This window comes from Streptomyces sp. BRA346 (assembly GCF_052851135.1).
Genome location: NZ_JAIWIH010000041.1, coordinates 57,672 through 113,331 on the forward strand (window position 1 = coordinate 57,672; position 55,660 = coordinate 113,331).

General features: G+C 72.0%; 53 protein-coding genes and 1 pseudogene (2 of these 54 only partly in view). 28 read left to right on the top strand and 26 right to left on the bottom strand.

The features are described 5' to 3' along the window. Both LCH29_RS36475 and LCH29_RS36480 read left to right on the top strand, forming a co-directional pair. Positions 1–441, top strand: partial view of a cation transporter gene (locus LCH29_RS36475; protein ID WP_446465970.1) — the 3' portion only. The gene continues 240 nt to the left of window position 1, outside the view; 441 of the gene's 681 nt are visible here — the last part of the coding sequence; the start codon falls outside the window, past its left edge; its stop codon occupies positions 439–441. Between the two features lie 39 nt (positions 442–480). Next, on the top strand, positions 481–1,188 hold the full coding sequence (locus LCH29_RS36480; RefSeq protein ID WP_446465971.1) for a CPBP family intramembrane glutamic endopeptidase: 708 nt from the start codon (positions 481–483) through the stop codon (positions 1,186–1,188). Positions 1,189–1,400: 212 nt separating this feature from the next. Here the strand turns inward: LCH29_RS36480 and LCH29_RS36485 are convergent, their stop codons facing one another. Both LCH29_RS36485 and LCH29_RS36490 read right to left on the bottom strand, forming a co-directional pair. Next, a complete protein-coding gene (locus LCH29_RS36485; RefSeq protein WP_446465972.1) occupies positions 1,401–2,039 on the bottom strand; it encodes an endonuclease in 639 nt (212 codons plus the stop codon). 72 nt (positions 2,040–2,111) lie between these two features. Beyond that, complete coding sequence (locus LCH29_RS36490; protein ID WP_446465973.1) at positions 2,112–3,842, bottom strand: helix-turn-helix domain-containing protein; 1,731 nt, start codon at positions 3,840–3,842, stop codon at positions 2,112–2,114. A gap of 263 nt (positions 3,843–4,105) precedes the next feature. On the opposite strand from LCH29_RS36490, the gene LCH29_RS36495 reads away from it, so the two are divergent. From LCH29_RS36495 to LCH29_RS36505, 3 genes are all read left to right on the top strand, one after another. Next, the gene (locus LCH29_RS36495) at positions 4,106–4,369 is read left to right on the top strand and encodes a UBP-type zinc finger domain-containing protein (protein ID WP_446465974.1); all 264 of its coding nucleotides are present in this window, start codon (positions 4,106–4,108) and stop codon (positions 4,367–4,369) included. A 41-nt stretch (positions 4,370–4,410) separates the two neighbouring features. Beyond that, positions 4,411–5,031, top strand: coding sequence for an Hsp20/alpha crystallin family protein (locus LCH29_RS36500; protein WP_446465975.1), 621 nt, complete (start codon positions 4,411–4,413; stop codon positions 5,029–5,031). A 369-nt stretch (positions 5,032–5,400) separates the two neighbouring features. Beyond that, positions 5,401–7,581, top strand: a complete 2,181-nt coding sequence (locus tag LCH29_RS36505) for a putative bifunctional diguanylate cyclase/phosphodiesterase (protein ID WP_446465976.1) — start codon at positions 5,401–5,403, stop codon at positions 7,579–7,581. An 89-nt stretch (positions 7,582–7,670) separates the two neighbouring features. Here LCH29_RS36505 and LCH29_RS36510 read toward each other — a convergent pair whose 3' ends face one another. From LCH29_RS36510 to LCH29_RS36530, 5 genes are all read right to left on the bottom strand, one after another. Beyond that, on the bottom strand, positions 7,671–8,033 hold the full coding sequence (locus LCH29_RS36510; RefSeq protein ID WP_446465977.1) for a DUF779 domain-containing protein: 363 nt from the start codon (positions 8,031–8,033) through the stop codon (positions 7,671–7,673). Between the two features lie 31 nt (positions 8,034–8,064). Next, positions 8,065–9,588 carry an aldehyde dehydrogenase gene (gene adh / locus LCH29_RS36515; protein WP_446465978.1) on the bottom strand — a complete coding sequence of 508 codons (1,524 nt, stop codon included), beginning with the start codon at positions 9,586–9,588 and terminating at the stop codon, positions 8,065–8,067. A 67-nt stretch (positions 9,589–9,655) separates the two neighbouring features. Beyond that, positions 9,656–11,008, bottom strand: coding sequence for a GAF domain-containing protein (locus LCH29_RS36520; RefSeq protein ID WP_446465979.1), 1,353 nt, complete (start codon positions 11,006–11,008; stop codon positions 9,656–9,658). Positions 11,009–11,051: 43 nt separating this feature from the next. Beyond that, on the bottom strand, positions 11,052–11,207 hold the full coding sequence (locus LCH29_RS36525; RefSeq protein ID WP_446465980.1) for a hypothetical protein: 156 nt from the start codon (positions 11,205–11,207) through the stop codon (positions 11,052–11,054). Positions 11,208–11,495: 288 nt separating this feature from the next. Next, on the bottom strand, positions 11,496–12,749 hold the full coding sequence (locus LCH29_RS36530) for a glycoside hydrolase family 18 protein (RefSeq protein WP_446465981.1): 1,254 nt from the start codon (positions 12,747–12,749) through the stop codon (positions 11,496–11,498). A 348-nt stretch (positions 12,750–13,097) separates the two neighbouring features. Here LCH29_RS36530 and LCH29_RS36535 point away from each other — a divergent pair, with 348 nt between their 5' ends. Next, on the top strand, positions 13,098–14,270 hold the full coding sequence (locus tag LCH29_RS36535; RefSeq protein ID WP_446465982.1) for an acyl-CoA dehydrogenase family protein: 1,173 nt from the start codon (positions 13,098–13,100) through the stop codon (positions 14,268–14,270). Between the two features lie 89 nt (positions 14,271–14,359). Here the strand turns inward: LCH29_RS36535 and LCH29_RS36540 are convergent, their stop codons facing one another. Further along, positions 14,360–14,791, bottom strand: a complete 432-nt coding sequence (locus LCH29_RS36540) for a hypothetical protein (protein WP_446465983.1) — start codon at positions 14,789–14,791, stop codon at positions 14,360–14,362. A gap of 158 nt (positions 14,792–14,949) precedes the next feature. On the opposite strand from LCH29_RS36540, the gene LCH29_RS36545 reads away from it, so the two are divergent. From LCH29_RS36545 to LCH29_RS36565, 5 genes are all read left to right on the top strand, one after another. Further along, positions 14,950–15,390, top strand: a complete 441-nt coding sequence (locus LCH29_RS36545) for an Lrp/AsnC family transcriptional regulator (protein WP_009713557.1) — start codon at positions 14,950–14,952, stop codon at positions 15,388–15,390. 82 nt (positions 15,391–15,472) lie between these two features. Further along, positions 15,473–17,116: an amidohydrolase gene (locus LCH29_RS36550; protein ID WP_446465984.1), complete on the top strand. Its 1,644-nt coding sequence runs from the start codon at positions 15,473–15,475 to the stop codon at positions 17,114–17,116. Positions 17,117–17,715: 599 nt separating this feature from the next. Beyond that, positions 17,716–19,449, top strand: coding sequence for an apolipoprotein N-acyltransferase (gene lnt, locus LCH29_RS36555; RefSeq protein WP_446465985.1), 1,734 nt, complete (start codon positions 17,716–17,718; stop codon positions 19,447–19,449). A gap of 359 nt (positions 19,450–19,808) precedes the next feature. Next, positions 19,809–20,531 (top strand): polyprenol monophosphomannose synthase, encoded by a 723-nt coding sequence (locus tag LCH29_RS36560; protein WP_446466018.1) that lies wholly within the window; start codon positions 19,809–19,811, stop codon positions 20,529–20,531. A 79-nt stretch (positions 20,532–20,610) separates the two neighbouring features. Continuing rightward, positions 20,611–20,802, top strand: a complete 192-nt coding sequence (locus LCH29_RS36565; RefSeq protein WP_123100500.1) for a Rho termination factor N-terminal domain-containing protein — start codon at positions 20,611–20,613, stop codon at positions 20,800–20,802. A 71-nt stretch (positions 20,803–20,873) separates the two neighbouring features. Here the strand turns inward: LCH29_RS36565 and LCH29_RS36570 are convergent. The 3 genes and pseudogenes from LCH29_RS36570 to LCH29_RS36580 all read right to left on the bottom strand — a co-directional run bounded on the left by LCH29_RS36570 (position 20,874) and on the right by LCH29_RS36580 (position 23,317). After that, positions 20,874–22,682: pseudogene (locus tag LCH29_RS36570) on the bottom strand (complex I subunit 5 family protein). Positions 22,683–22,694: 12 nt separating this feature from the next. Further along, complete coding sequence (locus LCH29_RS36575; protein WP_446465986.1) at positions 22,695–23,156, bottom strand: MrpF/PhaF family protein; 462 nt, start codon at positions 23,154–23,156, stop codon at positions 22,695–22,697. Then, positions 23,153–23,317 carry a hypothetical protein gene (locus LCH29_RS36580; RefSeq protein WP_446465987.1) on the bottom strand — a complete coding sequence of 55 codons (165 nt, stop codon included), beginning with the start codon at positions 23,315–23,317 and terminating at the stop codon, positions 23,153–23,155. The genes LCH29_RS36575 and LCH29_RS36580 overlap by 4 nt, the downstream gene beginning before the upstream one ends. Positions 23,318–23,444: 127 nt before the next feature. On the opposite strand from LCH29_RS36580, the gene fxsA reads away from it, so the two are divergent. Beyond that, the gene (gene fxsA / locus LCH29_RS36585; protein ID WP_446465988.1) at positions 23,445–24,062 is read left to right on the top strand and encodes an FxsA family membrane protein; all 618 of its coding nucleotides are present in this window, start codon (positions 23,445–23,447) and stop codon (positions 24,060–24,062) included. 76 nt (positions 24,063–24,138) lie between these two features. Here the strand turns inward: fxsA and LCH29_RS36590 are convergent, their stop codons facing one another. Together LCH29_RS36590 and yczE are read right to left on the bottom strand one after the other, a co-directional pair. After that, entirely contained in the window at positions 24,139–24,516 is a 378-nt protein-coding gene (locus LCH29_RS36590; RefSeq protein WP_009713547.1) for an RNA polymerase-binding protein RbpA, read from the bottom strand. 256 nt (positions 24,517–24,772) lie between these two features. Beyond that, positions 24,773–25,540, bottom strand: a complete 768-nt coding sequence (gene yczE, locus LCH29_RS36595; protein WP_446465989.1) for a membrane protein YczE — start codon at positions 25,538–25,540, stop codon at positions 24,773–24,775. A 77-nt stretch (positions 25,541–25,617) separates the two neighbouring features. On the opposite strand from yczE, the gene LCH29_RS36600 reads away from it, so the two are divergent. Next, positions 25,618–27,141 carry an SCO1417 family MocR-like transcription factor gene (locus tag LCH29_RS36600; RefSeq protein WP_446465990.1) on the top strand — a complete coding sequence of 508 codons (1,524 nt, stop codon included), beginning with the start codon at positions 25,618–25,620 and terminating at the stop codon, positions 27,139–27,141. Positions 27,142–27,154: 13 nt separating this feature from the next. Here the strand turns inward: LCH29_RS36600 and LCH29_RS36605 are convergent, their stop codons facing one another. Continuing rightward, positions 27,155–28,774, bottom strand: coding sequence for a hypothetical protein (locus LCH29_RS36605; RefSeq protein WP_446465991.1), 1,620 nt, complete (start codon positions 28,772–28,774; stop codon positions 27,155–27,157). Position 28,775: 1 nt separating this feature from the next. Continuing rightward, positions 28,776–28,970: a hypothetical protein gene (locus LCH29_RS36610; protein WP_039936790.1), complete on the bottom strand. Its 195-nt coding sequence runs from the start codon at positions 28,968–28,970 to the stop codon at positions 28,776–28,778. 211 nt (positions 28,971–29,181) lie between these two features. Here LCH29_RS36610 and LCH29_RS36615 point away from each other — a divergent pair, with 211 nt between their 5' ends. The 3 genes from LCH29_RS36615 to LCH29_RS36625 are packed head-to-tail and all read left to right on the top strand — an operon-like array spanning position 29,182 to position 30,132. Then, positions 29,182–29,601 carry an ankyrin repeat domain-containing protein gene (locus LCH29_RS36615; protein WP_446465992.1) on the top strand — a complete coding sequence of 140 codons (420 nt, stop codon included), beginning with the start codon at positions 29,182–29,184 and terminating at the stop codon, positions 29,599–29,601. Between the two features lie 9 nt (positions 29,602–29,610). Then, positions 29,611–29,787: a hypothetical protein gene (locus LCH29_RS36620; RefSeq protein WP_446465993.1), complete on the top strand. Its 177-nt coding sequence runs from the start codon at positions 29,611–29,613 to the stop codon at positions 29,785–29,787. 36 nt (positions 29,788–29,823) lie between these two features. Next, the gene (locus tag LCH29_RS36625; protein ID WP_009713540.1) at positions 29,824–30,132 is read left to right on the top strand and encodes a hypothetical protein; all 309 of its coding nucleotides are present in this window, start codon (positions 29,824–29,826) and stop codon (positions 30,130–30,132) included. Between the two features lie 12 nt (positions 30,133–30,144). On the opposite strand, the gene LCH29_RS36630 is transcribed toward LCH29_RS36625, so the two are convergent. After that, positions 30,145–31,314, bottom strand: coding sequence for an ROK family transcriptional regulator (locus LCH29_RS36630; RefSeq protein WP_446466019.1), 1,170 nt, complete (start codon positions 31,312–31,314; stop codon positions 30,145–30,147). A 174-nt stretch (positions 31,315–31,488) separates the two neighbouring features. Here LCH29_RS36630 and LCH29_RS36635 point away from each other — a divergent pair, with 174 nt between their 5' ends. From LCH29_RS36635 to LCH29_RS36665, 7 genes are all read left to right on the top strand, one after another. Then, positions 31,489–32,385 carry a carbohydrate ABC transporter permease gene (locus LCH29_RS36635; protein ID WP_446465994.1) on the top strand — a complete coding sequence of 299 codons (897 nt, stop codon included), beginning with the start codon at positions 31,489–31,491 and terminating at the stop codon, positions 32,383–32,385. Positions 32,386–32,394: 9 nt separating this feature from the next. Next, positions 32,395–33,342, top strand: a complete 948-nt coding sequence (locus LCH29_RS36640) for a carbohydrate ABC transporter permease (protein ID WP_446465995.1) — start codon at positions 32,395–32,397, stop codon at positions 33,340–33,342. Between the two features lie 9 nt (positions 33,343–33,351). After that, a complete protein-coding gene (locus LCH29_RS36645; protein ID WP_446465996.1) occupies positions 33,352–34,731 on the top strand; it encodes an ABC transporter substrate-binding protein in 1,380 nt (459 codons plus the stop codon). A 14-nt stretch (positions 34,732–34,745) separates the two neighbouring features. Beyond that, positions 34,746–35,942 carry a Gfo/Idh/MocA family protein gene (locus LCH29_RS36650; RefSeq protein WP_446465997.1) on the top strand — a complete coding sequence of 399 codons (1,197 nt, stop codon included), beginning with the start codon at positions 34,746–34,748 and terminating at the stop codon, positions 35,940–35,942. A 75-nt stretch (positions 35,943–36,017) separates the two neighbouring features. Then, positions 36,018–36,473 carry a peroxiredoxin gene (locus tag LCH29_RS36655; protein ID WP_446465998.1) on the top strand — a complete coding sequence of 152 codons (456 nt, stop codon included), beginning with the start codon at positions 36,018–36,020 and terminating at the stop codon, positions 36,471–36,473. Positions 36,474–36,628: 155 nt separating this feature from the next. Beyond that, a complete protein-coding gene (locus tag LCH29_RS36660; RefSeq protein WP_446465999.1) occupies positions 36,629–37,678 on the top strand; it encodes a rhamnogalacturonan acetylesterase in 1,050 nt (349 codons plus the stop codon). Between the two features lie 98 nt (positions 37,679–37,776). Beyond that, the gene (locus LCH29_RS36665) at positions 37,777–39,693 is read left to right on the top strand and encodes a DUF2264 domain-containing protein (protein WP_446466000.1); all 1,917 of its coding nucleotides are present in this window, start codon (positions 37,777–37,779) and stop codon (positions 39,691–39,693) included. Here LCH29_RS36665 and LCH29_RS36670 read toward each other — a convergent pair. Together LCH29_RS36670 and LCH29_RS36675 are read right to left on the bottom strand one after the other, a co-directional pair. Continuing rightward, on the bottom strand, positions 39,680–40,474 hold the full coding sequence (locus LCH29_RS36670; RefSeq protein WP_446466001.1) for a maleylpyruvate isomerase family mycothiol-dependent enzyme: 795 nt from the start codon (positions 40,472–40,474) through the stop codon (positions 39,680–39,682). The two genes, LCH29_RS36665 and LCH29_RS36670, sit on opposite strands and share 14 nt — an antisense overlap. 37 nt (positions 40,475–40,511) lie before the next feature. Further along, complete coding sequence (locus LCH29_RS36675) at positions 40,512–41,354, bottom strand: IclR family transcriptional regulator (protein WP_446466002.1); 843 nt, start codon at positions 41,352–41,354, stop codon at positions 40,512–40,514. Between the two features lie 217 nt (positions 41,355–41,571). Here LCH29_RS36675 and LCH29_RS36680 point away from each other — a divergent pair, with 217 nt between their 5' ends. Genes LCH29_RS36680 through LCH29_RS36695 form a run of 4 tightly spaced genes read left to right on the top strand, consistent with a single transcriptional unit; the run spans position 41,572 to position 44,621 of the window. Continuing rightward, entirely contained in the window at positions 41,572–42,411 is an 840-nt protein-coding gene (locus LCH29_RS36680) for an ABC transporter substrate-binding protein (protein ID WP_446466003.1), read from the top strand. A 49-nt stretch (positions 42,412–42,460) separates the two neighbouring features. Next, on the top strand, positions 42,461–43,201 hold the full coding sequence (locus tag LCH29_RS36685) for an amino acid ABC transporter permease (protein WP_246096863.1): 741 nt from the start codon (positions 42,461–42,463) through the stop codon (positions 43,199–43,201). Beyond that, positions 43,201–43,851 (top strand): amino acid ABC transporter permease, encoded by a 651-nt coding sequence (locus LCH29_RS36690; protein ID WP_446466004.1) that lies wholly within the window; start codon positions 43,201–43,203, stop codon positions 43,849–43,851. Before LCH29_RS36685 ends, LCH29_RS36690 begins: the two co-directional genes overlap by 1 nt. A gap of 17 nt (positions 43,852–43,868) precedes the next feature. Beyond that, complete coding sequence (locus LCH29_RS36695; RefSeq protein WP_446466005.1) at positions 43,869–44,621, top strand: amino acid ABC transporter ATP-binding protein; 753 nt, start codon at positions 43,869–43,871, stop codon at positions 44,619–44,621. A gap of 11 nt (positions 44,622–44,632) precedes the next feature. On the opposite strand, the gene LCH29_RS36700 is transcribed toward LCH29_RS36695, so the two are convergent. The 8 genes from LCH29_RS36700 to LCH29_RS36735 all read right to left on the bottom strand — a co-directional run bounded on the left by LCH29_RS36700 (position 44,633) and on the right by LCH29_RS36735 (position 55,059). Continuing rightward, positions 44,633–47,551: a glycoside hydrolase family 2 TIM barrel-domain containing protein gene (locus LCH29_RS36700; protein ID WP_446466006.1), complete on the bottom strand. Its 2,919-nt coding sequence runs from the start codon at positions 47,549–47,551 to the stop codon at positions 44,633–44,635. Positions 47,552–47,563: 12 nt separating this feature from the next. After that, entirely contained in the window at positions 47,564–48,436 is an 873-nt protein-coding gene (locus LCH29_RS36705) for a carbohydrate ABC transporter permease (protein WP_446466007.1), read from the bottom strand. Continuing rightward, positions 48,433–49,413: a carbohydrate ABC transporter permease gene (locus LCH29_RS36710; protein ID WP_446466008.1), complete on the bottom strand. Its 981-nt coding sequence runs from the start codon at positions 49,411–49,413 to the stop codon at positions 48,433–48,435. The genes LCH29_RS36705 and LCH29_RS36710 overlap by 4 nt, the downstream gene beginning before the upstream one ends. A gap of 20 nt (positions 49,414–49,433) precedes the next feature. Continuing rightward, positions 49,434–50,690 carry an ABC transporter substrate-binding protein gene (locus LCH29_RS36715; protein WP_446466009.1) on the bottom strand — a complete coding sequence of 419 codons (1,257 nt, stop codon included), beginning with the start codon at positions 50,688–50,690 and terminating at the stop codon, positions 49,434–49,436. Between the two features lie 185 nt (positions 50,691–50,875). Next, on the bottom strand, positions 50,876–52,123 hold the full coding sequence (locus LCH29_RS36720; protein ID WP_446466010.1) for an ROK family protein: 1,248 nt from the start codon (positions 52,121–52,123) through the stop codon (positions 50,876–50,878). A 159-nt stretch (positions 52,124–52,282) separates the two neighbouring features. Then, positions 52,283–53,884, bottom strand: a complete 1,602-nt coding sequence (locus LCH29_RS36725; RefSeq protein ID WP_446466011.1) for a penicillin-binding transpeptidase domain-containing protein — start codon at positions 53,882–53,884, stop codon at positions 52,283–52,285. A 39-nt stretch (positions 53,885–53,923) separates the two neighbouring features. Beyond that, a complete protein-coding gene (locus LCH29_RS36730; protein ID WP_246096865.1) occupies positions 53,924–54,079 on the bottom strand; it encodes a hypothetical protein in 156 nt (51 codons plus the stop codon). A 221-nt stretch (positions 54,080–54,300) separates the two neighbouring features. Beyond that, positions 54,301–55,059, bottom strand: coding sequence for a DeoR/GlpR family DNA-binding transcription regulator (locus LCH29_RS36735; protein ID WP_446466012.1), 759 nt, complete (start codon positions 55,057–55,059; stop codon positions 54,301–54,303). 72 nt (positions 55,060–55,131) lie between these two features. Between LCH29_RS36735 and LCH29_RS36740 the strand changes: the two genes are divergently transcribed. After that, positions 55,132–55,660, top strand: the 5' end (the start) of a protein-coding gene (locus tag LCH29_RS36740) for an MFS transporter (RefSeq protein WP_446466013.1). Its footprint extends 728 nt past the window's final position; the window shows 529 of its 1,257 coding nt (coding positions 1–529); its start codon is at positions 55,132–55,134; its stop codon lies off the right edge, out of view.

The following is a 55,660-nucleotide window of genomic DNA, read 5'->3' on the forward strand; positions in this document are numbered from 1 at the left end:
GTGCGCCAGGCGAGGGAGGAGACCGCGCTGCGGCTCATCGCGGTCTCCTTCTTCGCGCTCGCCGCGTACGTCGGCGTCGACGCCGCCCGGGCGCTGACCGGCGCCGGGGCGGCCGAACGCTCCGCTCCCGGCATCGTCATCGCCGCGCTGTCCCTGACCGTGATGCCCTTCCTCTCCGCCGCCCAGCGCAAGGCCGGTCGCGAGATCGGCTCCGCCAGTGCCGTCGCCGACTCGAAGCAGACGCTGTTGTGCACCTACCTCTCCGCCGTCCTCCTGGTCGGCTTGGTCCTCAACGCCAGCCTCGGCTGGTCCTGGGCCGACCCCGTCGCCGCCCTCGTCATCGCTGCCATCGCGGTCAAGGAGGGCCGTAACGCCTGGCAGGGCAAGGGCTGTTGCGCGACACCGGCCGCGACTGCGCCGTCGTGCGATTGCTGCACATGACCGGCAGCCTTTCGCGGGGAGCGCGGCTATCCTCGGACCGTGGGGAGCCGGTGGAAAGGCCATGCCACGCGCCATCCGCTCCTGGGCGCCGTCGAGTTGACGCTCGCCTGGCATGTCGTTCTGGTGCTGTTCGCCAAGGTCCTGCCGCCGCTGGCTCCGTCCTGGTTTCCCGACCTCGGCGCCGCCGTGGTCAACGCGGCCTGCTTCGTGGCCGTCTGGTGCGTGCTGTGGCGGTGGGGGTGGCTGAGGGCGTCGGGCGTCGCCACGCTGGGCCGGGTGCGGCGCTGGTGGCTGGGCGTGCCCATGCTGCTCGTCGCGTGTTCGTACGCCGTCGTGGGCCTCGACGGCAGCACGACCGTGATCGTCAGCTCGCTGGTGTCGTTGCTGTGGGTGGGCATCAACGAGGAGGCCCACAGCCGGGGCCTGGTGCAGCAGGCGCTCGGCCCGCTCGGGGCGATGCTTGCGGCGGTCGCCGTCGGCGTCCTGTTCGGCGTCGGCCACGTCCAGAACTACCTTTTCTTCGGTGCCCCGTTGGACGACACGCTGTGGCAGATGCTGTCCACCGGGCTCTTCGGCTTCGCCTGCGCCGGGCTGCGCCACGCGATCGGCTCGGTCTGGCCCCTGGTCCTCGTCCACGGGCTGGACGACTTCTTCCAGATCCGCTCGCCGGGCTCGGCACCGGACTGGTGGGAGGCGACCGTGTACGTCTTCTACGTCGCGTTCGGGGTGTGGCTGCTGCGGCGTTAGGGGGTGTCTTGTCGATCAGGCCGGATCAGCGAGCGGCGTCAGGGGGCACCTCCCAGCGGTAGCTGGGGGAGCGGTACATCGCAACCCGCGTGAGGAGGGAGCCCGGCATGATCGACAAGACACCCCCTACGGCGCGGACGGCGGCGGCGCCGCCTCGGGCGGGAACCCCGGCGAGCGTCCCGAGCAGGCCGGGGCGCTCGACTGACGGCGCGCTACGCCGCGGCGCGCACCTCCTGGGCGGCGTCGCCGTGGAGCGCCACCCGGACCAGGGCCGCGGCGAGCCGGGGGAGGTCCTTGCCGGACACCAGCTTCTCCAGGGACGCGGCGCTCTTCGGCAGGCCGACGCGCTCGGCGCCCTCCAGGGCCTTGCGGTCGAAGTACGGGGCGAACTCCGGCCAGACGCCCTGCGCCTCCCGCAGGAAGATGTCGACCCCGGCCGGTCCGATGCCGGTGATCTCCCGCAGCAGCTTCCGCGGGTCCCCGGCCTCGCGCAGCTTCCGCAGATCGCCCTGGTACTCGCGCTGCACCAGCTCGGCCGCCTCGCCGAGCTGCGTCGCGGTCCGCTCGTCGTAACGGCGGTAGCCGCCCTCGCCCAGCGCGTCGACCCGCTGCTGCCAGGTGGCGTCGGCCATCCTCCGAGGATCACGCATCCCGGCGTCGAAGAGGGCGCGCGCGGAGGCCACCGCGATGTCCGCCTTGATCCGGGCGGACAGCAGATGGGCCAGTACCAGCAGCTGGTACAGGGCGCCGGGGGTGTTCCGCAGGGTGATTCCGGCCTCGGACGCGTACGTCGTACCCTGCCGGTCCAGCAGACTGCGCACCACGGTCGTGTTCTTGTCCTTCTCGCTCATCTCGGAGCCACCTCCTTGGCCAGGGGCCTCGCTGAGGGCGACGGTCCCCGCGAGTGCCCGGCGCGGCGCGGTTCACTCGGGTCCGCTCCGCATGATCTTCCAGATGCGGGTGGCCACCTGGAGGTTCAGCCTGCTGTCCACGTCCGTCAGATCGCTGCCGCTGATCTCGCGGATGCGCTGGAGCCGGTAGCGCAGCGTGGAGCGGTGGATGACGAGGTCGGCGGCCGTCGCGCTGTAGTTGCCGCCGCGGTCGAAGTACGCGGTCAGGGTCTCCACCAGCGCCGTCCGGTGCAGCGCGTCGTAGTCCAGCAGCGGGCCCAGCCACTCCCGTACGAACTGCTCGACCTCCCGCTGATCCTTTCCGGTGCGCAGAATGCGGTACAGGCCCAGATCGTCGAAGAAGGTGATGCCGTACGCGCTGTGCGAGCCCTGCCGGACCTCCAGTGCGCGCAGCGCCTCCTGATACGAACGGGGCACCTCGTGCGGGGTGTCACAGCGGCCGCCGACGCCGATGGCCCCGGCCGGTGAGCCCAGTTCCCGGCTGAGCGCCGTGTGCAGCGCGCGCTCGGCCGGACGGCCCCGCGCCACCAGCACCGCCGCACCGGAGCGGAGGGTCGGCAGCACCCGCAGCCCCAGCCCCGCGGCCGCCCGGCCGACGGCGCGCAGGAACCCGTCGTCCGCCGGCCCGTCCGCCCAGCGCACGGCGACCACATGGTGCGGACCGTGCAGATCGTGGCCGACCGCCTCGGCGCGGGCGTAGGCGCTGGTGTCGTCCGCGCCCGTGAGCAGATCGTCCACCAGCTCGCGCCGCAGTCGCAGCTCCAGCTCGGCCAGCTCCCGCAGATGCGCCAGCTCCAGGGCGAGCGCGGACGCGGCGTGGTCCAGGGCGCGTACGGCCCGTTCGTCCGCCCGGCCCTCGGGATCCACCAGGCACAGCGCGCCCAGCAGCTCGCCCCGCGGCGCGGCGACCGCGACCAGCCGGTCCCGCACCCGGGCCGGGCGGGACCGGCGGGCGGCGTCGCGCAGCAGCTCCTCGCGCTGCGCCGGATCGGGCTTGGGGTACGGGTCGGGGCGCCCGGGGCCCGCCCAGGCCCGCAGGTTGCCGAACCGGTCCTCGACCGCGGCGGGCAGCCCGGTGACGCGGTGCAGCGCCCGGGCGATCCCCGCCTCGCGGTCGCCGCGGGCGGCGGCCCGGGCGAGGGCGTCGTGCACCTCGTGCAGATGGCCCAGGTCGGAGAGGGAGCGGTCCAGCCGCTGCCGGATCGCCTCCCGCTCGCCCCGGGCCCGGCGCAGCTCGGTGGCCTGGGCACGCTCGCGGCGGTGGGCGGCGGCGATGGAGAGTGCCGCGGAGGTCTGGTGGACCAGGAGGGAGAGCAGGAACCGCTCGTCCTCGCCCGGCCGGTCCCGGGAGCTGACCACCAGCGCGCCCCGCAGCCCGCCCGGCGGCCCGGGCCCGTCACAAACGCGCGCCCCCTCCGGAGCCCGGCGCACATCCGGCGGCCCCAGCCCGACCGGCTCGCGCAGGGCGAACGCCCACCCCCAGGCCCGCCGGGGGAAGCGCACCGGTCCGTCCCGGCCCGCCAGCTCCCTGACCTGCGCGTCCAGGGCCGCGGTCGCCCGGAAGCCATCGCCCGGGCAGCGCACCAGGCCGTCGCCGAGCAGCAGATAGCCCGCCTCGGCGCGGCCCGGGCCGACGGTACTGACCTGGGCCATCGCCCGGCGCAGGATCTCCGTCTCGTCCTGGCTGTCGAACATGGTCAGACAGCGCAGCATCAGCTCATCGGCGACACCTGATGGGGTCATGCGGTCACTCCGGGCGTCCTCGGCGCTCTGCCTCCTCGGCACCTCACTCCGTGCCGGAGTACCCCTATCCGGGCGAATCACCGCAAGAGGGTGAATTCAGGGTCGTAATTTCGACCTCGGGGACGCAGGCACATCACCGTCCGCCCTTGTCACCCTGACGGCGTGGGCCTCCGCCCCGCCAATGGTCCGGCCAATGACCCGATGGGCCGGGCCGGCGGCGGCGCGCACGTCCGGTCGCCCGTTACGCAAGGAGGGTGAACGCCATGGCCATCGAGCCCGACCCCCATCTGTCCATGGTGCGCCCGGTCACCCCGCACACCCCGCAGGGGTGTGAGGAGTGCCTGCGCCTCGGGTCGCCCTGGGTGCATCTGCGGCTCTGCCTGACCTGCGGACACGTCGGCTGCTGCGACTCCTCCCCGCTCAAGCACGCCCGCGCCCATGCCGCAGCGGCGAGCCATCCCATCGTCGAGCCCCTGGAGGAGGGCGAGGAATGGCGGTGGTGCTACGTCCACGAGGCCCTGGCCTGACCTGCCGACAACCATCACCACGGAGGTGAAGGACGATGAGCATGCCCGTCCGACGACACCGGGGCGCAGGCCCCCTCGAACGCCCCCGGGGCTGGAGCCGCAACCCCCTGGCGGAATTCGACGAACTGCTCAGCCAGATGGGCGGACTCCTCGAATCCACCGTCGGCGCCGCCCCGCCCGCCCTCACCGCATGGGTGCCCGCCGCCGACGTCACCGAAGCCGACGACGCCTACCGGGTCGAAGTGGACCTCCCCGGCGTCCGGCGCGCCGACGTGGACGTGGAGGTGAGCGGCCAGGAGCTGACCGTCTCCGGCGAGATCGGGGAACGCGAACGCGAGGGCGTACTGCGCCGGAGCACCCGTCGCACCGGGCGCTTCGAGTACCGGATGCTGCTGCCCGCCGAGGTCAACACCGAGGCCGTCAGGGCCGAGATGGCCGACGGTGTGCTCACCATCACCGTCCCGAAGGCGGAAGCCGTGAAACCCCGTCATGTCGAGATCACCGAGAGCGGCGAGACCGGCGGCGGGCAACAGGCCGAAGCCGGAAGGACACGCGTGGCCGAAGAAACCACCGAAGCCCAAGGGGCCCAAGGGGCCCAAGGTGCCCAAGAGGCCGGTGAGACCCGCTCATCCGGCTGGGGCTTCCGCGGCCGCAACCGCTGAACCCGACATCCCTCTCCACGGCGGCGCCCCACCCGGGCGCCGCCGACCGATGCCCGGCTTCTCCCGGCTTCTCCCCTCTCCGCGGGTACATCCGGATGGCCAATGTCCATTTTTCCTTTCCTCAGCCAACGGTTGATCAGTAATCTCGCCTCAGCAGCGGGTTGCCCTGCCGCTCTTCGTCGTGCTCCACTGCCCCGAGGACGCGGACGACCCCGAGGGCGGCCCCGGAAGCCGGAAGAGGGCGAAGGAAGTGCGGGACTTGAAGGCCACCTGGCGGCCGGCGGGCATCTACGCCACAGGCGCGGACATCGACGCCCCGGGCGAGGACGAACCAGCCCCAGGCGGCGTCCCCCCGGCGAGGCGTGCGATATGACCTCGACGCCGGGCGGGCCGAGACGTCGGGACGGCGCCGGGGACGCCGAGGCGGACCACGAGAGGCTGCGGCGGTTCGCGGCGATCTGGAGCCGGGCCGTCCATCCGATGGCGGCCACCACCATGACCCTCGACGAGTTCGAGGACTATCTGCTGCCGCTGGCCCACCACCTGAGCGAGGCCCTGCGCACCGACCCCTTCGACACCGCCGACGCCTACGAGGTGGGCGCCGCGCTGGTGGACGCCCAGTGCGCCGAGCCCGAGGCGCTGCCCGCGATCCTCGGCATCATCGACGCGTACCTGGTGCTCTACTCCCCGCCGGACCGGCCGATGAGCGACGAGGACGTACGGGCCCGCTGCGCCCGGCTCCAGCACGCGCTCGCCGCCGGTTTCGTCCGGGCGCTGCGCGAGCGTGAGCGCGACGAGCGGAACGCCATCTCCCGCGCCGCCCTGACCGCGCGCGTCGAGGCCGAGAAGGCGCTGCACGCGAGCGAGGCCAAGTTCCAGGCCGTGTTCGAGGGCGCGGTGATCGGCGTGGGGATCGCCGGACTCGACGGCGAAGTCCTCGTCGTCAACGACGCGATGGCCAGGATGTTCGGCGGTGCCTCCTTCTTCCGCCCCGGCCGCAACGTCACCGAGTTCGTCCACCCCGACGACGCCCCGGGCGTCCACGAGCTGTACCGCGAGCTGGTGACGGGCGAGCGTGACCACTTCCGCATCGAGAAGCCGCACTACCGCGACGACGGCAGCGTGCTGTGGACCAACCTCACCGTCACCCTGCTCCGCGATTCCCATGGCGCGCCCCAGTACCAGCTCGCGCTCGCCGAGGACATCACCGAGCACCGGCTGCTGCGCGAGCGGCTGCGCTACGAGGCCACCCATGACGAGCTGACCGGGCTGCCCAACCGCACCCTGTTCCTGGAACGCCTCGACCAGGTGCTCGCCGCCGCGGCCGACGCCCAGCGCTTCGGCGTGTGCTACCTGGACCTCGACGGCTTCAAGGCCGTCAACGACAGCCTCGGGCACGTGGCGGGGGACCGGATGCTGCGGGCCGTCGCCGAGCGGCTCCAGGGGTGCGTGACGTCCCCGCACGAGCTGGTCGCCCGGGTCGGCGGCGACGAGTTCCTGGCGCTGGTCACCGGGCCCGCCGCGCAGGCGGACGGCACCGCCATGGCCCGCCGGATGCTCGCCGCGCTCGCCGACCCCGTCCAGGTCGAGGGCCGCGAGCTGCGGGTACGGGCCAGCATCGGCGTCGTCGACGGGCGGGCCGGGGAGATCTGCCGGGCCGAGGTGCTGCGGAGCGCCGACATCACCATGTACCGGGCCAAGGCCGCGGGCGGCAACCGCTACGAACTCGCCGACGACGACTCCAACGCCCGGGTGATCGCCCGTCACAGCCTCAGCAACGGGCTGCCGTCGGCCCTGGAGAACGGCGAGTTCTTCATCGAGTACCAGCCGCTGGTACGGCTCGCCGACGGCACCGTACGCGGCGCCGAGGCGCTGGTGCGCTGGCTGCACCCGGTGCACGGGGTGCTCGGCCCGGACCAGTTCATCCCGCTCGCCGAGGACACCGGCCTGATCGTGCCGCTCGGCCGCTGGGTGCTGGAGCAGGCCGCCCGGCAGGCCCGCGCCTGGCAGGACGCCGACGAGGGCGGCGCCGAGCGGCTGCGGGTCAACGTCAACCTGTCGCCCTGCCAGCTGAGCCACCCCACGCTGGTGTCCGACACCGTGGCGGTCCTGGAGAACGCCGGACTGTGCCCGAGCGCCCTGTGCCTGGAGGTCACCGAGAACGACCTCATCGGCGCCGACGAGGACGCCCTGCGGCCGCTGCGGCAACTCGCCGACCTGGGCGTGGACATCGCCCTGGACGACTTCGGCACCGGCTACTCCAACCTCTCGTACCTGCGCCGCCTCCCGGTCAGCACCCTCAAGCTGGACCGCTCCTTCACCCGCGGCATGCAGCGCGCCCCGGCCGACCCCGTCGACGTCAAGATCGTGGAGGGCATCGTCTCGCTGGCCCACACCCTCGACCTGGCGGTCACGGTGGAGGGCGTCGAGACGGCGGTGCAGGCCGAGCACCTGCGGATGCTGGGCTGCGACACCGCCCAGGGCTGGTACTACGCCCGCCCCGGCCCCCCGGAGCGGCTGCACACCCTGGCGCTGGCCGACGCCAGCTGAGCGTCCGTACGCCGGCTGGGCGCCGTACGCGCTCCTGTACGGGCGGGCCGGTCGTGCCCGGCCCGCCCGCGCGCTCTCCCCGCCGCGCGCTACTCCGGCGCGTCCAGCAGCCGGGAGCGGATCAGGAAGCGGACGCCCTCCGGCGCCTCCAGCGAGAAGCCGCTGCCGCGCCCCGGCACCACGTCCACCGTCAGATGCGTGTGCCGCCACCGCTCGAACTGCGACGCGGACATCCAGAAGCCCACCGGCTCCTCGACCCCCTCCACCGCCAGCTCGCCGAGCAGCACATCGGACGCGCCCGTGCGGAACTCGCCCAGCGGGTAGCACATGGGCGCGCTGCCGTCGCAGCAGCCGCCCGACTGATGGAACATCAGCGGCCCGTGCTCCGCGGTCAACCGCCGGATCAGATCGGCCGCGGAGTCGGTCAGGGCGATGCGTGAGATCTCCGTCATCACCTCTCCGTCCCTCGGGACACCCGCCGGTCTAGAAGAAGCCCAGCTTCTTCGGCGAGTAGCTCACCAGCAGGTTCTTCGTCTGCTGGTAGTGGTCCAGCATCATCTTGTGGGTCTCGCGCCCGATCCCCGACTGCTTGTAGCCGCCGAAGGCGGCGTGCGCCGGGTAGGCGTGGTAGCAGTTCGTCCACACCCGGCCCGCCTGGATCGCCCGTCCGGCCCGGTACGCGGCCGTGCCGTTCCGGGTCCAGACGCCCGCGCCCAGCCCGTACAGCGTGTCGTTGGCGATCTCGATCGCGTCCGAGAAATCCGCGAACCGGGCCACCGCCACCACAGGACCGAAGATCTCCTCCTGGAAGACGCGCATGTGGTTGCCGCCCTCGAAGATGGTGGGCCGCACGTAGTAGCCGCCCTCCAGCTCGCCGCCGAGCTCGGCGCGGGTGCCGCCGGTGAGGACGCGGGCGCCCTCCTGCTTGCCGATGTCGAGGTAGGAGAGGATCTTCTCCAGCTGGTCGTTGGACGCCTGCGCGCCCATCATGGTGTCGGTGTCCAGCGGATGGCCCTGGACGATCTTCTCCGTACGGGCCACGGCCGCGTCCATGAAGTCCTGGTAGTGGCCGTCCTGGATCAGCGCGCGCGACGGACACGTGCACACCTCGCCCTGGTTGAGGGCGAACATGGTGAAGCCCTCCAGGGCCTTGTCGAGGAAGTCGTCGTCGGCGGCCGAGACGTCGTCGAAGAAGATGTTCGGGCTCTTGCCGCCGAGTTCCAGCGTGACCGGGATCAGGTTCTCGCTCGCGTACTGCATGATCAGCCGGCCGGTCGTGGTCTCGCCGGTGAAGGCGACCTTGGCCACCCGCGGGCTGGAGGCCAGCGGCTTTCCGGCCTCCACGCCGAAGCCGTTGACGATGTTGACGACGCCGGGCGGCAGCAGGTCGGCGATCCGGTTCATCCAGACGTGGATCGAGGCGGGCGTCTGCTCGGCGGGCTTGAGGATCACCGCGTTGCCCGCGGCCAGCGCCGGGGCGAGCTTCCAGGCGGCCATCAGGATCGGGAAGTTCCACGGGATGATCTGGGCGACCACGCCCAGCGGCTCGTGGAAGTGGTAGGCGACGGTGTCGTCGTCGATCTCGGAGAGGCTGCCCTCCTGGGCGCGCATCGCCCCCGCGAAGTAGCGGAAGTGGTCGATGGCCAGCGGGATGTCGGCGGCCAGGGTCTCCCGTACCGGCTTGCCGTTCTCCCAGCTCTCCGCGACCGCCAGCTCTTCGAGGTGCTGCTCCATGCGGTCCGCGATCCTCAGCAGCACCGCGGCGCGCTCGGCGGGCGCGGTACGGCCCCAGGCGGGCGCGGCCGCGTGCGCGGCGTCCAGGGCGCGTTCGACGTCCTCGGCGGTGCCGCGGGCGATCTCGGTGAACGGCTGCCCGTTGACCGGCGTCGGGTTCTCGAAGTAGCGGCCCTTGGCGGGCGGTACGTACTCCCCGCCGATCCAGTGGTCGTAGCGGGGCTGGTAGCTGACAACCGATCCCTCGGAGCCGGGGTGTGCGTAACGCGTCATGGGGGCGGCCCTCCCTGTCGTACCTGCGGGCTCCGCCCGCCACGGGACGGGCGGAGATGTGGGGAGGCTAGACGCGGCAACGTTGCAGCAACGTTGCGTCCCCGTGGTCGTCCTCCCGCGGGCCGTCCTCCCGCGTGCCGTCCTCCCGGGCGGGGCCCGCCAGTCCGTACACCTCGCGCAGCCGCCGCACCCGCGCCGCCGGGCCCGCCCGGCCGGGGGAGTGCGGCGGATGGGCGGCCAGCAGCGCCTCCGCCACCTCCAGGTCGTCCTCGCCCCACGGCGTTTGCGCCCAGCGCCGCAGCAACTCCGGGTCGCCGCCGGACAGCACGGCCCGCCGCAGCCCGTCCTCCAGGTCCCGCCGCATCCGGCACACCCCGGGCGCCTCCGACATCGGCAGCAGCGGCCCCGGATACGCCCGCAGGGCCGTGGCCACCTGACCGGCCGCCAACTCCTCGGCCACCACGCTCACATCGGTCCGCACCGGCGCGCACAGCCGGTACGGGCGCGAGCCCAGCAGCGGGCCCACCAGCCGGCGCAGCCGGGACATCTCGGCGCGCAGCGTCACCGGCGACCGGTGGTCGGCCCGCGGTCCGTACAGCTCCAGCGCCAGCCGGTCGCCGCTGAGGCCCTCCGGATGGCCCGCGAGCAGCAGCATGATCTCGCTGTGCCGCCGCCCGAGCCGCAGCCGCCGCTCGTCGGTGACGAGCAGCGCCTCGTCGCGTCCCAGCGCCGTCAGCGCGACGCGCGGCCCGCGCGCCGGGGGCGCCAAGGCGGCGAGCTGCGCCTCGGCGGCGCGGGCGGTCGCCTGGACCAGGGCGAGGCTGTGCGGGGCGGCCAGATGGTCGCCGCCGGTGAGGTCCACCGCGCCCAGCAGCCGCCCGGAGTGCGGGTCGTGGATGGGGGCCGCGGCGCAGGTCCACGGCTGCACGCTGCGGTTGAAGTGCTCCGTGGCGAAAATCTGCACCGCGTGGTCGAGCGTGAGCGCGGTGCCGGGGGCGTTGGTCCCGGCGTGGCGCTCGTCCCAGCGCGCCCCGGCCACGAAGTTCATCCGCTCGGCCCGGTGGCGCATCCCCGTGTGCCCCTCCACCCACAGCATGCGGCCGAGGTCGTCGCAGATCGCGAGGAGATGGGCGCCGTCATGCGCGATGCTCCCCAGCAGCTCGCGGAAGAGCGGCATCACCCCGGCCAGCGGATGGTCCGCCCGGTACGCCTCCAGCGCGTCGTCCGCCAGATCGATCGGTGCCACGCACTCCTGCGCCACCCGGGCGTCGACGGAGCGCCGCCAGGAGTCCGCCACCACCGGGCGGACGGCCGGGCCCACGGCCCCCTCCGTCAGGAACGCCTCGTGCGCGCGGCGCACCGCACGGGTGCGCTCCGCCGGATCGGTGCCGGACGCCATCGCCAGCCAGGGATTGACCACGGGGCCTCGCTCAACGGTACGGAGGGTCGGGTGGGTCGGAGGGTCAGGTGGGCGGGGTGGCGGGGACGGCGCAGCCACCGGGCGCGGGGGCGGGTGCGAAGCCGGGCGGTGAGGCGTAGCCGCAGGAGTGGCAGATCTTCCACCCGTCCTGGTTGACGGCGAGTTGGCCGCCACAGCTCGGGCACTGCTCGGAACTCATGATCGATCCTTTGGTTCATGCGCAACGGGCCGGTCAGGGCCACCCCAGCGCTCAGATTTCCTTGTGAGGCGGTTGCCCCGCAATAGTCAGAACAAGCCGCGTTGCGATACGGCTCCGGTGCCGGATCGGTTCATCGGAGCGCGGGTTTTCGGCGCATGCGTGCGGCATGTGCGAGAGGCGCTTGCGCGCGGGGCTACTGGCGGGTACGAAGGAGCCGGGAGCCCCCTGGCTCCCGGCTCCGTTGGCCGATCGCTTACGTCAGTCGACGGCCTGCGTCAGGTGACGGCCTCAGTTGATGGCCTTGATCAGCTCTCCGCTGGTGGTGTCGCCGCTCAGCTCCCAGAAGAAGGTGCCGCCGAGGCCCTGCTGCTGCTTGTAGGCCATCTTCCCGGCGATGGTCGCGGGGGTGTCGTAGCTCCACCACTGGTTGCCGCAGTGCGCGTACGCCGTTCCGGCGACCGTGCCGGTGGCCGGGCACGTGCTCTTGAGCACCTTGTAGTCCTCGATGCCCGCCTCGTACGTCCCCGGCGCGGCGCCGGTCGCGGTGCCGCCGGGGGCGGCCTGGCTGACGCCGGTCCAGCCGCGTCCGTAGAAGCCGACGCCGAGCAGCAGCTTCGAGGCCGGGACGCCGAGCGCCTTGAGCTTCTGGATCGCGGCGTCGGTGTAGAAGCCCTGCTGGGGCAGGCCGCTGTAGGAGGTCAGCGGCGAGTGCGGGGCGGTCGGGCCCTGGGCCGCCCAGGCGCCGAAGAAGTCGTACGTCATGGGGTTGTACCAGTCCACGTAGGGCGCGGCGCCCGCGTAGTCGGCGGCGTCGATCTTGCCGCCGGAGGAGGCGTCGGCCGTGATCGCGGCGGTGACCAGGTTGTTCTGGCCGAACTTGGCGCGCATCGCGGCCATCACGTTCTTGAACGCGGCCCGGCCGCTGGTGTCGCAGGTGTTGCCGCAGGCGTTGGGGTACTCCCAGTCGATGTCGATGCCGTCGAAGACGTCCGCCCAGCGCGAGTCCTCGACCAGGTTGTAACAGGACTCGGCGAACGCCGCGGGGTTCTTGGCCGCCTCGCCGAACCCGGAGGACCAGGTCCAGCCGCCGAAGGACCACAGGACCTTGAGGTCGGGGTGCAGCTTCTTGAGCTTGCGGAGCTGGTTGAAGTTGCCGCGCAGGGCGCCCGCGTCCCAGGTGTCGGCCTTGCCGTCGACGCTGCCCGCGGCGTCGTACGCCTTGTCGTAGTCGGCGTACGCGTCACCTATCGCGCACTTGCCGCCGGTGACGTTGCCGAAGGCGTAGTTGATGTGGGTGAGCTTGGCGGCCGACCCGGAGGTCTCCACGTTCTTGACGTGGTAGTTCCGCTGGTAGATGCCCCATTCGGTGAAGTAGCCGACCACCTTGGTGCCCGCCGCCCGCGGAGCCGTGGCGCTGGTGGGGGACTCCGCCGCCGGGGCGGCGCCGGGGCTGGCCGTCGCCGCGCCCGCGAGCAGGGTGGCGGTCAGCACCGCCGTCGAGAGGGCCGCGAGTGCGGCGCGTAGTCCGCGTGGTCTGAGCATGGATTCTCCTCGGTGGGGGGTGAGGGGAGATGAAGTGCCCGACGACCTGACCCGATATTGACATGCACGCGCAGGGCAGGGTGGGAGAACGGTAGAAGGACTAGACCAGTGGGGTCAATGGTCTGGGCCAATCCGGTCCGGGCGACACCCGGACGGACGAACTTCGTTGAAGATCGATACACCGGTGACGCGGGCCCCCCGATCGGGCATACTCCAACCGCCACGCTGCAGGTCATCACCCGTTCGTGATCCGACGGGAGGACCCGCTCGACGGCAGGACACGGGCGGCGCCGCCCCACCCGGCGCGTAGGCCGCCGCCGCGCCCTACAGGGAGAGGAGAGCGCCGCCATGACCGACCACGGCCCGCAGCCGGTGGAACGCGAACTGCCCACTGAGGAAGCCCGCGACCTGATCTCGCTCGTCCGCGAGCTGACCGAGCGGGAGATCCGTCCCCGCGCCGCCGAGGAGGAGGCCGCCGGGCACTTCCCCCGCGCACTGTTCACCCTGCTGTCCGAATCGGGGCTGCTGGGGCTGGTGTACCCCGAGGAGTTCGGCGGCGGAGACCAGCCGTACGAGGTCTACCTCCAGGTCCTGGAGGAGCTGGCCGCGGCCCGTCTCACCGTCGGCCTCGGTGTCAGCGTCCACACCCTGTCCTGTCACGGCCTCGCCGGATACGGCACCAAGGAGCAGCTGGCCGAGCATCTTCCGGCGATGCTGGGCGGCGGGCTGCTCGGGGCGTACTGCCTCTCCGAGCCCGCCTCCGGGTCCGACGCCGCCGCCCTCACCACCAAGGCCACCCGGGAGGGCGACACCTGGACGCTGGAGGGCGGCAAGGCGTGGATCACCCACGGCGGCATCGCCGACTTCTACACCGTCCTCGCCCGCACAGGCCCCGAGCGCACCCGGGGCATCAGCGCGTTCCTGGTGCCCGGTGACGCCCCCGGGCTCTCCGCCGCCGCCCCCGAGCGCAAGATGGGCATGAACGGGTCGCCCACCGCGCAGATCCACCTCGACCGGGTCCGGGTCCCCGACACCCGCCGCATCGGCGAGGAGGGCCAGGGCTTCGCCATCGCCCTGTCCGCCCTCGACGCGGGCCGCCTGGGCATCGCGGCCTGCGCGATCGGCCTCGCGCAGGCGGCCCTGGACGAGGCGCTGGCGTACACCGCGCAGCGGCGGCAGTTCGGCCGTCCGATAGCCGACTTCCAGGGGCTGCGGTTCATGCTCGCCGACATGGCCACCCAGATCGAGGCCGGGCGCGCCCTCTACCTGGCCGCCGCCCGGCTGCGGGACGCGGGCCGGCCGTTCTCCAGGCAGGCGGCCATGGCCAAGCTGTTCTGCACCGACACCGCGATGCGCGTCACCACCGACGCGGTCCAGCTGTTCGGCGGTTACGGCTACACGGCGGACTTCGCGGTCGAGCGCTACATGCGCGAGGCCAAGGTCCTCCAGATCGTGGAGGGCACCAACCAGATCCAGCGCGTGGTCATCGCACGCAGCATCGCGGGTCCGGAGAGCCGGTAGGCGCACGGATCGCCGTTACGGAGCGGTCAGGGGGCGCGGCAGTGCCGGGCCCCCGCCGTGTTCGCGTGTCCTGCGAGGCGTGACGGTGCTTACGAGCGGGACGCGGCGTGGCGCGGCGTCATCGGCGTCCTGATCGGGCGCGAGCCCGGGCCGCCGATGTGCGAGAAGGGCTGCTTCCGCCAGTCCAGGCCCTCCGGGAGCGTCAGCAGCAGCGCCGCGTCCTGCTCGAGCGCGTCCAGCGACGCGTCCGCGGCGGCGGCCTCCGCCACCCCGCGCCCGGTACCGGCACACACCGTCAGCCCGAACGGGTTCCACGGAGACGGGCACAGCGCGTGCTCCGGAAGGACGTCCTCGTCCGCGAGCAGAGCGATGGGCTGCGCGCAGTCCGGGCAGACGACCCGGAACATCTCGTAGGTCTCGTAGGTTTCGACGTCGCCTTCGTCGAGGCGCTCAACATGCGGCATGAGATTTCCCCCTCGGGTGGGCTGGCCAGGCGCGTCGGCCTCGACCACAGCAAGCATTTCCCTTGCCGCCGCATAGGTAATCGCCGCATCTCATAGGACACCCACGAGGAGATGTGGTGTTCGTCACATGCCCCGTGCAGATGCGTCGCGCCACACCGGGTAAGCGGGTGCGCCCGCTGTGCCCGGACGCCTCCGACCACATAAGGTGATCGGCTGTGGAGGAGTTGGACAGACAAATCGTGGAGCTGCTCGTCAAGGACGGGCGGATGAGCTACACGGACCTGGGCAAGGCCACCGGCCTGTCCACATCGGCCGTGCATCAGCGGGTCCGCCGCCTCGAGCAGCGGGGTGTCATCCGCGGTTACGCGGCCGTCGTGGACCCGGAGGCCGTGGGGCTGCCCCTGACCGCCTTCATCTCGGTGAAACCCTTCGACCCCAGCGCGCCGGACGACATCTCCGACCGGCTCGCCGAGGTACCGGAGATCGAGGCGTGCCACAGCGTCGCGGGCGACGAGAACTACATCCTCAAGGTGCGGGTCGCCACGCCGCTGGAGCTGGAGCATCTGCTCAGCCGGATCCGCTCGCTGGCCGGGGTGTCCACCCGCACCACCGTCGTCCTGTCCACTCCGTACGAGGCGCGCCCGCCGCGCGTCTGACCGACCCCGTACGGGCCCGGCCGGACGTGTGATCCCCCGTGCCCGGAAACGTCCGAAAACCGACCCCGCGAGGCAGCCCGCCGTGAACGACCCGACCCCCGTCCAGGCCGACGAAGGCCGTACCGTCCTGCTGCGCGGGGGCGAGGTGCACAGCCCCGCCGACCCGTTCGCGACCGCGATGGTCATCGAGGGCGACACCATCGCCTGGGTCGGCTCCGAGGGTGCCGCGGACGGCTTCGCCGACGGCGTGGACGAGGTGGTGCGGCTGGACGGGGCGCTGGTGACCCCCGCCTTCACGGATGCGCATGTGCACACCACCGCCACCGGGCTCGCCCTCACCGGCCTCGATCTGACGGGCGTCCCCACCCTCGCCGAGGCCCTGGAGCGGGTGGGTGCGCACGCCGCAGCCCACCCCGCCGACCCGGTGCTTCTCGGCCATGGCTGGGACGCCAGCGGCTGGCCCGGTGGTCGCCCGCCCTCCCGCACCGAACTGGACGGGGCCACCGGTGGCCGGCCCCTCTACCTCAGCCGGGCCGATGTGCACTCCGCCGTGGTCACCACCGCGCTGCTCGACCGTGTCCCGGGCATCACCGGACGCACCGGCTACCACCCCGACGCGCCGCTCACCGCCGACGCCCACCACGCCGTACGCGCCGCCGCGTACGCGAGCGTGACGGCGCGGCAGCGCGAGGACGCCCAGCGCGCCGCCCTCGCCCGCGCCGCCTCGATGGGCATCGGCTCGGTCCACGAATGCGCGGGCCCCGGCATCTCCGGCGAGGACGACCTCACCGGGCTGCTGCGGCTCGCCGCCGGGGAGCCCGGCCCCCGGGTTCACGGCTACTGGGCCGAGGCCGTCACGAGCGCCGCCGGTCTGGAGAAGGTACGGGCGCTGGGTGCCGCCGGGGCCGCCGGAGACCTCTTCGTGGACGGCGCCCTCGGCTCCCACACCGCCTGCCTCCACGCGCCGTACGCCGACGCCCCGCACAGCGGCACCGCCTACCTGGACGCGGCCGCCGTCGCCGCCCATGTCGCCGTCTGCACCGAGGGCGGCGTCCAGGCCGGGTTCCACGCCATCGGCGACGCCGCCGTCTCCGCCGTCGTCGAGGGCGTACGGGCCGCCGCCGACCAGGTCGGCCTCGCCCGGATCCGGGCCGCCCGGCACCGCGTCGAGCACGCCGAGATGCTCACCCCCGAGACCATCGCCGCCTTCGCCGACCTCGGTCTCACCGCCTCCGTCCAGCCCGCCTTCGACGCCGCCTGGGGCGGCGAGGAGGGCATGTACGCCCAGCGGCTCGGCCCCGAGCGGGCCCGCACCCTCAACCCGTACGCGGCGCTGCTGCGGGCCGGGGTGCCCCTGGCGCTCGGCTCCGACAGCCCCGTCACCCCGCTGGACCCGTGGGGCACCGTGCGCGCCGCCGCCTTCCACCGCACCCCCGAGCACCGCGTCTCCGCCCGCGCCGCCTTCACCGCCCACACCCGCGGCGGCTGGCGGGCCATCGGACGGGACGACGCGGGCGTCCTCGTGCCCGGCGCGCCCGCCGACTACGCGGTGTGGCGGACCGGCGAACTCGTCGTCCAGGTCCCCGACACGCGGGTGGCGGGCTGGTCGACCGATCCGCGCTCCGGCACGCCCGGGCTGCCGGACCTCACTCCAGGCGGCCAACTGCCCGTGTGCGTGCGCACGGTGGTGGGCGGACGCACCGTGCACAGCCGTCCGGACGAGTGACGCGACGCGTTCGCGTACCGCCGAACGATGTCCCACCGGCCTGTCGCGGCGGCTGAACATTGTCCGTACTGACCTGGTCATTTGAGGAAACGACGCAGGTCATGCGACTGTTGACAGGGTCCGGTCGGTGGCCGGTAGGTTCGGCCCCGTCCACCACTGGACACCCGACCGGGGAATCTTCACGCAGTCGTCGAACGCCGCTGGGCCAGAGGGAGACGCGCCGCCCAGGCCGTCACCACTGGGAGCCAGGTCCAGCGCACGGGGGCGAGGAAGGGTCGCCGGGTCGGCAGGTGCGACCCGGGAGGGGCCCGGACGCTCAGTAGACAACGGCTCTCGGTCGACCCGCAGCCAGCGGGTCCCAGGCCGGCCCGAAGGGCGTCGGGCCCCCATCCGCACGCACACGGCGGACCGCCCCCCGCGAGGGGGCGGCATCCGCCGAAACCCCGCCGAATCCAGGAACCCGATCTCCACAGGCCCGCACAGGTCGGAACAGGGAACCCCGGTCTTCCTTCCCTGCCTTCCCCACCTCGGGGACACAGCCGCGCGCCCGCGTTATACGGTCAACCTCACCACAGCTTGATTGGCAGGAAGGCCGCACCGTGCCCTCGGGTTCCGACACCACCGCCGAAGCCGCCTCGTCCGGCCCGGCCGAAGAACGACCGGACGGGCCGCGGACGCCCGCGGACGCGCCCCGTACGGGCGACCGGGGCGACGCCGCGGCGGAGGCGTCCACGCCCCCCGGCGGGGGCCGCCCCGGCCGGTGGCGCCGCCTGGGCGGGCTCGCCCGCCGCGAGGCGGGGCGCAGCGCGCTCGCGGCCGTCGCCGGGCTCGCGCTCGGGTTCGCCTTCCCGCCGTTCGACCTCTGGCCGCTGTCCCTGCTGGCCGTGGCCGCCCTGAGCCTGCTCACGTACGGCCGCACCGCCCGCCAGGGCGCCTGGACGGGGTTCGCGTTCGCGCTGCCGTTCTTCGTACTGCTGCTGAAGTGGCTCCACGTGGTGGGCTGGGACGCGGTGATCGGCCTGTCCGTCATCGAGTCGCTCTTCCTGGTGCTGATGGGCGCCGGGTTCGCCCTGGTGTCCCGGCTGCCGGTGCCGTCCCTGTGGCCGCTGTGGACGGCCTGTCTGTGGGTGGCCGAGGAGTGGGCCCGGGACCGGGTGCCGTTCGGCGGCTTCCCCTGGGGTCGGCTGGCCTTCGCCAACACCGGGTCGCCGTTCACCCCGCTCGCCGCGGTCGGCGGCGCCCCGCTGGTCACCTTCGGCGTCGCGCTGACCGGCGGGCTGCTGGCCTCCGCCGCGCTCGCCCTGTGGCGGCTGCGGGCGGACGGGCGGCTCTCGGTGCGGGGCGCGCTGCCCGCCGCCGGTGCGGTCGTCGTCGCGGCCGCCGTGACCGCGGCCGGATACGCGGTGCCGATCCCGACCCGCGCGGACGACAGCGTGGACGTGGCCGTCGTCCAGGGCAACGTGCAGCAGGCGGGCATGGACTTCCTGGGCCGCCCCATGAAGATCCTCAACAACCACGTGGACGCCACGCTCGACCTGGCCAAGGACGTCAAGGCCGGCCGGATCAAGAAGCCCGACCTCGTCATATGGCCGGAAAACTCCTCCGACCTGGACCCCTTCCAGTACCGGGAGGCCTACGCCCGGATCGACGAGGCCGTGCAGGCGATCGGCGTGCCGGTGCTGGTCGGCGCCCTGGTCGACCACCCCCGCAAGCCGGGCTATGTGTTCAACGAGGGCATCGTCTGGGACCCCAAGGACGGTCCCGGCGCTTCGTACACCAAGCAGCACCCGGTGCCCTTCGGCGAGTACGTGCCGTTCCGCAAGGAACTGAGCAAGATCATCACCCGGCTCCAGCGCGTCCCCCGCGACTTCTATCCCGGTGACCACACCGGGGTGATGAAGGTCGGCCCGGCCCGGCTGGGCGATGTGATCTGCTTCGAGGTCGCGTACGACGAGATCGTCCGCGACACGGTCAACGCGGGCGCCCGCGCGCTCGTCGTCCAGACCAACAACGCCACCTACGGCCGCACCGGCCAGCCCGAGCAGCAGCTGGCCATGTACCAGCTGCGGGCCGTCGAGCACGGCCGCCCGGTGATCAGCGCGGCCACCAGCGGGATCAGCGCGGTCGTCGCGCCGGATGGCACGATCGAGCAGCGGACGAAAGAATTCACGCAGGATGTGCTCACCGCGCGCGTCCCGCTGCGTGACGGCACGACCCTCGCCGACCGCGTCGGTGCGACCCCGGAGTGGGTGCTCGCTATGGTGGGCGTTCTGTCCTGCGCGGCCGCGATCATGATCGGCCGTCGGGGACGTACGGACAAGAAGGGGCAGTAGCCGTGAGCGACGCACGCGAGGCCGACCAGCCGCGCCGGAGCAACGAACCTGAGGAATCGCCTCGCGGGCGGAGAAGCGAACAGTCAGATGCCGTGAGCGACGCACGCGAGGCCGACCAGCCGCGCCGGAGCAACGAACCTGAGGAATCGCCTCGCGGGCGGAGAAGCGAACAGTCAGATTCCGTGAGCGACGCACGCGAGGCCGAGGAGCCGGCCGCCGAGGCCGCCCAGCCGCGCACCGGGGCCGAGGAGCCGACCGCCGAGGCCGACCAGCCGGTCACCGCAGACGGGGGTCCGGAGCCGCGCCGCACCGGCCAGGACGACGGCGGGCGGCGGAAGTACGGCCCGCTCGGCACCGTCCTGGTGATCATTCCCACGTACAACGAGGCCGAGAACATCGCGCCGATCGTCGCCCGGGTCCGGGAGTCCGTACCGGACGCCCACATCCTCGTCGCCGACGACAACAGCCCGGACGGCACCGGCAAGGTCGCCGACGAGCTGGCGGTCGAGGACGACCACGTCAAGGTTCTGCACCGCAAGGGCAAGGAGGGCCTGGGCGCCGCCTATCTGGCGGGCTTCCGCTGGGGCATCGAGCACGGCTACGGCGTCCTGGTGGAGATGGACGCGGACGGCTCGCACCAGCCCGAGGAGCTGCCCCGGCTGCTCACCGCGCTCAAGGGCGCGGACCTGGTGATCGGCTCGCGCTGGGTGCCCGGCGGGCGGATCGTCAACTGGCCCAAGTCCCGCGAGTTCATCTCCCGGGGCGGCAGCACGTACTCCCGGCTCATGCTGGACGTGCCGATCCGCGACATGACGGCGGGTTACCGGGCCTTCCGCAAGGAGACGCTGGAGGGGCTCGGCATGGAGGCCGTCGCCTCCCAGGGCTACTGCTTCCAGATCGACCTGGCCTGGCGCGCCGTCAAGGCGGGCTTCCATGTCATCGAGGTCCCCGTCACGTTCATCGAGCGCGAGCGCGGGGAGAGCAAGATGAGCCGGGACATCGTCACCGAGGCGGCCTGGCGCGTCATGTCCTGGGGTGTGGGCTCGCGCGTCAACAAGCTGCTGGGCCGCAAGGAGCAGTAGGGGGGCGTGCGCGCTCGGAGTAGTCCCACGGGCGGCGTTCCGTCATCTGCCGGACACTGAAGGCGGAAGGAGGCGGAACATGCCCAAGACGACCATGAAGAGCAGCAAGCGCACACAGCGCAGGACGATGGCCCCCAAGGGTGCGAAGTCCAGCGGCATGGAGGCGCGTACCAAGGAGGACCTGTACCGCGAGGCCCAGAAGGCCGGGATCGAGGGCAGGTCGCAGATGTCGAAGAGTCAGCTGATCTCCGCTCTGCGCCGTAACCGCTGACACCGAGACAGCCGGGCGTCCACGGGCCCCCGTGCGGGGACGCCGGGACACCCGGACGCCGAAACGATCCGCTAGCGGATCCCCGGGACGGTCAGCGCGGTCAGCAGTGCCGTCCCGGCGACCATCCAGGCGACGTAGTCGCCGACGTGCCCGGACTGGAGCCGCCGTACGGGCGCGAGCAGCGCGGCCGCCCCGGTAAGGGCGGGCCGCCGCACTGCCAGTGCGGCCAGGGCGATGGCGAGGGCCGTGGAGAGCAGCCCGAGCAGCAGCCCGGCCGCCGACCAGTGCGGCGGCACGAACGCCGGGGCGGACGCCGCGCGTCCGCCGAGCACCGCGGGCCGGTAGCCGGAGCCGTCGGTGAACAGCGCCCCGGCCCGCCCGGCGGCCGACGCCAGCGGCGGGATCACCCCGACCGCCAGCGCCCCGGCCAGCAGCACCGCCGGTACGGCCAGCATCGGCACCGGGATGCGCCCGAGGCGGCCGCCGGTCTCCGGCTCCTCCTCACCGGTGGTCTTCGGGACCGCGTTCTGCCCGTCGTGCGGCGGTCGGCCCGCCCCGGCGAAGACCCGCAGGCCCACCCGCAGCACCGCGCCGCCGGTCACCGCCGACACCACGACGTACAGCGCGCGCAGCCAGCCCGCCGCATGCCCGGCGGCCTCCTCCGCGACCGCCTTGCCGAGCCCCGAGCCGAACGGCGGCAGCCCGCACAGGGCCAGGCCGCCGACCGCGAACAGAACGCCCACCAAACGGAGTTCCCGGGCCTTCCCGTACAGCTCGTGCTCGTCCACGGAGGCGTACCGGTCGAGCAGGATGCCCGCGCACGCGAACAGGGCCGCCTTCACGCCCGCGTGACCGGCGACGTACAGCGCGGTCCCGGAGACGGCGTCGGGGGAGAACACGGCCAGACCGGTCAGGAACAGCCCGATGTGGGCCACCGTGGAGGACGCCAGCAGCCGCTTGAGATGCCGCTGCTGCCAGCACATGAGCGCGCCCAGCACGGCCGTGAGCACCCCGAGGGCCAGCAGCGCGTGGGTGAAGGCGGAATGCGCGATGCCGCCCGGTCCCGCGAAGACCGTCCCGTAGACCCGGCCGACCCCGTACACCCCCAGCTCCACCATGACGCCGGACAGCAGCATGCACACGGGTGTGGGGGCGACCGCGTGCGCGTCGGGGAGCCAGAAGTGGAAGGGCACCGCGGCCGCCTTCACCAGCAGCCCGGTCGTCACCAGGACGAACGCGGACGAGGGCGTCCGGAGGGTCCGCGTCCAGCGCCCGCCCGAGCTGGGCGAAGCCCAGCTCCCCGGTGCGCGCGTACAGCAGCGTGATGCCCAGCAGCATGCAGTACGCGCCGAGGGAGTTCACCACGCCGAAGGCCAGCGCCCCCTGAAGCGGCTTCGGCTCCTCCACCCGGAAGCCGGTCAGGGCGTACGCGACGACGCCCATCAGCTCGAAGAAGACGAACGCGTTGAACAGGTCCCCGGTCAGCGTGAAGCCGCACATGCCCGCCTGGAAGAGCAGGATCAGCGCGTGAAGGAACCGGTGTGGCCGCGCGGCGGCTCCCCGAAGTGGCGCCAGGAGTAGACCAGGACGGCCACCACCAGCAGCGAGACCAGCGCCGCGAGCCCGGTGCCCAGCGGATCGCCCACCAGCACGATGCCCACGCCCTTGCCGTCCACCGGCCGCCAGCCGCCCACCCACTCCGCGGGACGGTCCGTGGAGTGCCCCGCCAGGATCAGCGTCAGCACGGCGGTGACGGCGGCGAAGGCGCAGCCCAGGACGTCGGAGGCGAGCCGGGGCAGCCGCCGCCCGGCGGCCACCAGCACCGCCGCGCCGAACAGCGGTACGGCCACCACCAGCGGCAGCAGCCGCGCGGCGTCCATCCGGTCAGCCCTTCAGCTCGGACAGCGCGTCCGGGTCGACCGTGCCGTGCCGCTTGCGGAGCCGCCGCCCGCGCCCGTCGCCACGCTGCCCGCGATCAGCAGTGCCCCGATCAGCAGCAGCTTCGCCATCGCCCGGCCGGGCCCGGTCGCCACGCACAGCGGCAGCACGATCGCCGGAACCCCGAGCAGGGCCGTCCGGCGCACCAGCCGGGAGCCGGGCAGGACGCCGAGGAAGCGGGCGTAGATCAGCGTGCCGGTGGGCCCGAGCACGGACAGGACGAGGGCCACGTCCTGGTATCCGGGGCGGCCGAAGCCCTGTGCGGCCGGGAGCAGCGCCAGACCGCCCAGCAGCGAGGTGAGGTTCTGGGCGATCAGCCGCTCCTCCGGCGCCCCGCGGGAGATCCACCACAGCACCGGTACGAGGGCGAGCAGCGGCACCAGCGCCACCAGCAGCCAGCCGTCGTCCGCCCTCACCGACCCGTCACCACCCGGCGCGCGGCGCGGGCGACGAGGGCGGTGGGCAGCGGGGCGGCCGCGCCCACCATGGCCTCCAGGGAGTCGACGGTGCTGATGAGCACCAGCCAGATCCCGGTCAGCACCAGCCACCAGGCGAGCACTTCGAGCACACCGGACATTCCGCCACCTCCGCGGCGGCGGGTACCCGGACGGCCGCCGCCGATTCCCCGTGGATGCGCGTCCGGGGCTGCCTGGATCCACGCCCCGGGGTCCATACAGCGCTCGGGCCCGGGCACACTTGGAGGCATGATGACCGGCGCATCCCCGCAGAGCGACCCGACCCGCCCGAAGCGCAGCCGCGCCCGCACGTTCGTACCGCTGGGCATCGCCGCCTGGCTGGTGCTGGAGATCTGGCTGCTGACCCTGGTCGCGGAGGCGGCCGGTGGGCTCACCGTCTTCCTGCTGCTGGTCGCGGGCGCGGTCGGCGGCGCGGCCGTCGTCAAGCGGGCGGGGCGCCGGGCCTGGCAGAACCTGGCCCGGACCATGCAGCAGGGCGCCGAGCCCGCCGAGCAGCCGGGGCGGACCGGCAACTCCTTCACCATGCTCGGCGGGCTGCTGCTGATGATCCCGGGGCTGCTCTCGGACGTGGCCGCGCTGCTGTGCCTGTTCCCGCCGACCGCGGCCGTGCTGCGGCGGCGCGCCGAGTCCGCGCTGTCGCGCCGGATGGGCTACACGCCGGGCTCGCTGGGCGTCGCCTTCGGGCAGGGCGGCGGGCCGGGGCGGCAGCCGGGGTCCGGCCCGGCCGGGGGCTCGCGGGACGGCCAGGTCATCCAGGGCGAGGTGGTCCGCGACGACGTGAGCCGGGACGACGCGGGCCGGGGGGACGTGGTCCGGGGCGATGTGGTCCGGGACGACAAGGACTGATCGACGAGCGCACAAGGGCCGGGGCCACTGCGTAAGCGTGGCCCCGGCCCTTGTGCGTCAGTACTGCCGTTGAAGGTCAGGCAGACTTACGGCTCGTGTCGCGCGGATGCACGGCGATGTTCATGGCGCCCGACCGAAGGATAGCCAGCCGCTCGGCCAGCACCTCCTCCAGCTCTTCACGGGTACGCCGCTCCATGAGCATGTCCCAGTGCGTGCGCGCGGGCTTGCCCTTCTTCTCCTCAGGTCCCTCGCCGTCCACCAGGAGTGCCATGGCGCCGCACGCCTTACACTCCCACTCCGGCGGAATCTCCGCCTCCACCGAGAACGGCATCTCGAATCGGTGTCCGTTCTGGCATGCGTACTCCACCGCCTGGCGCGGGGCCAGATCGATGCCGCGGTCGGTCTCGTAGCTGGTCACCACGAGTCGCGTGCCGCGAAGAGCTCGCTCACTCATGAATCGTGCCTCCCGGGCTTCTCGCCCACAGGACAGGTGTCGCTGTCGTCGTCATCCGGTCAACGTCCGGTCGGCGGTGAAGATTCCCGTACTGGGACATGCGTCGCCCGTCGTGCCGCCCCGTTGTTCTACCCACAGGCGCCCGGTTTGTCACATCTGGCAGCAGATGTCACCCAGCGTTTCTCATGCTTTAGCGCGCAGTAACGGTCCGCCTGGTGGGCCAAGGGCGTACACTACCGCTCCACGCACGCGAGGGCTAAATCAGGTCACGGATCGGACTCCGTGGACCGCCCTGCGCCACCACCGGTGAACTCTCCGTCGTCTCCTCGGGAGCGTCTCCGGTCGTGTCGCCGGTGGCTGAGGGTATCGCGAACAGGCCCAGGAAGTACTGCGAAAGCGGCCCGATGGCCAGCGCGTACAGAACCGTGCCCACTCCCACCGAGCCGCCCAGTGCGAATCCCGTGGCCAGCACCGCCACCTCGATCCCGGTCCGCACCAGCCGGACCGACCGGCCGGTGCGCTGGTGCAGCCCCGTCATCAGGCCGTCCCGCGGCCCCGGCCCGAACCGCGCGGAGATGTACAGCCCGGTGGCCGCGCCGCCCACCACGATCGAGGCCAGCAGCAGGGGGACGCGCAGCGCCAGGGCGTCCGGCTGCGGTACGAGCCACAGGGTGGCGTCCACCGTGACCCCGATCACCATCACGTTCGACACCGTGCCGAGCCGCGGCCGCTGCCGCAGCGGAATCCACAGCAGGAGCACGGCGGCCCCGACGATGATCGTCACCGTGCCGAACGACAGCGGGGTGCGCTTGACGATCCCCTGGTGGAACACGTCCCACGGATCGAGCCCGAGCGCGGCGCGCACCTGGAGTCCCATGCCCACGCCGTACAGCACGAGCCCTCCGTAGAGCTGGACGAGACGACGGGCGAGACGGGAGTCCCCCGAGGGTGCCTTGGGCAACGCGTACTCCTGTGGTGAGTGGCCACTTCTGTCTGGGCTGGTTTCTGTGTGGACTGGTGCCATTGGCCGGTGACATGTCACTCTGATGCCTGGAACCAGTCCAGTTCCATGGCCAATCCGGGAAAGGTGGACCGCATCCGATGAGTCCGTGGACCTCCGCGGTGGGGGCACCTCAACTGGCCCGCCTGCTCGGCTCCCAGCACACCCGCGAGGCGACGGTGGAGAGCCCCGTCGCGTCGCTCAACGGCGGCCGCCGCGTCCCCGCCTACCGCGCGCTCGCCGACGGCGTACGGCTGCTCCTGCTGGAGGGCCGGGTCCCGGTCGCGGCCCGCCTGCCCGCCGAGCGCGAACTCGCCGCGGCGCTCGCCGTCAGCCGCACCACCGTCGCCGCCGCCTACGAGGCGCTGCGCGGCGAGGGGTTCCTGGAGTCGCGGCGCGGCGCGGGCAGCTGGACCGCCATGCCCGCCGGCAGCCCGCTGCCCACCCGCGGCCTCGACCCGCTGCCTCCGGAGGCCGCCGCCTCCGTCATCGATCTCGGCTGCGCCGCGCTCCCCGCCCCCGAGCCCTGGCTGACCCGCGCGACGCGCGGCGCCCTGGAGGAACTGCCGCCGTACGCCCGCACCCACGGCGACTACCCCGCGGGCCTGCCCGTCCTGCGCCAGGCGCTCGCCGACCGGTACACCGCCCGCGGCGTACCGACCATGCCCGAACAGATCATGGTCACCACCGGCGCCATGGGCGCCGTCGCCGCCACCTGCCGGCTCCTGGTCCGCCCCGGTGAGCGCGTCGCCGTCGAATCGCCCAGCTACGCCAATGTGCTCCAGCTGATGCGGGAGGCGGGCGCCCGGCTGGTGCCCGTCGCAATGGCCGACCGGCTCGTGGGCTGGGACATCCCGGCCTGGCGTCAGGTCCTCGGCGCCGCCGCCCCCCGTATGGCCTACGTCGTCGCGGACTTCCACAACCCCACCGGCGCGCTCGCCACCGAGGAGCAGCGCCGCGGCCTCGTCGATGCCGCCCGCGCGGCCGGGACGGTCCTGATCGCCGACGAGACCATGTCCGAACTGCGGCTGGACGACGACGTCGAGCTGCCCCGCCCGGTCTCCGCCTTCGACCCGGCGGGCAGCACCGTCATCACCGTCGGCTCCGCGAGCAAGTCCTTCTGGGCGGGCTTGCGCATCGGCTGGGTCCGGGCCGCGCCCGACGTCATCCGCAGCCTGGTCGCCGCCCGCGCCTACGCCGACCTGGGCACGCCCGTGATCGAACAGCTCGCCGTCGGGTGGCTGTTGAACACCGGTGGCTGGGAGGAGGCCATCGAGGTCCGCCGCGCGCTCGCGCGCGACAACCGGGACGCGCTGGTGGCCGCCGTACGACGCCACCTCCCCGACTGGGAGTTCACCGTCCCGCACGGCGGCCTCACCCTCTGGGCCCGCACCGGCGGCCTCTCCGGCTCCCGCATCGCGGAGGCCGGGGCCCGGCTGGGCGTCCGCGTCCCCTCGGGCCCGCGCTTCGGCGTGGACGGCGCCTTCGAGGGCTACGTCCGGCTCCCGTTCACGGTGGCGGGCGCGGTGGCCGACAAGGCCGCCGAGCGCCTGGCGGCGGCCGCGGACCTGGTGGCGACGGGCGCCACGGTGGAGGCGGAGACCCCGCGCACCTGGGTGGCCTGACCCGCCCCCACCTTCACTGGCTCGTGGCCACCACCCGCTCACCCGGGGAGCCCGCCTCCGGCCCCGGCAGCAGCCGCAGCACCGCCCGCCGCTGGCCCTCGCTCGTCGCGTCGTCGTACGGGTCGGGCGTGGCCGGTACCTGGAGCCGGTGCACCGGCCCCGCGCCGAGCCGCGCGTACCCCCGGCCCGCCGGTGCCTCCGGCACCGGGGTGGTGGGCGGCGGGGCGCCCAGTACGGCGGTGGTCTGTTCGAGTGAGGCCGGGCCGAGGACCACCCGGGCGCGGGTGTGGAACCGTACGGCCTCGCTCAGGCCCTCCGCCGCGTCCAGCTGCTCGGCCACCACGACCCGTACGTTCGCCGCCCGCCCGTGCCGCAGCGGCACCTGGAGCAGCTCCTGCGGGTCCGTACGGCCGTCCGCCGCCGCCACATGGCTGAGCGCCGACGGTCGGTCCAGCACGATCCACAGCGGGCGCTGGACGTCCTCCGGCGGCGGGTGGCCGAACTGGCGGGCGCGGTTGGCGGCGAGCAGCCGCCGTTCGGTCTCGTGCCCGGCCCACTCCAGCGTCGCCAGCACCCCGGCGAGCCCGCATTCGACGGCCAGCACCCCGGCGCGGCCGCCGAGGCACGCGTACTCGCCGGTTCCGCTGCCGTCCACCACCAGCACGTCGCCGTGCGGCAGCGCCTGGAGCAGGATGGAGCGGAGCAGGGTGGTGGTGCCGCTGCCGGGGCGGCCGAGCACCAGCAGATGCGGTTCGGTGGAGCGCGGCCCGGTGCGCCAGACGACGGGGGGCACGTCCCGGGTCGCCGCCGCCGTCCCGTCGACGGCCGTCCCGCCCGTATCGGAGTCGTCCCGGGCCCGGGCCGTCTCGTCGTCGACGCCCTCCAGCACCGGCAGGGTCCGCCGCACGGACGACGCGTCCGTGAAGCCGAGCACCGTCTCGCCCGGCGCGGTCACGAAGCGCTGCGCGCAGATCGCGGTGGACAGGGCGGGCAGCACCGCCAGGGTGAGCCGGTTCGCCTCCTCGTCCCAGGTGAACAGGTACTCCCGGTCGCGCCCCGACTTCGCGTACAGCACCTGCTCGACACGGGCCCGGGACTCGGCCTCGCCGTCCGTGAAGTACGCGGGGTAGCGCAGCAGCAGCCGGGTCAGCCGCCCGTCCTCGTCGAAGTCGAACGACTCGAAGGGGCGCGACCACTCCCCGCCGTGGCTGTAGAGCGGGTCGGGGTCCTCGGCGGCGGCGAAGTACGGCACCAGCGCCTCGTAGATCAGGCGCAGCCGTTCGGTCCCGTCGGCGCCCGGCCCCGGGGCGGCGGGGGCGCGCACCCGCCCGGCCCAGCCCGCGGCGCCGAGCAGGCCGATCGCCGAGGCCAGCGGTCCGTACGGCAGCAGGAAGACGACGAACAGGCAGGCGGCCGCGACGAAGAACGCGGGCCCGCGCTGTTCGCCCGGAAGCTCCACCCAGCGGCGCCGCGCTCCGGCGGCGAGCACCCGCAGGCCCCGGGAGAGGGCGAGCAGCGGGTGGAGGACGTCGGCGGCGCTGTCGGCCGCGGTGCGGGCGAACTCGCGGCCGCGGCGGAACGGGGCGGCCCCGGCGCCGCCGAGGCGGAGCCGGGGGAGCGGTGGCAGGCCCACGTCAGATCTTGATCCCGCCCAGCAGACTGGCGAGGCTCGCGCCACCGGCCTTGATGCTCGGGGCGATGGCGGTGCTCGCGAGGTAGAAGCCGAAGAGGGCGCACACGACGCCGTGGGATGCCTTGAGGCCGTCTTTGCGGAAGAAGATGAAGACGACGATGCCGAGCAGGACGACACCGGAAATGGACAGGATCATCTCGGTCTCCTGGCTGGTGGGGGACTCTCACCATGAGTCATTCCAGGGTCACAGCATGTATCCATTCGGGGAAAGGTGCAAATGGGGAGATTGTTGGCGCAAGCGCAACAATGGTCACGTGCCGGTGATCACATGCACAGGTGGCGCGTGCGCGGGTAGCGGCATGCACAGGCAGTGAACGCACAGCTAGCGAAGGCGGAGGCGATACGCGATGAGCGCACCGAACCCCGAGAGCGAGCCCGCTCACGACCCGGAGGTGCTGCAACTGGCGGCCAAGGTCTTCGACCTGGCCCGGCACGGTGACACCGACACGCTCGCCGCCTACGTGGACGCGGGTGTTCCGGCCAACCTCACCAACGACAAGGGCGATTCGCTGCTCATGCTGGCCGCCTACCACGGCAACGCCGCGGCCGTGTCCGCCCTGCTGGAGCGCGGCGCCGACCCCAACCGCGTCAACGAGCGGGGGCAGACACCCATCGCCGGGGCGGCCTTCAAAGGGGAGGAGGAGGTGCTGCGGGTCCTGCTGGCCGCCGGTGCCGACCCGCGCGCGGGCTCGCCGTCGGCGGTCGACACGGCGCGCATGTTCGGGCGGGAGGACCTGCTCGCGCTGTTCGGGCCCGCGGACTCGTAGCGCCGGGCCGTGTCCGTGCGCACCTTCACTCCCGGAACCGGCCCGCGCGCCGGTTCCGGGATCCCCAACTACTCGTACTGGTACGGCCGCTGCGAGTACCGAGCCCTGCCGACGCGACCGGCTGCGCTGCTGGAGCGGGGCTCCGGAATCGAGTTGGTCCTCGGCGGCCCTTCCGCACCCGTATGATCGGTATCCAGTCCCATGTACGGAGTTGGGGGCGCGATGACTGCCACTTGGTGGCTTATGCAAGGTGAGGCCACGGTCGGCGAGTTACGGCAGTACGGGGTCGACCAGCCGGTCTTCCTGTGCCACTTCACGCCCGGACCCGCATGGGAAAAGGCCCGGGACAAGTTCGAGTCGTGGTCGGCGCTGCGCGGTCCGGACCCTGACGGAAGCCGTACCGCCCAGGTGATCAGATCCATCATGGACCTCGAACTGCGGTTGGTCCCCGCGGACGGCAGCCCCCCGATGGCGCTGTTCACGGAGTGCATCCTGCGGATCGACGGTCACACGGCCCGCCTGCGGTACTGAAGCGCTCCGCGGCTATCCGTCCGTCTTGCCGAGGACGAGCACCTGGATGGCCAGCACGGCGGCCCCCCGCGCCCAGTCGTTGAAATCGGAGACCTTGGTCTCCAGGTCGATCGGATCCGCCAGCGGATGGCGATGGGCGGCGATGGTCCGCCGGATGGTCTCGCCCGCGACGTCGACCAGACCGACCCCCTCCCCGGCGAGCAGGATCTTCTGCGGCATCGCGAAGTTGGCGATCTGCGCCACCAGGATGCCCAGCCCCCGCGCCGCCTCGTCGATCACCCGGCCGGTGACCGGATCGCCGGATGCGGCGAGGGCGAGAATGCCGGGATAGTCGACCTCCCGGCCCAGTGCGGCCTGCACCTGGTAGCGGATGCTCGGGATGGACAGCAGTGCGACCGCGCTGCCGCGCTCCCCGTCCGGGGTGAGGGGCCCGTTCGGATCGATGATCCAGCGCTTGCCGAGACCATGGCCGTCCTCCGCGCCGCGGACCAGGGTGCCGCCGATGACCAGGCCGTATCCGATGCCCGCGCCGATCGTGAGCACGACGAAGCGGTCCAGCCCGCGCCCCGCGCCGAACCAGGTCTCGGCCTCGGTGAGGGCCACCACGTCGTTCTCCACCACCACCGGCAGCCCGGTGCGCCGCTCCAGGAGCTCGGCGAACGGGACGTCGTCCCAGTCCAGGAAGGCGGAGTCGACGACGGTGGACCGGCCCCGGACATGGCCGCCCACGCCCACGCCGATCCCGGCCAGCCGGGGGAAATCGCGGCTGAAGTCCCGGACGAAAGCCTCGAGGAGGTCCGCGACCTCCTCGGGGTCATGGGTGCCGAGCGGACGGGTCCGCTGGGCCACGACCTCGCTCTTGAGCGTGGTGACCACCCCGTACACCGCATCGCCGGTGATCTTGAATCCGGCGAAGTAGCGGGACTCGGCCACGATGTCCAGCGGCTGGGAGGGGCGCCCCTGACCGCCGGTCCGGGCCGGACGGGACGCGTTCGGCCACGCCTCCTCGACCAGCAGCCCGGACTCGATCAGCGGCTTGGTCAGCCGGGTGAGGCTGCCCGCCGACAGATCCAGCCGTCTGGCGATCTCACCGCGGGAGAGCGGGCCGTGCATCAGCACTTCGATCGCCACCGCCCGCTCGGCGGGACTCAGCGGTGCCCAACTGGCCGCCAGCGCACTCATCGAGCCTTCATCATCCACATCCCGGAGCCTATATATCTTTCTCGACGAAAACAATGGCGGGGTCAGAGGCTGTGGACAACGGGTTTTCCACAGCTCATGCACGGGTCTTGACAGCTCTATTTTTTCGTCACGAAACTAATCGGCCATGGACCACGTCATGGACAAGGGAGTCTTATGGCCATCGCCTCGCCCCGTCGCGAGGGCGCCCGCGGCGACGGGCTTCTCGCGGCGGCGTTCATCGCACCCGCCCTGTTCGGGTTTCTCGTCTTCCTGCTCTGGCCCACCCTGCGCGGGATCTATCTGAGCTTCACCCGCTTCAACCTGCTGACCCCGCCGGAGTGGGTGGGCCTCGACAACTACGTGCGCATGGTCAACGACCCCATCTTCTGGGACTCGTTGCGCGTCACCGTTCTCTACGTGGTCATGAACATCGGCGTGCAGACGGTCGTGGCCCTGCTGATCGCCGTCCTGATGCAGCGGCTGACCCAGTCGGCGCTGGTGCGCGGCATCGTGCTCACCCCGTATCTGGTCTCCAACGTGGTCACCGGCATCGTCTTCCTGTGGATGCTCGACACCCAGCTCGGCATCGGCAACCAGATCCTCGGCGCCCTCGGCTTCGACCACATCGGCTTCTTCGCGAGCCAGGGGTGGGCGATCCCCACCATCGCGCTCGTCAACGTCTGGCGGCACGTGGGCTATACGGCCCTGCTGCTCTTCGCCGGGCTCCAGGCGATCCCCAAGGACATGTACGAGGCGGGCCGGATCGACGGGGCGGGGGAGTGGCGGATGTTCTGGCGGATCTCCCTGCCGCTGCTGCGGCCGATCCTCGCGCTCGTGCTCATCATGACCGTCATCGGGTCGTTCCAGGTGTTCGACACGGTCGCGGTCACCACGGCCGGAGGCCCGGCCAACGCCACCAACGTGCTCCAGTACTACATCTACGGAGCCGCGTTCGGACGCTTCCAGTTCGGCTATGCCTCCGCGATGTCCGTCGCCCTGCTGATCGTCCTCAGCGTGATCACCATCGTCCAGTACCGGCTCACCAAGGCCGGCCAGACCGACCTCGGATAGGGGCCCGTCATGGCATTGGCGACACCCACGAAACTCGGCGCCCCCAGCCCCGCCACCACCCGGACCGCGCTCAGGACGCGGCGCAGGCCCTCACCCGGCCGCGTCCTCGCCTGGATCCTCATGGGCGGGGTCATGGTGGTGACGCTCTTCCCCTTCTACTGGATCCTGCGAACCGCGCTGTCCACCAACACCGCGCTCGCCGCCCACCCCTCCTCCCTGCTTCCCGTCGACATCAGCCTGGGCGGCTTCGCCCGGGTCTTCGGCCTCCAGAGCACCAAGGACGCCCTCGCCCAGGGCGGCTCGGGTGCCGACCTCAACTTCTGGCGCTATCTGCTCAACTCGATATTCGTCTCCACCCTGATCACCGGCTGCCAGGTCCTGTTCTCCGCCATGGCCGCCTACGCCTTCGCCCGCCTGCGATGGCGCGGCCGGGATACCGTGTTCGGGCTGGTGCTCGCCGGGCTCATGGTGCCCGCCGTCTTCACGCTGCTGCCGAACTTCGTCCTCATCAAGCAGCTCGGCCTGATCGACAGCCTGCTCGGCATCGCGCTGCCCACGATGTTCATGACGCCGTTCGCCGTCTTCTTCCTCCGCCAGTTCTTCATGAACATCCCCGCGGAGATCGAGGAGGCCGCGCTGCTGGACGGCGCGGGGAAGGTGCGGGTCTTCTTCCGGGTCATCCTGCCGATGGCGGGGGCGCCGATCGCGACCCTCGCCATCCTCACCTACATGACCTCCTGGAACGACTACTTCTGGCCGCTCATGGTGTCCTACAGCGACAGCTCCCGGGTGCTCACCGTCGCGCTGAGCATCTTCCGCGCCCAGTCGCCGCAGACCGGCATGGACTGGGCCGGGCTGATGTCGGCGACGCTGGTCGCCGCGCTCCCCATGCTCCTGCTGTTCGCCGCGTTCGCCCGGCGCGTCATCAACTCCGTCGGCTTCACCGGAATCAAGTAGGAGGCAGCGATGGCCACGGCACGAACCCTCCGCGCCCTCCGCACCACATGCGCGCTAGGCGGAGCCGCGGCGCTCACCCTCGCGGCGGGCTGCGCACCACAGGGCTCCACCTCGGTCTCCGCGCAGCGGACCGTCAGCTATTGGCTCTGGGACGCCAATCAGCTGCCCGCCTACCAGGCGTGCGCGAAGGACTTCGAGAAGAGGAACCCCGGGCTCAACGTCAAGATCACCCAGATGGGCTGGGACGACTACTGGACCAAGCTCACGGCCGCCTTCATCGCGGGCACCCAGCCCGACGTCTTCACCGACCACGTCTCCAAGTTCGGCCAGTTCGCCGACCTCGGCGTGCTCGCCCCGCTCGACGAGCTGCCCGCCACCAAGGGCATCAAGAACGCCGACTATCAGCCCAGCCTCGGCGCCTCCTGGATCGGTCGGGACGGCCACCGCTACGGCGCCCCGAAGGACTGGGACACCGTCGCCCTCTTCTACAACAAGAAGATGGCCAAGGCCGCCGGGGTCTCCGCCAAGGACCTCAACTCGCTCGCCTGGAACCCCAAGGACGGCGGCAGCTTCGAGAGGACCATCGCCCATCTCACCGTCGACCGGAACGGGGTCCGGGGCGACGAGCCGGGCTTCGACAAGAACCACGTCCGCACCTACGGCCTGGCCACCAATGACGCGGGTCAATCCGACGGCCAGACCCAGTGGAGCGCCTTCGCCGGCTCGGCGGGCTGGCATTACACCAACAAGCGGGTGTGGGGCGATCACTACAACTACGACCAGCCCGCCTTCAAGAGCGCCATCCGCTGGTACTTCGGGTTGGCGAAGAAGGGGTACCTCGCACCGTTCAGGGACTTCTCCGAGTCCAACGGACCCGACGTGCAGCTCGGTTCGGGCAAGGCGGCCATCGCGATGCACGGCTCCTGGATGATCTCCACCTTCGCCGGGCTCAAGGGCGTCGACGTCGGCACCGCCCTGACCCCTGTCGGTCCGTCCGGTCACCGCGCCACCATGATGAACGGCCTCGCCGACTCCATCAGCAAACACGCGAAGAACAAGGAGGGCGCCCAGAAGTGGGTGGCCTATCTCGCCTCGAACGCGTGCCAGAAGACGGTCGGTGAACACAGGGTCGTCTTCCCGGCGACCAAGGCGGGCACGGCAGCGGCGGCGGCCGCGTACAAGAAGGAAGGCATCGACACCACCGCCTTCACCAAGCCGGTCGCCGACCGGACCACGTTCTCCTTCCCCATCACCGACTACGCCGCCGACGTTCAGGCCCTGATGACCCCCGCGATGCAGGACATCTACGCCAACGGGGCGTCCGTGTCGGGCGTGCTCGACCGCACCAACGACCAGATCAACTTCCTCTTCGACCAGGATCACTCCTGATGAAAGGGCCCTCCATGCCGTTCACCCTTGGCATCGTCGGCGCCGGGCAGTTCGCCGGCCAGTTCGCCAAGCTCTTCCAGGCCCACCCGGGCGTCGGGGACGTCACCGTCACCGATCTGCTGCCCGAGCGCGCGGACCGGCTGGTCTCCCAGTACGGGCTGGCCGGGACCCACCCCTCGTTCGAGGCCATGCTGGAATCCGACGTGGACGCCGTCGCGCTGTTCACCCAGCGCTGGACCCACGGTCCCCTCGTCGTCCGGGCCCTGCGCGCCGGGAAGCACGTGTACTCGGCCGTGCCGATGGCCGTCAGCGAGGAGGAGATCGCCGCCATCATCGACGCCGTCCGGGAGACCGGGCTGACGTACATGATGGGCGAGACCAGCCAGTACAACCCGGCCACCGTCTACGCCCGGGAGAAGATCACCGAGGGCGGCTTCGGGCGGCTCTTCTACGCCGAGGGCGACTACGTCCACGACATGGATCTCGGCTTCTACGAGGCGTACCAGTACAGCGGCGGCGAGCAGTGGAAGTCCACCGCGAGCTATCCGCCGCTGCTCTACCCCACCCACTCGGTCGGCGGGGTGCTGGGCGCCTGGCAGACCCACGCGGTGAGCGTGTCCGCGATAGGGGTGCGGGACGAGCGGGGGGACGGGGTCTTCGACCGGGAGGTCAGCCAGTTCGACAACGACTTCTCCAACGCCACCGCGCTCTTCGAGGCGGCCGGGGGCGGATCGTTCCGCATCAATGAGTTCCGCCGGGTGGGCTACCCCTCACACATCCGCGAGTCGCGGTTCCGCTTCTTCGGTACCGAGGGCAGTCTCGAGCAGCTCGCCACCGTCAGCTTCTGGCAGGACAAGAAGGGTGTCCAGGACGTCTCCGCACACCTCCAGCCCGCGCCGACCGTGTCCCCCGACGATCCGTCGCTCGCCGAGGTGGCCCCCGCGCTGCGGGACGCCTTCACCTCGGGCAGCGCCCCCGTGCACGACCGGTCGCGGCTGCCGAAGGAGTTCGCCCAGCTGCCCAACGGGCACGAGGGCAGCCACCACTTCCTCGTCGACGACTTCGTCACCGCCGTCAACACCCGCACCCTGCCCACGGTGAACGCCTGGGTCGCGGCCCGCTACACCCTGCCGGGCATCGTCGCCCACCGGTCCGCGCTCCAGGGCGGTGCCCGCCTGGACATCCCGGACTTCGGCGACGCGCCCGCGTAGCGCCCCGCAGGGCGAGCCGGACCGCCGCGCGCATCGTCCCACGGGGCGGCGGTCCGGCCGTATAGCTTGATCCTCATGGACATCGGTGATGTGGTCGAGGACTTCGAACTTCCCGACGAGAGCGGCGACACCCGCACCCTGAGCGGACTGCTGAAGAACGGCCCGGTGGTGCTGTTCTTCTACCCGGCGGCCTTCACGCCCGGCTGCACGAAGCAGGCCTGCCACTTCCGTGACATCGCGGCGGAGTTCAGGGAGCTGGGCGCCGAACCGGTCGGCATCAGCGCCGACGCGGTCGAAAAGCAGGCGGAGTTCGCCCGCGCGTACTCCTTCGGCTATCCGCTGCTGTCGGATCCGGAGGGGACGGTACGGGAGCGGTTCGGGGTGAAGCGCGGCATCGCGGCCGTACCGACCAAGCGGGTCACCTTTGTGATCGACACCGACCGCCGGGTGCTGGAAGTCGTCAAGAGCGAGTTCCGGATGGGGGTCCACGCGGACCGGGCGCTGGACGCGCTCCGGCGCCGGGCCGCGTAGCGAACCAGGCGCGAAAACACTTGCGGGGGCGGTGCGTTGTGCCGCCCCGCAAACCTTGGTGACACCTCTAGCAAGCGCTTGCCGCGCGGCGTAAGGTCATCCGGCCGACCGTAGTACGCCCCGCCATGCCGCACGCGCCGAGCTGAGGAGCCTCCATGAGACGCGCCGGTACCGCACTGCTGGCCGCCACCGCCTGCCTCACCCTGCTGCCCGGCGCCCCGGCATGGGCCGGGACCTCCGGCCACCGCCCCGGCCACGCCCTCCCGAACTGCACCGGCGCCGCCCCCATCACCTGCCACTTCGACATCGCCCCGGGGACGTACGACGTCACGGCAGTCCTCGGCGGCGCCGACGCCGGAAGCACCGCCGTGACCGCCGAGTCGCGGCGCACGCTGCTGCCCGCGACGCCGACCGCCGCCCGGCAACGGCTGACGAGGACGTTCACCGTCAATGTGCGCGAGCCGGAAGGAGAGCCGACCGGGCCGAGCGGATCGCCCGGGCTCGACCTCTCCTTCGGCGGCGACGCGCCCCGCCTCGCCGATCTGCGGGTCACCGCAAGCCGCCGTACGCAGCTCTTCCTCGCCGGGGACTCGACCGCCTGCGACCAGATCGCCGCCCCGTACACGGGCTGGGGGCAGCAGCTTCCGCAGTTCTTCCGCGGCGGTCTCTCGGTCGCCAACTACGCCGACTCCGGCGAGGGTTCCGGTTCCTTCCTCGCCGACCCCCGGCTCTTCCCCGCCATGCGTCCGCTGATCCGCAAGGGCGACACCGTCCTCGTCCAGTTCGCCCACAACGACAAGCAGACGACCGCCGCCGACTACCGCGCCAACCTCACCGCGCTGCTCGACGGGGTGCGGGCGCGCGGCGGCAAGCCCGTCCTCGTCACGCCCATCGTGCGCCGCTGGTTCAACGACGACGGCACCCTCGACAACGGCACCGCCCTGCACATCAACGGCCTCGGCGTGAACCTGCCTGCCGAGATGCGCGCCCTCGCCGCCGAACGGCACGTCCCCCTCATCGACCTCACCGCCCTCACCCGGCAGCTGGTGGAACAGCTCGGCCCCGAGGGCTCCAAGGCGCTGTACCTCTACGACGAGGCCCGCGACAACACCCACACCTCCGCCCACGGCGCCACCGAGTTCGCCCGGCTCGTGCTCGGCGAACTGCGTGCGCAGCGTCTGGTCCCCGGCGGGGTGATCCGGTGACGCACACGCAGCCAGGCCACGCCCACCGAAGCCACGCCCAGAGCCACGCCCAGAGAAGCCGCACTCAGAGAAGCCACGCCCAGAGGAGCCACCCACCGGTGACCCACCCACAGGTGACCCACCCCTTCCCGCTGCCGGCCGAGGACCGTGCCACCAGCCCGTACACCGGCTGGACCCGGGCCCACTGGGAGGCCGCCGCCGACGGGCTGCTCGCCGCCGTCACCCCGTACGCCACCCCCGGCCGGGCCCTCTACCAGCTGCCGGGCCACCGGCCCAGCTGGTCGGGCGCCCGCTCCGACGGACTCGAAGGATTCGCCCGCACCTTCCTGCTCGCCGCCTTCCGCGTCGCGGGCGCGCGCGGCGCGGACCCGCACGGCCTCCTGGAGCGGTACGCGGACGGCTTCGCAACCGGCACCCGGCGGCCCGGCGGCGACGGACCCGAGGACTGGCCCCGGATCGCCGACCGCAGCCAGCCGCTGGTCGAATCCGCCTCGATCGCGCTCGGGCTGCGAATCACCCGGCCCTGGCTGTGGGACCGGCTGGACGACGGCGTGCGCCGGCGCGTCGGCGCCTGGCTCACGGACGCGCTCACCGCCACCCCCGTGCCCACCAACTGGGAGCTGTTCCCGGTGGCCGTCGGCGGCTTCCTCGCCGAGGCGGACGTGGAAACGGACGCCGCCCGCGCCGCCGTCGACCGGGGCCTCGCGCGCATCGAGCCCTGGTACACCGGCGACGGCTGGTACAGCGACGGCGCGAACCGCGCCTTCGACTACTACAACGGCTGGGCCCTGCACCTCTATCCGGCCCTCGACGCCTGGCTGTCCGGCGACACCGAGCGGCTCGCCCGCTACGGGCAGCGGCTGGCCGCCCACCTCACCGATTACGCCCACCTCTTCGGCGGCGACGGCGCCCCGCTCCACCAGGGCCGCTCGCTGATCTACCGCTTCGCGGTCGCCGCCCCGCTGTGGCTGGGCGCCCTCACCGGGCACACCCCGCTCGCCCCCGGCACCACCCGCCGCCTCGCCTCCGGCGCCCTGCGCTACTTCCTCGACCGGGGCGCGGCCTCGGACGACGGGCTGTTGTCGCTGGGCTGGCACGGCCGCTACGAGGGCCTGGTCCAGCCCTACTCCGGCCCCGCGTCCCCCTACTGGGCCGCCAAGGGCTTCCTCGGGCTGCTGCTCCCGGAGGGGCACGAGGTGTGGACGGCCCGCGAGGAGCCGGGCCCCGCCACCGCGGGCGCCGACGTCACCCGCGCCGTGTCCGGACCGAACTGGCTGCTCCAGTCCACCACCGCCGACGGCCTGGTGCGCCTCCACAACCACGGCAGCGAACACCTCCCCCCGCCCGGCGACCCCGATCAGGACGACCCGTACTACGCGCGGCTCGCCTATTCCACGGCCACCGGCCCCGTCCCGTACGGCGCCGCGCCCGACAACCACTTCGGCCTGCTGAGCGGCGACCGGGTCTCCCTGCGGACCCGGCTGGAGCCCCTGGGCGCGGGGGACGGCTGGGCGGCCTCCCGCCATCACGCCCGGGTGGTGGGGGAGGAGCGGCCGGACGAGGTCCGGATCACCAGCCTGGTGCTGGTGCACGGCGCGGCGGAGGTCCGCGTCCACCTGGTGGCGGGGGCGGCCCCGGGCCACCCCGTACGCCAGACCGGCTGGGCGGCCCCGGACGAGGCCCTGCGCTCCGAACTCCTGCCGCTGCACGGCCTGCTGACCGCGGATCCGCTGCCCGCCGCCGCCACGGCCTTCTCCGGCCGTGCCGTCGCTCCCGCCCTCACCGGCGAGACCACCGGCGGCGCGGCCGGTGACTTGTTCGTCTGCCTGGCCCGGCTGACGGCCGAACCGGATCCGGCCCCGCTGGAGACGCTGGCCCGCGTGGACGTGGCGCCCGCCGACGGCGGCTACGAGGTCCGGGTCGCCTGGTGGGACGGCGCCGCCTACCGCGCCCATCTGTCGGAGCAGGCGGTACGGGTCGCCCCGGCGATCCCGGCACCGGTCAACCGAAGCTGACCCGCTCCAGCCAGAAGTCGAGCAGCTTCGCGTCGCCGAGGACCTCGACGCGCCCGCCGTGCGCGGGGCGCCGCTTGTAGACGAGCAGCAGCAGCTCCGTCAGCGGCCCCCGCACCGCGACGGCGCACTTCTCGTGCGCCCGGCGCCAGGTGATGGCTTCCCCGGTGAGGTCGACGACCCACTCCGCCACCGCCTCCGGCGCGGCGTCGGTGGCGTGCAGATGGAGCGTGCGGCCGGGGCCGAGCAGCTCGCGCATCCAGGGGTGGACGTCGAAGTGGAAGGGCAGCGAGCCCAGTTCCATCCACTCGTCCAGGGCGTCGAGCGCCACGTCCTGGACGAGGGTGAACTCCGCGCCGAGGGCCAGGGTCGCGTCGGCCCGGTGCATCACCGTCTCATGAGTGAACCGGCGTGCGTAGAACGCCGCCGTATCCGCCCCGGGCACCGGCACCCACACCGGCGCGCCGGGCCCGGCCTCGCGCAGCGCCTCCGCCAGCTCCGCCGCGCTCTCGGCCAGCCACGGGCCGACCACCGCCGGATCCTCGGCCGCGTACGGGGCGAGATCGCGGAAGTGCTCGTCGGGCAGGGTCTCGGCGGCCCGCGTCCGCACCATCTCCGCCGCCCAGCGCTGGCCGCCGCCGAGGTGCCGCAGCAGCTGCCCCACGTTCCAGCCGGGGCAGGACGGCACCGGCACCGTCAGGTCCGCGCCCTCGATACGGGGCGTCAGCAGCCCCGTCTGCGTGACGATCTCGGCACACATGCGGTCAAAGCTCAGGAGAGTCATGACAGCACGGTAGAGGTCACCACCGACAACGGGTCGGTTACGGCGCGGGCGGCAGCGTTCCGCCGAGGCGTTCGGACAGGGCCCGGGTCGAGGCGAGGAGGGTTTCGCCGATCTCGGCGACACGGTCCCGGGTGACGCGGGAGGCGGGGCCGGAGACGCTGATGGCGGTGGCGACCGCCCCGCTGTGGTCGAATACCGGCGCCGCGACGCAGCGGATCTCCCTCTCGTTCTCCACGTCGTCGATCGCGTACCCGCGCTCCCGCACCGCGGCCAGCTCGGCGCGCAGCCACCCGGCGGTGGTGATGGTGGCCGGGGTGCGGGGCGGCATGCCCCGCGCGATCACCTGGTCCACCACGGCGGGGGAGGCGTAGGCGAGGAACGCCTTTCCGACGGCGGTGCAATACGCGGGCTGGCGGCTGCCGATGCGTGAATGCATGCGCACCGGCTGGGGGCTTTCCACCTTGTCGATGTACACGATCTCCGGTGGATCGAAGACCACCAAGTGGACCGTTTCCCCTATGCCGTCGACGAGTTCATGCAGATGTGGGGCAGCGGCTTCGCGGAAGTCCAGCCGCTCCAAATAGACTTGGCCGAGGAACGCGTTCTGCGGACCGAGTCGATAGCGCCCGTTCTCGGCGTCCTGGTCCACCAGGCGCACCTCCCGCAGCGGTGCCAGCAGCCGCAGGATGGTGCTCTTGCTCAGGCCCAGGCCCGCGGCCAGGTCGGTGAGGGTCGCGCCGCGCGGATGGCCGCTGTCCTCGGCCAGGAACATCACGATGGACAGCGCCCGGCGCAGCGACGACGAGGTGTTGCGCCCAGCGCCGGTCCCGGCGGGGCGGTCGTCCTGACCGCCGTGGGCGGTGTCCGGCCGAGAAGTCATGCCGGGAAGGTAGCCGACCTCCGCGTTTTTGCATAGCAGCATCGGATGCCGGAATTCGAAATCAACCATTGACGGCCTTGACCGGCTCGGTTAGCTTGTGCGCACCCAATACGGAATTCGATTCTGCATTGCAGAATCCCCAGAGCCCGACGGTCATCGCCGATCGCGGCCTCGATGATCCGTCCCGCTCTTTTTCAACCCCGAAGGGAGTCCCGCCATGGGACGACGACGCCTTCACGCCCGAAGAATGGCCGCGATCTCCGTGAGCGCCCTCGCCGCCACGTCCCTGCTCGCCGCCTGCTCCTCCAGCCAGAGCCCGGCCTCCCGCGCGCAGGACTCCACCCTCCAGAAGGTGACCCGCAGCGGCACGCTGCGGGTGGCCAGCTGTCTGACGTTCCCGCCCTTCGGCTCGACCGACAAGGGCAACAAGCCCCAGGGCTTCGACGTCGATGTCGCCAAGGCCATGGCCAAGGCGCTCGGCGTCAAGGCGAAGATCGTCGACACCACCTCCGCCAACCGCATCCCCAATCTGCGCACGCACAAGGTCGACGCCGTGGTCTGCAACTTCACCACCACCGCCGAGCGCGCCAAGCAGGTCGCCTTCAGCGATCCGTACATCGTCGCCGGTGAGGTGCTGATGGTGAAGAAGTCCAGCGCCATCGCGAGCCTGAAGGACCTCTCGGGCAAGAAGGTGGCGGTCACCAAGGGCTCCACCAACGGTGCCGCCGTGAAGGAGGGCAACCCGAAGGCGCAGATCCAGGAGTACGACACCTCCGCGGCCGCCGTGCTCGCGGTCAAGCAGGGCCAGGCCGACGCCATGGTCGAGGACTCCAACTTCCTCAACTACCAGGCCAAGAGCGACCCCTCCCTCAAGGTCACCAAGGTGTCCGTCGTACCGCTGGAGTACAACGCGATCGGCGTGGGCCAGGGCGACCCCGACTGGCTCCAGTGGATCAACACCTGGCTGCGGGAGTTCAACACCTCCGGCCAGAGCGCGGCCCTCTACAAGAAGTGGTTCGGCGTCAAGCCGGTCTACCCGCTCAACCCGTCCTACTGAGCCCAGCCGGGCGGCGGCACCCCGCCGCCGCCCCCCGTGGAGGAACCCCATGTTCGCCGACTGGACGTACGCCCTCCAGGACTGGCCCACCTACCTCGGCGCGGCCTGGCTGACCCTGAAGCTGTCCCTCGCCGCCTTCGTCCTCGCCTGCGCCCTCGGGCTGCTCGGCGCCCTCGCCCGCCGGTCGCGCCACGCCCTGGTCCGCGCCCCGGCCGCCGTGTACGTCGAGGTCATCCGCAACACCCCGGTGCTGCTACAGATGTTCGTCGCCTACTTCGCCCTGCCCTCGGCCGGGCTGCGGCTCAGCCCCGTCCAGGCGGGCATCGCGGCGCTCGGCGTCAACGTCGGCGCGTACCTCACCGAGATCTTCCGGGCCGGGATCCAGGCCGTCCCGAGCGGCCAGCGCGAGGCGTCCCGCGTGCTCGCCCTCAGCCCCTTCCGTACCTTCCTGCACGTCGTGCTCCCGCAGGCGCTGCGCAACGTCTACCCGGCCGTGATCAACCAGCTCGTCCAGATCATCCTGGGCTCGTCGCTGCTCTCGGCCATCTCCGTGCCCGAACTCACCGGCACCGCCATGGTGATCAACTCCCGCAATCTGCTCACCATCCAGGTGTTCGGCATCGCCGCCGTGCTCTACCTGGTGCTCACCAACGTGGTCGTGCTGGTGGCGGAACTGATCGGCCGCGCGGCCTTCAAACCGCCGCTGCGCCCGATCCGCCCCCACCAGTCGGTCCTGGCGGGTCTGCGGACCGCGGCCCGCCGTCTCGTCCTGATCCGCAAGGAGGCGTGATGGACTGGTCGGTCCTGTGGTCCAACCGCGACCTGTACGCCTCCGGGCTGTGGTCCACCGTCCTGCTGTCCGCCGCGGCCATCGCCGCCTGCACCCTGCTCGGCCTGGTCATCGCGGCCATCCGCACCAGCCGGATCCCCGTCCTGGCCCAGCTGGCCCGCTGCTACCTGGAGGTCTTCCGGGGCACCCCGCTGCTGGTCCAGATGCTCTTCATCTACTTCGGCGCCGCCTACCTGGGCATCGGGAGCATCTCCGTCTTCGGCGCCGCCCTGCTCGCGCTCACCCTCTTCCAGGGCGCCTACGTCGCGGAGATCTTCCGCTCCGGCATCGAGGCCGTCCCGCGCGGCCAGTGGGAGGCGGCGCGGGTCCTGGGTCTGTCCCGCACCCAGACCTTCGGGTCGGTGATCCTGCCCCAGACCCGGGCCATCGTGCTGCCCCCGCTGGTGGGCCAGTACCTCTCGCTCGTCAAGGACACCTCGATCGCCGTCGTCATCGGCTACGCCGAACTGCTCCGCGAGGGGCAGGCCATCGTGGACCGGGACGGGCACCCGGGCATGGCGTACCTGGCCATCGCCGTCCTGTACTTCGTCATCTGTTCCCCGCTGTCGGTCGTCGTCCGGCGCATGGAGAGAAAGGCCGTGACCGCCTGATGATCACCAAGTCCCCCATGGAACGGACCCCGCCCACCACCGCCCAGGTCGCCCTGTCCGGCGTGCACAAGCGCTTCGGCGACCTGGAGGTCCTCAAGGGCGTCGACATCGAGGTCGGCTCCGGCGAGGTCGTGGTGCTCATCGGGGCCAGCGGCTCCGGCAAGAGCACCCTGCTGAGGATCATGTGCGACCTGGAACGCGCCGACCGCGGAGAGGTCTGGGTCAACGGAGTCCCGCTGCACGACCGCAAGCGCGCACCCGAGATCTTCGGCCACGTCGGCATGGTCTTCCAGCAGTTCAACCTGTTCCCGCACCGCACCGCGCTGGGCAATGTGACCCTCGCGCTGCTCAAGGTGCGCAAGATCAGCCGTAAGGCGGCCGAGGAGCGGGGTCGGGAGGTGCTGGCCCGAGTCGGGCTCGCCGACAAGGCGGACGCCTACCCGGCCCAGCTGTCCGGCGGCCAGCAGCAGCGCGTGGCGATCGCCCGCGCGCTCGCCATGGACCCCGCCGTCATGTTCTTCGACGAACCCACCTCCGCCCTCGACCCGGAGCTGGTCGGCGAGGTCACCGGCGTCATGCGGTCCCTGGCCGACGAGGGCATGACCATGGTGGTCGTCACCCACGAGATGCGGTTCGCCCGGGACACCGCCGACCACGTGGTCTTCATGGACGGCGGTGTCGTCCTCGAACAGGGCACGCCCGAGCGCGTCTTCGGCAGTCCGGCCGAGGCCCGCACCCAGCAGTTCCTGCACCGGGTGCTGGACACCTAAGAGGGGTCGGATCAGCCCAGCGGGGCGAAGGTGAACGAGAACTCCGCCGGGGCCACCAGCAGCCGGTGCGGCTCCAGCACCCCAGGACCGCAGGACTGGCTGCCGATGCCCTGCTGGCCGTGGTCGAGGTTGACCCACACCGTGTCGGGCGACGCGACCAGGTCCGGGGTGTGCTCGGCCGCGTCCAGCTGCTCCGTGGTCCAGCGGCGCGCGGTGAACCAGAACGGCGGGTGGCCCTCGATGCGCAGGCCCGTGCCGTCCGGGGCGGTCAGCCGCGCCCAGCGCACATCGGCCCGCGCCCCGTTCTCCTGCGGCCGCACGTACGGCGTCTGCATGTCGTCCACCGACAGCGCCCAGCGCCCCAGCCGGGAGGCGGCCCGGGTGTCCGGGTACGCCTCGCCGGGGCCGCCGCCGAACCACTCCGCGGCGCCCAGCGCGGCGGGCACCCCGAGCCGTACGCCCAGCCGGGGCAGCGGGCAGGTCCACGCGCCGAGCGGGGTGACGGAGACGGCCAGCCGCAGCCGGTCCCCGTCCGCCGTCCAGCGGTAGACCGCCGTCAGCCCGACGTCGGTCGCCGCCGGGGCGACCCGGGTACGGACGGTCAGCTCCCGGTCCGCGAGCTCCACCGCGTCGACCCGGTGCTGGAGCCGGTGCAGGCCCAGCTGCCGCCAGATCAGCCCGTAGCGCTCGTCGGGCTGCCAGGACGCGCCGTTGTCGTTGTCGGTGGGGGCCCGCCAGAGGTCGAGCCGGGGGCCGGTGAGGGTGAGCCCGCCGAGGTCGGTCAGGGTGCCGGTGGCGGCGTCGAACGTGCCCGGGCCGAGGACGATCCGGTCCCCGCCGTGGCGCGGCGCCGCCGTGGCCGCAGCGGAGGCGGGCGCGGCGGCCGCTGAGCCGGGCAGCTGCGCCCAGGCCACCACATGCCCCGCCTCGCCCCACGCCGTGGCCGCGGCGAGCCGCGCTTCGACCGTCCAGCGGGTCTCGTCGCCCGGCGCGGTGGCCGTGGGCGCGGGCAGCTTGAGGTCGGCGGACTGGCCGGGGGCCAGCGGTGGCACCGTCAGCTCGCCGGACCCGACCGCCACGCCCTCGGCCTCGTACGCCCAGGTGAAGGCGAGATGGGACAGGTCGGTGAAGTCGTGGCCGTTGGTGATCCGGACCGTCCCGGCGGCCCCGTCGCCCTCGATCCGCACCGGCTCGATGACCTTCTTGTACTCGACCAGCCCCGGGGACGGGGTGCGGTCGGGGAAGAGGAGCCCGTCGCAGACGAAGTTGCCGTCGTGCAGCTCCTCGCCGAAGTCGCCGCCGTACGCGTAGTAGCGTGTGCCGTTCGGCGTGTGCCGGGCGAAGCCGTGGTCGATCCACTCCCACACGAACCCGCCCTGGAGCCGTTCGTGCGACGCGAACAGCCGCTGGTACTCGCTCAGTCCGCCAGGACCGTTGCCCATGGCGTGCGCGTACTCGCACTGGATGAACGGCAGCTCCCGCCGCCGCGCGTCCAGCGCGGGGTCGCCCCAGGGCGCCTCCGTACGGGCGCCGATCTGCGCGACCTCCTCGTGCGGCGCGTACATCCGGGAGTAGATCCCGGTGTCGGCGCAGGACAGATCGCCCTCGTAGTGGATCACCCGGGACGGGTCGCGCTCCCGGATCCAATCGGCCATCGCGGACAGCCCGCGGCCCGTGCCGCACTCGTTGCCGAGCGACCACATCACGATGGACGGGTGATTCTTGTCGCGCTCGACCATCCGGGCGGCCCGGTCGAGCAGCGCGGGGGTCCAGCGGTCGTCGTCGACCGGGTTGTTCCGCCAGTCGAGGTCGACGAAGCCATGGGTCTCCAGGTCACATTCGTCGATGACCCACAGCCCCAGCTCGTCGCACAGGTCGAGGAAGGCGGGGTGCGGCGGATAGTGGCTGGTGCGCACGGCGTTGATGTTGTGCCGCTTCATCAGCTCCAGATCGCGGCGCATCGTCGCCAGGTCCAGCGCGCGGCCGGTCTCCGGGTGGAACTCGTGCCGGTTCACGCCCCGGAACAGCACCCTCCGGCCGTTGACCTTGAACACCCCGTCCTCGACCAGGACCGTGCGGAAGCCGATCCGCAGCGCGATCGTCTCGCCCCCGGTGGTCAGCGTGCCCTCGTACAGCCGCGGCGTCTCCGCCGTCCACGGCTCGACGGCGACGGTGGCGCTCTCCCCGGTCGCCAGGTCGAGACCCAGCTCGGGCACGGTGACCCGGCCGCCGCCCGGCCCGGCGTCGACCCGCAGCGTGCCCGCGCCGCTCACGTGGTCGTACGAGGCGTGTACGAAGAAGTCGGCCACGGCGCCCGCGGGGCGGTGCAGCAGCGTCACCTCGCGGAAGATCCCCGGCAGCCACCACTGGTCCTGGTCCTCCAGATAGCTGCCGGAGGACCACTGGTGCACGCGCACCGCCAGCACGTTCCCCGACGGCTTCAGCAGCCCCGCGACCGCGAACTCGTGCGGCAGCCGGCTGCCCTTGAAGGTGCCCAGCTCCTCCCCGTTGAGCCAGACCCGGGCGCAGGACTCGACGCCCTCGAAGCGCAGCACCGCCTCCCCGTCCGCCGGCCAGTCGCCGGGCAGGTCGAAGACGCGCAGATGGTCACCGGTCGGGTTCTCGGTGGGCACGCGCGGCGGGTCCACCGGGAACGGATAGTTCACGTTGGTGTAGATCGGCGCGCCGTGGCCGTGCAGCACCCAGTGCGCGGGCACCGGCATCTCGCCCCAGCCGGAGGCGTCGTAGCCGGGGCGGGCGAAGGAGTCGTCCTCGGTGGCCGCGGTCGGCGACAGCCGGAACGCCCAGGTGCCGCCGAGGCTCAGCCGGGCGGCGTCGGAGCCGGGGGCCCAGGCGCGCGGCGGCAGGCATCCGGTGCCGGGGGAGACGTCCTCGTAGTAGGGAAGCGGCGTGTGCTGCGTGGAGTTCATCGTTCTCCTCGGTCAGCCCTTGATACCGGTCTGTGCCACACCCTGCACGAGCCAGCGCTGGAGGAACACGAAGACGAGCACAAGTGGCAGGATCGATACGGCCGTTGCCATGAAGATCAGGTGGATGTTGATCGTCTGGGCGGTCATGTACGAGGACAGCGCGACCTGCACGGTCCACGAGTTCTGATCCTGGCCGATCACCAGGGGCCACAGGAAGGCGTTCCAGCCGCTGATGAACGTGATGACCGAGATCGCCGCGAAGAAGTTGAGCGAATTGGGCACCACGATGCGCCAGTACGCCCCCCAGTAGCCCAGCCCGTCCACCCGGGCCGCCTCCTCCAGCTCCTTGGGGAAGCCCAGGAAGTACTGGCGGAAGAGGAACGCGGTGAAACCGCTGAACAGGCCGGGGATGATCAGACCGCGCAGCGAGGAGACCCAGCCGAGCGACGAGACCAGGACATAGCTCGGCACGAAGGTCACGGCCGCCGGGACCATGAGGGTGAACAGGACGGTGTACAGCACCTTGTTGGCGTGCTTGTACGGGATGCGCGCCAGTCCGTATCCGGCCAGCGAGCACACCAGCAGCGTGCCCAGGGTGTGCAGCACGGCCACCACGGTGGAGTTCCACAGCGCCCGGGCGAAGGGGACGGAGGGGTCGTCGAACAGCTCCTTGACGTTCCCCCACTGGAGGTCGGTGGGGAAGAACGCCCAGTCCTCGCCGGTGATGTCCGCGTCGGAGGACAGGGCGTTGCGGACGATCAGATAGAAGGGGACGAGGAACAGCACCGTCGCGACGCCGAGCGCGACGTACAGCCCGGTGCTGCTCATGACGGAGCGCGCGGTGCGCTGCTTGCCTCGCAGGGGGCTGGGCGCCGTTGCGGTCATTTGTCGTCACCCCTTCCGAAGCCGAGGAACTTGCCCTGGGCCAGGGTGACCATGGCGATGAGCAGGGCGAGGATGAGGGCGCCCGCGCTGGCGTGCCCGTAGTCCTGGTTGGCGCCGAGTGCCTGGAGGTACAGCTCGACCAGCGGCGGGCGGCCCCAGGTGGCGCGGCCCTCGTCCAGGATGTTGTAGAACTCGTCGAACGCCTGGTACGCCGCGATGAGCAGCAGCAGGACGACCGCGACCGAGGTGGCGCGCAGTTGCGGCAGGGTGATGTGGCGGAACGTCTGCCAGCCGGACTTGGCGCCGTCGACGGCCGCCGCCTCGTACAGCTCGCGCGGGATGTTCTGGAGCGCGGCCAGGAACAGGATCATGTAGAACCCGCACTGGAGCCACAGCCGGGCGGTGCAGAGCACCAGCCAGTACCAGGGCGGATGGGGCGAGGCGAGCCAGGCGACGGAGTCGACGCCGAACCAGCTTAAGGCGGTGTTGACCAGGCCGTAGTGCAGCCCGTTGAACATCGACATCTTCCAGACCAGCGAGGCCACGACGAAGCTGCACGCGGTCGGCAGGAAGAACACCGAGCGGAAGAACGCCTTCATGAAGCGGATGCGGTGCACCAGCAGCGCGAGGGCGAGGGAGAACGCGTAGGTGATCGGGACGATGATCGCGGCGAAGACCGTGAAGTTGATCAGGCTGTCCACGAAGTCGCCGTCGCCGAGCATGTCGGCGTAGTTGCCGAGGCCGACGAACTCGGTGGGGGCGACGGTGCCCTTCGCGTTGTGCAGGCTGAGCCAGAGGCTCCAGCCGATCGGTACGTAGACGAAGACGATCAGCCCGATGAGGAACGGGCCGGTGAACAGCCAGAAGTTGAGGGTGCGGCCGCGGCTGCCGCCGAGTCCGCGCAGCCGCCGCCCGGCGGGGGCCGCCTTGCGGGGCCGCGCGGGGGCGGCGCTCTGGGTGGGTGTGGTGGTGGCCATGTCGGTTCCGGACGCCCGCCCTAACGAAGCTTCTTCAGGTCGCGCTCGACCTTCTTGTCGGCCTTGTCGAGTTCGGCCGCGGGATTCTTGCTGTCGCGTACCGAGCTGACCACCGCGTCGAGCACGATGTTGAACATGCCCTCCGTCCAGTACGGGTCGTCGAAGATTCCGTGGCGGTTGAACAGCTCGACCGCCTCGGCCGCGACCCCGCTCTTGAGCTTGTCCGCACCGGCGGCGATGCTCTTGCGCGCGGGAATGTGGAACCCGTAGTCCAGCGCCCATTCCTGCTGGTACTTCTTCTGCTCGATCCACAGCCACTTGACGAATTCCTTGGCCCCGTCGACGTCCTTGGCCTTGGCGGAGACGTAGGTGGACCAGCCGCCGTTGTAGACCACCGGGCGGCCGTTCTTCCCGGACTTGGGGAACGGGAAGATTCCGAAGTCGTCGCCGAACGCCTTCTGGATCGCCGGTATCGCCCATATCCCGCACCACTGGATCGCGCACAGCCCCTGGACGAAGCTGGTCGGGTCCCAGGTCTCGGTCGGGGCGCCCAGCAGCAGCGACTTGCTCGTGTACAGCTCCCGCGCCTTGGTGAGGGTCTCCTCCAACTCCTCGGTGTGGTAGGCGATCTTGTGGTCCTCGGTGAGGTAATGGGTGCCGTTGGACCAGACGAGCGGCTTGCTGATGGTCTTCAGGTTCTGGCCGATGTACAGCCCCTTGACCTTGCCCTTGGTCAGTTTGTGTGCGATGTCGATGAGTTCGTCGAACGTCGTCGGCGGCTTGACCCCGGCATCCTCGAAGAGGGACTTGCGGTAGAAGAAGAACTGCGGGTCGTCGATCATGCGGATTCCGTAGATCTTTCCGTCCACGGAATTCGCCGTGATGTCCTCCGGCAGGAAGTCGTCCTTGACGTCGGCGATGATGTCGTCGAGCGGGACGATCTGCTTCGAGCGCACCAATTGCAGATCGGGGTGGTATTCGAAGACGTCCGGGCGGCCCGAACCCAGCAGCGAGGTCGCCAGCTTGGATTCGTACTCACCCGGCACCCATTCGATGGTGACCTTCGCCTTGTCGTACGCGTCGGCGAACTTCTTGGCGGCCTGCTGGGTGCCCGGCTCCCCGTACGCGTGGTACATCTGCTTGATCGACTTGCCACCGCCGCCGGAGCGGCCGGTGTTCGAACCGCAGGCGGCGAGTGCGCCCAGAGCGGCCATCCCGCCGACGGCGCGCAGCACGCTGCGGCGGTCCCAGTCCCTGGCATCCCTGGCTCTGTTCATTGCCGACATGTGACGTCCTTGTCTCGGATCACGATCACGGGTGCACGGCCAAGTGCGTTGGTGCAGCGGGACGTTAGCCATAGACGAAGACTTCGGCAAGGGGTTGGACGAAGTGGGTGGCACGACGTGTGGGGCGGTTCGAGGGTTCGAACGACCAGGGGAATGGGAACGCTCCCACGCCCCCGTTACGAGGAGGTGCCGCGCGTCCTCGCGGCCGTCGGACGGCGGTGCTTCAGCCCGACGGACGACAGCGAACCCTCCAGCACGAAGGTCGCCGCCCCGAGGCTCACCGGGTTCGACGGGATCGGGCACAGTACGATCTCGGTGCTCGCCAGCGGACGACGCAGCGCGCGCCCCGCCACCGCCTCGCGCACCTCCGCCAGCAGCCCTTCGCCCAGCGCGGCCGCGACCCAGCTGCTGAGCACGATCACTTCCGGGTTGAGCAGATTGATCAGGTCGGCGAGGCCCGCCCCGAGATAGCGGGCGGTGTCCCGGACCACCTGGGCGGCCACCGGGTCCCCGTCCGCCAGGCCCCGCCCCAGGGCCTCGATGGTCGCCGTCTGGTCGTCGCCACGCAACAGCGGGCTGTCCGGGCTCAGTTCGCGCAGATTCCGCATGATGCCCGGCGCGCCGACGTACGTCTCCACACAGCCGCGGTTGCCGCAGTGGCACGGCCGGCCGTCCAGGATGAGGGTGGTGTGCCCCCACTCGCCGGCGCTGTTGCTGACCCCGCGGTGCAGCGCCCCGCCGAGCGCGAGCCCGGCGCCCACGCCCGTACCGAGGTTCACCACCACCGCGTCCCCCCGCCCGCGCGCCGCGCCGAACCACTGCTCGGCCACCGTGCACGCGCGCAGCGGGTTGTCGAGGTACAGGGGGTACGGGATGTGGTCGGCCAGCATCCGCAGCAGCGGTACGTCGTGCCAGTCCCAGTTGGGCGCGAACACCGACACCCCGCCCTCCCGGTCCACCTGCCCGGGCATGCTGATGCCCACGCCCAGCACCCGGTCGGGCGCGATCTCCGCCTGCCCGACCACGGACGCCACGGCGGCGGCGATGTGTCCCACCACCTTGGTCGGGTCGTTCTCCTCCGGACGCTCCGGGCGCAACTCCTGGTCGGCGCGGGCGAGGACGGTCAGGGCGAGGTCGAACAGCTCGACATGGACGTACGTCTCCGCGACGTCCACCCCGATCAGCGCGCCTCCGGAGGAGTTGACGGCGACCAGCCCGCGCGGGCGGCCGCCGTCGGAGTCCTCGTACCCGACCTCGACCAGCATGCCCAGCTCCAGCAGCTCGCCGACGAGATTGGCGACCGTGGCCAGGCTCAGCCCGGTCGCCGCGGCCACCTCCTGCCGGGACACCGGGGATTCGGCGACGATGTGGCGCAGTACCCCGTAGCGGTTGGCGGTGCGGATGTCGCGGGATGTGCGCTTCACGCCGGAATCCCCTCCGTGGCTCTCTCGGCTGATGCCGCGCCAGGCTAGAGTGTGCGCCAGACCATAGACAACCCCTTCGCACAACCCTTGTACGAAGCGTCGGGGCTGAGGGGTGACCCCGGCGTATCGCGTTGAGTGGTGGTTTCGGCCCCTGGATCCTCAGCGGGCGTCGAGCACCTGCCGTACGACGGGCCCGGCGGCGTCGCCCCCGTGTCCGCCCGCCGTGACCACGGCGGCCGCGGCCACGTCGTCCCGGTAGGCCGTGAACCAGGCGTTGGTCTTCACCTGACCGTCGATCTCAGCCGAGCCGGTCTTGGCTCCGACGTCGCCGCCGAGCCCGGCCATCGCCGCTCGGGCGGTGCCGCTCGTCGCCGTCAGCCGCATCATGCCCTTCAGCTGCTGTACGGCCGCCGGGCTCAGGGCCCGCTCGCTGGTGGCGATCCTGCGGTCGTCCACCGACGGCGGCACCAGCACCGGCTGCTTGAAGGCGCCCGTCCGCGCGGTGGCCGCCACCGACGCCATGGTCAGCGGGTTCATCTGCACCGTGCCCTGCCCGATGACCGCCGCGGCCTTGCCGTCCCCGCCCTCCGTCGGCACCGAGCCGTCGAACGTCGTGACCCCCACCTGCCAGTCCAGCCCGATCCCGAACACCGCCCGTGCCTCCTCCGCCACCCCGGCGTCGGGTAGGGAGCCCGCGAGCGAGACGAACGCGGTGTTGCAGGAGGCAGCGAAGTCCTCCGCGAAGGTGGCGCTCGGGTTCTCGCTGTCCTCGACGTTGTGGAACGTCATGCCCTGCGCGTACGCCGCCGTCTTCGGGCACGGCACCCGCTGCGCGGGCGTCACCTTGCCCGACTCCAGCAGCGCGGCGGCGGTGATTATCTTGAACGTCGACCCGGGCGCGGTCTGCCCCTGTAACGCGGCGTTGAACTCGGCCTTGTCCGAGTTGGCCACCGCGAGGATCTCCCCGGTGCTGGGCTTGAGCGCCACCACGGACGCCCCGGCCCGCTCACCCACGGCCGACTCCGCGCGCCGCTGCACCTTCTGATCCAGCGTCGTACGCAGGCTCCCCGGTCTGCCCTTGGCCACCACGTGCAGCGTCGGCCCGGCCGTCCCGTCGGCCTTGACCGCCGCCACCTCGACCCGGGCCGCGCCACCGGACTTGGCGCCGTATCTCTCCCGCAGCGCGTTCAGCACCGGGTCGAGGGACGGATAGCGGCCCTGCTTCACCACCGTGCCGGTCCGGTCCAGCACCCGGACCGGCTGATCGTCCGCCATGCCCGTCTGCAACGTTTCACCGGTCGTCAGCTTCGGGTGGAGGACCGCCGGTTTCCAGTCCACCAGCGGCTTCCCCGTGGTCCGGCCCCGCACGACGGTCAGTGCCGAGTCGTACGTCCAGGTCGAACGGGTCTTCCCGAAGACGATCTCCGCCTTGACCCGGAACGGCACCGTGGCGCTGTCGGCGTCGCTCGCCGTGAGCGTCACCTTCTCGACCCGGCCGTCCTCGCGGTAGCGGCTCAGCGCGGTGCCCGCGCTCTGGGCGTCGTTGGTGAACGCGGCGGCCCGCAGATCGTTCTGGTCCGCCCACGCGGTCAGGAACTCCCGTGCCGTCTCCTTGACTTCGGCCGGCGTCACCGCGCCGTCCGGAACCGACGGTCCGCTGCCGCCCGTCACCCCCGTGTAGAGGTTGTACCCCCCGATTCCCGCAACTCCGATGAACCCCGCTAACGCCGTACCGAGTACGACTCTCCCCGCTGTACGCATGGCGTCGCCCGCCCCCAGGTGTGGTCGGCGCCCCGCTTATCAGGCCGCCTGCTCCATCTCACCGCGCAGCGCCCGCGTGTACACCCCGAGCAGCCGCCCGTACTCCGCCCGCTCGGCAGGCCGCAGAGCCCGCCCGGCCCGGGCCCGCAGAAACACGCGGATCGCCTCGTTGGCCTGGTCGGTGGAAGTGGTCACTAAGGCAGGGCTCTGGGGAGTAGGAGTCGGACGCATGACCAATAGAGTAGGGGCAGGCACTGACAATCGCTGTGGCCCAAACCTCTCAACTGGCCTGTTACCCCCGGTATGTGAGGAACAACGCATCCGCCGTACGGGTCTTCCCCCTCGCGCGGTCTGGCATATGCCCCGGCTCCGCGGTGCCCCGGCGAACGGCATCGCCGCAGGTCAGTGCCCCGTGCCTACGTCGTCCGTACGGCCACCCCGGCCGCGGTCAGTCGGTCCCTCTCCTCGTCCGGCGCCGTCTCGTCCGTGACGACCGCGTCCAGGCCGGAAGCGGCTGTGACGAACGCCAAGGCGGTGTGGGTGAGTTTGGCGCCGTCCGCGACGGCGATCACGCGGCGGGACGAGGCGATGGCGGCGCGCTTCACGGCCGCGTCGTCCAGGTCGTAGGCGGTCAGTCCGTCCGCGGCGGTCAGCCCGCAGCAGCCGATGACCGCGGTGTCGAAGCGCAGCGCGGCCAGCGACGCCTGGGTCAGCGGGCCGGTCAGCGCCAACTCGCCCTGCCGGGGCCGCCCGCCGGGCACCAGCAGCGTCAGCTGCGGTGCTCCGGCCAGCGCGTTCACCGCGTGCAGGGACAGCGGCATCACGGTCAGTCGGCGGCGCTCCAGCGCCCGGGCCACCTCCAGGCAGGTGGTGCCGCTGTCGAGGGCGACGGACTCCCCGTCGGCGATCAGCCCCGCGACCTCCGCGGCGATGCGCCGCTTGGCGTCCAGCCCCTCCTGGGCGCGCAGCGCGAACGGCGGCTCCTCGCCGCGCAGCAGCAGGCTCCTCGCCCCACCCCGGTAGCGCTCCAGGACGCCCTGTGCGGCCAGCACCTCCAGGTCGCGCCGGATGGTCATCTCCGAAGCGCCGGTGAGGGCGGCCAGTTCGGCGACTCCGACGCGGCCCGCGCTCCGTACGGCCTCGGTGATCTGCCTCAGTCGATCTGTGCCTGCCATGGTGTGATTGAACATGTTTGGTGTTCGAAAGGCAATCTTTCGAACGCGTAGCTTGTTCGCTACGTTCGAGGCATGGAGAGTACGGAGAGCACGGAGACCATGGAGAGTGCGGAGAACGCAGCGAGTTCGCTGCGGGCCGCCCGGCTGGCCACCTTCACCTACTTCGCCCTGAACGGCTTCCTCATGGGGATGTGGATCGTCCACATCCCCGGCATCGAACACCGCGCGGGCACCGGCCACGCCCTGTTCGGCTGGCTCCTTCTCCTCCTCGGCGCGGGAGCCTTCGCGGCCATGCAGATCGCGGGCCCCCTCACCGACCGTTTCGGCGCCCGCGTCGTCGTACCGCTCGGCGCGGCGCTGTGCAGCGCCACCCTGATCCTGCCGGGCCTGGCCACCAACGCCTGGACGCTGGGGGCGGCACTGCTGGTGCTCGGGGTGGGCAACGGCTGCCTGGACGTCAGCATGAACGCCCATGCCGTCCAGGTCGAACGCGGCTACGGGCGGCCCGTCATGTCCGCCTTCCACGCCACCTTCTCCCTCGGCGGTGTCCTCGCCTCGCTCGTCGGCGCCCGCACCCTCGGCTGGGGCTGGAGCCCCGCGG

What these genes read in the sequence shown, in the direction of transcription:
- LCH29_RS36725 (WP_446466011.1), bottom strand. Translation starts at nt 53,884, where the DNA reads ATGCGTACAGCGGGGAGAGTCGTACTCGGTACGGCGTTAGCGGGGTTC.
- LCH29_RS36580 (WP_446465987.1), bottom strand. Translation starts at nt 23,317, where the DNA reads ATGTCCGGTGTGCTCGAAGTGCTCGCCTGGTGGCTGGTGCTGACCGGG.
- LCH29_RS36640 (WP_446465995.1), top strand. Translation starts at nt 32,395, where the DNA reads ATGGCATTGGCGACACCCACGAAACTCGGCGCCCCCAGCCCCGCCACC.
- yczE (WP_446465989.1), bottom strand. Translation starts at nt 25,540, where the DNA reads ATGGCACCAGTCCACACAGAAACCAGCCCAGACAGAAGTGGCCACTCA.
- LCH29_RS36525 (WP_446465980.1), bottom strand. Translation starts at nt 11,207, where the DNA reads ATGAGTTCCGAGCAGTGCCCGAGCTGTGGCGGCCAACTCGCCGTCAAC.
- LCH29_RS36710 (WP_446466008.1), bottom strand. Translation starts at nt 49,413, where the DNA reads ATGGCCACCACCACACCCACCCAGAGCGCCGCCCCCGCGCGGCCCCGC.
- LCH29_RS36540 (WP_446465983.1), bottom strand. Translation starts at nt 14,791, where the DNA reads ATGCTTGCTGTGGTCGAGGCCGACGCGCCTGGCCAGCCCACCCGAGGG.
- LCH29_RS36565 (WP_123100500.1), top strand. Translation starts at nt 20,611, where the DNA reads ATGCCCAAGACGACCATGAAGAGCAGCAAGCGCACACAGCGCAGGACG.
- fxsA (WP_446465988.1), top strand. Translation starts at nt 23,445, where the DNA reads ATGATGACCGGCGCATCCCCGCAGAGCGACCCGACCCGCCCGAAGCGC.
- LCH29_RS36505 (WP_446465976.1), top strand. Translation starts at nt 5,401, where the DNA reads ATGACCTCGACGCCGGGCGGGCCGAGACGTCGGGACGGCGCCGGGGAC.
- LCH29_RS36485 (WP_446465972.1), bottom strand. Translation starts at nt 2,039, where the DNA reads ATGAGCGAGAAGGACAAGAACACGACCGTGGTGCGCAGTCTGCTGGAC.
- LCH29_RS36705 (WP_446466007.1), bottom strand. Translation starts at nt 48,436, where the DNA reads ATGACCGCAACGGCGCCCAGCCCCCTGCGAGGCAAGCAGCGCACCGCG.
- LCH29_RS36630 (WP_446466019.1), bottom strand. Translation starts at nt 31,314, where the DNA reads ATGAGTGCGCTGGCGGCCAGTTGGGCACCGCTGAGTCCCGCCGAGCGG.
- LCH29_RS36660 (WP_446465999.1), top strand. Translation starts at nt 36,629, where the DNA reads ATGAGACGCGCCGGTACCGCACTGCTGGCCGCCACCGCCTGCCTCACC.
- LCH29_RS36650 (WP_446465997.1), top strand. Translation starts at nt 34,746, where the DNA reads ATGCCGTTCACCCTTGGCATCGTCGGCGCCGGGCAGTTCGCCGGCCAG.
- LCH29_RS36635 (WP_446465994.1), top strand. Translation starts at nt 31,489, where the DNA reads ATGGCCATCGCCTCGCCCCGTCGCGAGGGCGCCCGCGGCGACGGGCTT.
- LCH29_RS36670 (WP_446466001.1), bottom strand. Translation starts at nt 40,474, where the DNA reads ATGACTCTCCTGAGCTTTGACCGCATGTGTGCCGAGATCGTCACGCAG.
- LCH29_RS36675 (WP_446466002.1), bottom strand. Translation starts at nt 41,354, where the DNA reads ATGACTTCTCGGCCGGACACCGCCCACGGCGGTCAGGACGACCGCCCC.
- LCH29_RS36615 (WP_446465992.1), top strand. Translation starts at nt 29,182, where the DNA reads ATGAGCGCACCGAACCCCGAGAGCGAGCCCGCTCACGACCCGGAGGTG.
- LCH29_RS36510 (WP_446465977.1), bottom strand. Translation starts at nt 8,033, where the DNA reads ATGACGGAGATCTCACGCATCGCCCTGACCGACTCCGCGGCCGATCTG.
- LCH29_RS36735 (WP_446466012.1), bottom strand. Translation starts at nt 55,059, where the DNA reads ATGGCAGGCACAGATCGACTGAGGCAGATCACCGAGGCCGTACGGAGC.
- LCH29_RS36690 (WP_446466004.1), top strand. Translation starts at nt 43,201, where the DNA reads ATGGACTGGTCGGTCCTGTGGTCCAACCGCGACCTGTACGCCTCCGGG.
- LCH29_RS36500 (WP_446465975.1), top strand. Translation starts at nt 4,411, where the DNA reads ATGCCCGTCCGACGACACCGGGGCGCAGGCCCCCTCGAACGCCCCCGG.
- LCH29_RS36610 (WP_039936790.1), bottom strand. Translation starts at nt 28,970, where the DNA reads ATGATCCTGTCCATTTCCGGTGTCGTCCTGCTCGGCATCGTCGTCTTC.
- LCH29_RS36695 (WP_446466005.1), top strand. Translation starts at nt 43,869, where the DNA reads ATGGAACGGACCCCGCCCACCACCGCCCAGGTCGCCCTGTCCGGCGTG.
- adh (WP_446465978.1), bottom strand. Translation starts at nt 9,588, where the DNA reads ATGACGCGTTACGCACACCCCGGCTCCGAGGGATCGGTTGTCAGCTAC.
- LCH29_RS36600 (WP_446465990.1), top strand. Translation starts at nt 25,618, where the DNA reads ATGAGTCCGTGGACCTCCGCGGTGGGGGCACCTCAACTGGCCCGCCTG.
- LCH29_RS36625 (WP_009713540.1), top strand. Translation starts at nt 29,824, where the DNA reads ATGACTGCCACTTGGTGGCTTATGCAAGGTGAGGCCACGGTCGGCGAG.
- LCH29_RS36590 (WP_009713547.1), bottom strand. Translation starts at nt 24,516, where the DNA reads ATGAGTGAGCGAGCTCTTCGCGGCACGCGACTCGTGGTGACCAGCTAC.
- LCH29_RS36530 (WP_446465981.1), bottom strand. Translation starts at nt 12,749, where the DNA reads ATGCTCAGACCACGCGGACTACGCGCCGCACTCGCGGCCCTCTCGACG.
- LCH29_RS36490 (WP_446465973.1), bottom strand. Translation starts at nt 3,842, where the DNA reads ATGACCCCATCAGGTGTCGCCGATGAGCTGATGCTGCGCTGTCTGACC.
- LCH29_RS36685 (WP_246096863.1), top strand. Translation starts at nt 42,461, where the DNA reads ATGTTCGCCGACTGGACGTACGCCCTCCAGGACTGGCCCACCTACCTC.
- LCH29_RS36645 (WP_446465996.1), top strand. Translation starts at nt 33,352, where the DNA reads ATGGCCACGGCACGAACCCTCCGCGCCCTCCGCACCACATGCGCGCTA.
- LCH29_RS36715 (WP_446466009.1), bottom strand. Translation starts at nt 50,690, where the DNA reads ATGAACAGAGCCAGGGATGCCAGGGACTGGGACCGCCGCAGCGTGCTG.
- LCH29_RS36655 (WP_446465998.1), top strand. Translation starts at nt 36,018, where the DNA reads ATGGACATCGGTGATGTGGTCGAGGACTTCGAACTTCCCGACGAGAGC.
- LCH29_RS36495 (WP_446465974.1), top strand. Translation starts at nt 4,106, where the DNA reads ATGGCCATCGAGCCCGACCCCCATCTGTCCATGGTGCGCCCGGTCACC.
- LCH29_RS36535 (WP_446465982.1), top strand. Translation starts at nt 13,098, where the DNA reads ATGACCGACCACGGCCCGCAGCCGGTGGAACGCGAACTGCCCACTGAG.
- LCH29_RS36680 (WP_446466003.1), top strand. Translation starts at nt 41,572, where the DNA reads ATGGGACGACGACGCCTTCACGCCCGAAGAATGGCCGCGATCTCCGTG.
- LCH29_RS36700 (WP_446466006.1), bottom strand. Translation starts at nt 47,551, where the DNA reads ATGAACTCCACGCAGCACACGCCGCTTCCCTACTACGAGGACGTCTCC.